46 protein-coding genes and 1 pseudogene (1 of these 47 running past the window's edge) are annotated in these 57,671 nt (G+C 66.3%); 19 read left to right on the forward strand and 28 right to left on the reverse strand.

The features are described 5' to 3' along the window. Positions 1-180 precede the first annotated feature (180 nt). The 12 genes and pseudogenes from ACZ7IB_RS35095 to ACZ7IB_RS35150 form a co-directional block, all read right to left on the reverse strand. Positions 181-438, reverse strand: a complete 258-nt coding sequence (locus ACZ7IB_RS35095) for a hypothetical protein (protein ID WP_470918206.1) — start codon at positions 436-438, stop codon at positions 181-183. 223 nt (positions 439-661) lie between these two features. After that, positions 662-1,126 carry a hypothetical protein gene (locus tag ACZ7IB_RS35100; RefSeq protein WP_470918208.1) on the reverse strand — a complete coding sequence of 155 codons (465 nt, stop codon included), beginning with the start codon at positions 1,124-1,126 and terminating at the stop codon, positions 662-664. A 137-nt stretch (positions 1,127-1,263) separates the two neighbouring features. Then, a complete protein-coding gene (locus ACZ7IB_RS35105) occupies positions 1,264-1,782 on the reverse strand; it encodes a hypothetical protein (RefSeq protein ID WP_470918210.1) in 519 nt (172 codons plus the stop codon). Positions 1,783-2,056: 274 nt separating this feature from the next. Further along, positions 2,057-2,635 carry a hypothetical protein gene (locus ACZ7IB_RS35110; protein WP_470918212.1) on the reverse strand — a complete coding sequence of 193 codons (579 nt, stop codon included), beginning with the start codon at positions 2,633-2,635 and terminating at the stop codon, positions 2,057-2,059. A 245-nt stretch (positions 2,636-2,880) separates the two neighbouring features. Then, positions 2,881-3,114: a hypothetical protein gene (locus ACZ7IB_RS35115; protein ID WP_470918214.1), complete on the reverse strand. Its 234-nt coding sequence runs from the start codon at positions 3,112-3,114 to the stop codon at positions 2,881-2,883. 253 nt (positions 3,115-3,367) lie between these two features. After that, on the reverse strand, positions 3,368-3,895 hold the full coding sequence (locus ACZ7IB_RS35120; protein ID WP_470918216.1) for an HAD domain-containing protein: 528 nt from the start codon (positions 3,893-3,895) through the stop codon (positions 3,368-3,370). Between the two features lie 87 nt (positions 3,896-3,982). Then, entirely contained in the window at positions 3,983-4,321 is a 339-nt protein-coding gene (locus ACZ7IB_RS35125; RefSeq protein ID WP_470918218.1) for a hypothetical protein, read from the reverse strand. 87 nt (positions 4,322-4,408) lie between these two features. Further along, a pseudogene (locus ACZ7IB_RS35130) lies at positions 4,409-4,738 on the reverse strand (HU family DNA-binding protein); the annotation flags it as partial. Between the two features lie 1,008 nt (positions 4,739-5,746). Further along, a complete protein-coding gene (locus ACZ7IB_RS35135; RefSeq protein ID WP_470918219.1) occupies positions 5,747-7,012 on the reverse strand; it encodes a hypothetical protein in 1,266 nt (421 codons plus the stop codon). Positions 7,013-7,217: 205 nt separating this feature from the next. Further along, positions 7,218-7,748, reverse strand: a complete 531-nt coding sequence (locus tag ACZ7IB_RS35140; protein ID WP_470918221.1) for a hypothetical protein — start codon at positions 7,746-7,748, stop codon at positions 7,218-7,220. Between the two features lie 495 nt (positions 7,749-8,243). Further along, entirely contained in the window at positions 8,244-8,675 is a 432-nt protein-coding gene (locus tag ACZ7IB_RS35145; protein WP_470918222.1) for a hypothetical protein, read from the reverse strand. Between the two features lie 953 nt (positions 8,676-9,628). Then, on the reverse strand, positions 9,629-10,042 hold the full coding sequence (locus tag ACZ7IB_RS35150) for a hypothetical protein (protein ID WP_470918224.1): 414 nt from the start codon (positions 10,040-10,042) through the stop codon (positions 9,629-9,631). Positions 10,043-10,696: 654 nt separating this feature from the next. Here ACZ7IB_RS35150 and ACZ7IB_RS35155 point away from each other — a divergent pair. Then, complete coding sequence (locus ACZ7IB_RS35155) at positions 10,697-11,815, forward strand: MFS transporter (RefSeq protein ID WP_470918302.1); 1,119 nt, start codon at positions 10,697-10,699, stop codon at positions 11,813-11,815. Positions 11,816-11,876: 61 nt separating this feature from the next. On the opposite strand, the gene ACZ7IB_RS35160 is transcribed toward ACZ7IB_RS35155, so the two are convergent. The 9 genes from ACZ7IB_RS35160 to ACZ7IB_RS35200 all read right to left on the reverse strand — a co-directional run bounded on the left by ACZ7IB_RS35160 (position 11,877) and on the right by ACZ7IB_RS35200 (position 22,850). Continuing rightward, entirely contained in the window at positions 11,877-12,812 is a 936-nt protein-coding gene (locus ACZ7IB_RS35160; RefSeq protein WP_470918226.1) for a hypothetical protein, read from the reverse strand. A 156-nt stretch (positions 12,813-12,968) separates the two neighbouring features. Continuing rightward, positions 12,969-13,313 (reverse strand): hypothetical protein, encoded by a 345-nt coding sequence (locus ACZ7IB_RS35165; RefSeq protein WP_470918228.1) that lies wholly within the window; start codon positions 13,311-13,313, stop codon positions 12,969-12,971. A 1,585-nt stretch (positions 13,314-14,898) separates the two neighbouring features. Beyond that, positions 14,899-17,022 (reverse strand): ATP-binding protein, encoded by a 2,124-nt coding sequence (locus ACZ7IB_RS35170; RefSeq protein WP_470918230.1) that lies wholly within the window; start codon positions 17,020-17,022, stop codon positions 14,899-14,901. 506 nt (positions 17,023-17,528) lie between these two features. Then, on the reverse strand, positions 17,529-17,981 hold the full coding sequence (locus tag ACZ7IB_RS35175) for a P-loop NTPase family protein (RefSeq protein WP_470918231.1): 453 nt from the start codon (positions 17,979-17,981) through the stop codon (positions 17,529-17,531). A 507-nt stretch (positions 17,982-18,488) separates the two neighbouring features. Next, a complete protein-coding gene (locus ACZ7IB_RS35180) occupies positions 18,489-18,746 on the reverse strand; it encodes a WhiB family transcriptional regulator (protein ID WP_470918233.1) in 258 nt (85 codons plus the stop codon). A 293-nt stretch (positions 18,747-19,039) separates the two neighbouring features. Further along, entirely contained in the window at positions 19,040-19,360 is a 321-nt protein-coding gene (locus ACZ7IB_RS35185) for a hypothetical protein (protein ID WP_470918235.1), read from the reverse strand. Positions 19,361-19,664: 304 nt separating this feature from the next. After that, on the reverse strand, positions 19,665-20,417 hold the full coding sequence (locus ACZ7IB_RS35190; RefSeq protein WP_470918237.1) for a hypothetical protein: 753 nt from the start codon (positions 20,415-20,417) through the stop codon (positions 19,665-19,667). 39 nt (positions 20,418-20,456) lie between these two features. After that, the gene (locus tag ACZ7IB_RS35195) at positions 20,457-21,842 is read right to left on the reverse strand and encodes a hypothetical protein (RefSeq protein WP_470918239.1); all 1,386 of its coding nucleotides are present in this window, start codon (positions 21,840-21,842) and stop codon (positions 20,457-20,459) included. Positions 21,843-22,055: 213 nt separating this feature from the next. Continuing rightward, on the reverse strand, positions 22,056-22,850 hold the full coding sequence (locus ACZ7IB_RS35200; protein WP_470918241.1) for a cupin domain-containing protein: 795 nt from the start codon (positions 22,848-22,850) through the stop codon (positions 22,056-22,058). A 917-nt stretch (positions 22,851-23,767) separates the two neighbouring features. On the opposite strand from ACZ7IB_RS35200, the gene ACZ7IB_RS35205 reads away from it, so the two are divergent. After that, positions 23,768-25,555 (forward strand): acyl-CoA dehydrogenase family protein, encoded by a 1,788-nt coding sequence (locus ACZ7IB_RS35205; protein ID WP_470918304.1) that lies wholly within the window; start codon positions 23,768-23,770, stop codon positions 25,553-25,555. Between the two features lie 271 nt (positions 25,556-25,826). On the opposite strand, the gene ACZ7IB_RS35210 is transcribed toward ACZ7IB_RS35205, so the two are convergent. Beyond that, on the reverse strand, positions 25,827-26,729 hold the full coding sequence (locus ACZ7IB_RS35210; protein WP_470918242.1) for an MmyB family transcriptional regulator: 903 nt from the start codon (positions 26,727-26,729) through the stop codon (positions 25,827-25,829). Positions 26,730-27,595: 866 nt separating this feature from the next. Between ACZ7IB_RS35210 and ACZ7IB_RS35215 the strand changes: the two genes are divergently transcribed. Beyond that, complete coding sequence (locus tag ACZ7IB_RS35215; RefSeq protein WP_470918243.1) at positions 27,596-28,201, forward strand: TetR family transcriptional regulator; 606 nt, start codon at positions 27,596-27,598, stop codon at positions 28,199-28,201. A gap of 67 nt (positions 28,202-28,268) precedes the next feature. Here ACZ7IB_RS35215 and ACZ7IB_RS35220 read toward each other — a convergent pair whose 3' ends face one another. Beyond that, a complete protein-coding gene (locus ACZ7IB_RS35220) occupies positions 28,269-29,396 on the reverse strand; it encodes a cytochrome P450 (RefSeq protein WP_470918244.1) in 1,128 nt (375 codons plus the stop codon). A gap of 728 nt (positions 29,397-30,124) precedes the next feature. Between ACZ7IB_RS35220 and ACZ7IB_RS35225 the strand changes: the two genes are divergently transcribed. The 5 genes from ACZ7IB_RS35225 (at position 30,125) to ACZ7IB_RS35245 (ending at position 34,961) form a co-directional block, all read left to right on the forward strand. Then, the gene (locus ACZ7IB_RS35225) at positions 30,125-30,727 is read left to right on the forward strand and encodes an MmyB family transcriptional regulator (protein WP_470918246.1); all 603 of its coding nucleotides are present in this window, start codon (positions 30,125-30,127) and stop codon (positions 30,725-30,727) included. A 93-nt stretch (positions 30,728-30,820) separates the two neighbouring features. Beyond that, positions 30,821-31,483 (forward strand): hypothetical protein, encoded by a 663-nt coding sequence (locus tag ACZ7IB_RS35230; RefSeq protein WP_470918248.1) that lies wholly within the window; start codon positions 30,821-30,823, stop codon positions 31,481-31,483. A 159-nt stretch (positions 31,484-31,642) separates the two neighbouring features. After that, complete coding sequence (locus tag ACZ7IB_RS35235) at positions 31,643-32,452, forward strand: helix-turn-helix domain-containing protein (protein WP_470918249.1); 810 nt, start codon at positions 31,643-31,645, stop codon at positions 32,450-32,452. A gap of 506 nt (positions 32,453-32,958) precedes the next feature. Continuing rightward, positions 32,959-34,305, forward strand: a complete 1,347-nt coding sequence (locus tag ACZ7IB_RS35240; RefSeq protein ID WP_470918251.1) for a helix-turn-helix domain-containing protein — start codon at positions 32,959-32,961, stop codon at positions 34,303-34,305. A 275-nt stretch (positions 34,306-34,580) separates the two neighbouring features. Then, on the forward strand, positions 34,581-34,961 hold the full coding sequence (locus tag ACZ7IB_RS35245) for an ATP-dependent DNA ligase (protein WP_470918253.1): 381 nt from the start codon (positions 34,581-34,583) through the stop codon (positions 34,959-34,961). Positions 34,962-35,045: 84 nt separating this feature from the next. On the opposite strand, the gene ACZ7IB_RS35250 is transcribed toward ACZ7IB_RS35245, so the two are convergent. Continuing rightward, positions 35,046-35,669: a transposase family protein gene (locus ACZ7IB_RS35250; protein ID WP_470918255.1), complete on the reverse strand. Its 624-nt coding sequence runs from the start codon at positions 35,667-35,669 to the stop codon at positions 35,046-35,048. 809 nt (positions 35,670-36,478) lie between these two features. Here ACZ7IB_RS35250 and ACZ7IB_RS35255 point away from each other — a divergent pair. The 7 genes from ACZ7IB_RS35255 to ACZ7IB_RS35285 all read left to right on the forward strand — a co-directional run bounded on the left by ACZ7IB_RS35255 (position 36,479) and on the right by ACZ7IB_RS35285 (position 48,407). Further along, positions 36,479-36,976: a transposase gene (locus tag ACZ7IB_RS35255; RefSeq protein WP_470918256.1), complete on the forward strand. Its 498-nt coding sequence runs from the start codon at positions 36,479-36,481 to the stop codon at positions 36,974-36,976. Next, positions 36,973-37,104, forward strand: coding sequence for a hypothetical protein (locus tag ACZ7IB_RS35260; protein WP_470918258.1), 132 nt, complete (start codon positions 36,973-36,975; stop codon positions 37,102-37,104). The genes ACZ7IB_RS35255 and ACZ7IB_RS35260 overlap by 4 nt, the downstream gene beginning before the upstream one ends. 2,339 nt (positions 37,105-39,443) lie before the next feature. Then, on the forward strand, positions 39,444-40,358 hold the full coding sequence (locus ACZ7IB_RS35265) for an AAA family ATPase (RefSeq protein ID WP_470918259.1): 915 nt from the start codon (positions 39,444-39,446) through the stop codon (positions 40,356-40,358). A gap of 635 nt (positions 40,359-40,993) precedes the next feature. Then, positions 40,994-41,464, forward strand: a complete 471-nt coding sequence (locus ACZ7IB_RS35270) for a hypothetical protein (protein ID WP_470918261.1) — start codon at positions 40,994-40,996, stop codon at positions 41,462-41,464. Between the two features lie 918 nt (positions 41,465-42,382). Beyond that, positions 42,383-43,635 (forward strand): IS3 family transposase gene (locus tag ACZ7IB_RS35275; RefSeq protein ID WP_470918263.1). Its coding sequence is split into 2 segments (ribosomal slippage): positions 42,383-42,665 and positions 42,665-43,635, totalling 1,254 coding nucleotides; the frame shifts between segments, so codons are not numbered across the junction. Positions 43,636-45,008: 1,373 nt separating this feature from the next. Then, positions 45,009-45,206 carry a hypothetical protein gene (locus tag ACZ7IB_RS35280; protein ID WP_470918264.1) on the forward strand — a complete coding sequence of 66 codons (198 nt, stop codon included), beginning with the start codon at positions 45,009-45,011 and terminating at the stop codon, positions 45,204-45,206. A gap of 786 nt (positions 45,207-45,992) precedes the next feature. Beyond that, positions 45,993-48,407, forward strand: a complete 2,415-nt coding sequence (locus ACZ7IB_RS35285) for a hypothetical protein (protein ID WP_470918266.1) — start codon at positions 45,993-45,995, stop codon at positions 48,405-48,407. Between the two features lie 1,162 nt (positions 48,408-49,569). Here the strand turns inward: ACZ7IB_RS35285 and ACZ7IB_RS35290 are convergent. Next, positions 49,570-50,673, reverse strand: coding sequence for a nucleotidyl transferase AbiEii/AbiGii toxin family protein (locus ACZ7IB_RS35290; protein WP_470918268.1), 1,104 nt, complete (start codon positions 50,671-50,673; stop codon positions 49,570-49,572). Between the two features lie 97 nt (positions 50,674-50,770). Next, complete coding sequence (locus ACZ7IB_RS35295) at positions 50,771-51,439, reverse strand: hypothetical protein (RefSeq protein WP_470918270.1); 669 nt, start codon at positions 51,437-51,439, stop codon at positions 50,771-50,773. Positions 51,440-52,397: 958 nt separating this feature from the next. Between ACZ7IB_RS35295 and ACZ7IB_RS35300 the strand changes: the two genes are divergently transcribed. Then, positions 52,398-52,952, forward strand: a complete 555-nt coding sequence (locus ACZ7IB_RS35300) for a hypothetical protein (protein WP_470918271.1) — start codon at positions 52,398-52,400, stop codon at positions 52,950-52,952. Between the two features lie 593 nt (positions 52,953-53,545). Continuing rightward, positions 53,546-53,680, forward strand: a complete 135-nt coding sequence (locus ACZ7IB_RS35305) for a hypothetical protein (RefSeq protein WP_470918273.1) — start codon at positions 53,546-53,548, stop codon at positions 53,678-53,680. A gap of 63 nt (positions 53,681-53,743) precedes the next feature. Here ACZ7IB_RS35305 and ACZ7IB_RS35310 read toward each other — a convergent pair whose 3' ends face one another. Next, a complete protein-coding gene (locus ACZ7IB_RS35310; protein WP_470918275.1) occupies positions 53,744-54,133 on the reverse strand; it encodes a Ku protein in 390 nt (129 codons plus the stop codon). 216 nt (positions 54,134-54,349) lie between these two features. On the opposite strand from ACZ7IB_RS35310, the gene ACZ7IB_RS35315 reads away from it, so the two are divergent. Next, positions 54,350-55,387, forward strand: coding sequence for an HAD-IA family hydrolase (locus ACZ7IB_RS35315; protein ID WP_470918277.1), 1,038 nt, complete (start codon positions 54,350-54,352; stop codon positions 55,385-55,387). Positions 55,388-55,428: 41 nt separating this feature from the next. On the opposite strand, the gene ACZ7IB_RS35320 is transcribed toward ACZ7IB_RS35315, so the two are convergent. Continuing rightward, a complete protein-coding gene (locus ACZ7IB_RS35320; RefSeq protein ID WP_470918278.1) occupies positions 55,429-56,742 on the reverse strand; it encodes an XRE family transcriptional regulator in 1,314 nt (437 codons plus the stop codon). Positions 56,743-56,966: 224 nt separating this feature from the next. Here ACZ7IB_RS35320 and ACZ7IB_RS35325 point away from each other — a divergent pair, with 224 nt between their 5' ends. Further along, positions 56,967-57,671: the 5' portion of a dTDP-4-dehydrorhamnose reductase family protein gene (locus ACZ7IB_RS35325; protein WP_470918280.1), read on the forward strand. It continues 192 nt past the right edge of the window; only the first 705 of its 897 coding nucleotides appear in the window; the start codon lies at positions 56,967-56,969; its stop codon lies beyond the right edge, outside the window.

Raw genomic sequence — 57,671 nt, forward strand, 5'->3', positions numbered from 1 at the left:
CCGAACGGGTGCTGGGGGGTGCGCTTTTTCTCTTTCCCCTTTTCCCCCCCCCCCCCCCCCCCCCCCCCCCCCCCCCCCCCGCACTCTCTTCGCCGGGTTACGGGTGGAATTCCTTGTGGCCAGTACGTGGCAGGCAGCGCTCGAGAGAGGCGATTGCGCCTGGCCTACGGGACTCTGGGCTCAACCACCGTGTGCGTGGCTGATGTACTGATCCTGGGGCACATCCGACTGGCCGACACAGACGCCCCGCGGTCGCCATTGGTCATCGTCTGTTTCGTCAGGGCAGACGTGGGGCGTCGCGGTGGTGAGAAGAGTCCACAGGTTATCGTCGGCCTCGATGTCGCAGACAACGAAGCCGCACCCCTCACAGGTGAGTTCGAGGTCTCGCTTCAGGTCGTCGTCTGATTTGCGGGCGATGAAACGGTAGTCGGGCTGCATTGGCTTCTTCTCGTCCTGTCCATCGGTGATTGGGCGGGGGCTGCCGGCACCTTCCGCCTCGCTCGTTGTGAGCCCGGTCTTCCCACGCAGGGTGCGGCGCGTGCTGTTGCACTCTTGGGTCGTGTGCCGGGTGGGATCGGGTCACACGCGGCTATGTGGCGTGCCGCCGCTCTCCGGGGTCGGCGGGCGGCGCGTCGCGGGAACAGGCTGGGGTGAGGGGCGGTCAGTGCTCGGGCTTCCCCTGTCGCAGGTATCGGCCTGTGTCGATGTGGTGCTGGCGGGAGGCAGATGAGTCCGTGTCGTAGTCGCCGATGTTCGCGGCCGGCCTCGGGTCGCAGCCGTATGAGCAGCGTGGGAATCGCACGCGCAGTCGCTCTCCCCGCGCCGGGGTCTGGCCGTGGGACACCTCGGTCAGCCAGTCACTCACGGTTGTCCGGGCGAAGTCCTGGACGGGCATGGTGATGTGGCCGTCGTAGTGGAACTGTGCGCCGGTGGTGGCCCAGGTGTTGCCGTCCTGCATGGGGTCGTCGTGGCGTAGCAGGTCTTCGTAGGGGTCGCCGTGGGTGTCCACTTCGAAAGTGACGGCGTCGGGAAGAGGAAGCTGGTTGTCGCTGCAGTATTCGCTCAGGGCGTCGGCGAGGCTGGCGAGGTGCCCCGGGTCGTTGTTGGTGGTGTCGCTTTCGGTCATTGGGGATGTACTCCGTTTCGGCTACGGTGCGGCACCCATAAACCTCGCTTGCGGTGGGTGGATGCCTACTGCATGAGGTGGTGATCGCCGGCCGCCCCACAAGGTCTGGAAGTCCGTTGCGGGGCGGCCTGCTCGGGTCACTGACTCGTGGGGAGCGTGCCATCGAGGGTGATCGCCTTGGCGACGCGCTGGAGCTCGTGACGGGTGCGAGTCGCGGCGTCCTGGTAGGCGGCGGCTATCTCGGGGTGCTGGGTGTGGGTGGTCCGGTCCTCGATGTAGGCGAGGCGTTCACGCAGTTCGCTCATCTGGGCGGCGAGCTGGGGGTTGGCGGGGAGGCGGAAGTCGGCGAGGGCGGTGATGAGCGTGCTGAGGTCCTCGTCGAGGTGGGGGGTGTAGGAGATGTGGATGGTGTGCCACGCGGAGCCGTCTTCGGGATTGGTGTAGTGGCGCGCCCATAGCCCCCGGTGTTCAGCGGCCTCGTAGTGGAGGTGGCCTTCGCGGTCGCTGATCCAGATCTCTCCGGGCAGGCCGCCTGTGTGGAGCACGAACGCTGCGTGGGGAAAGCCTTTGTCCTGGTACTGAGGGGAGAGGTTCGCGGCCGTCAGCGCCTTCCTAATGGTGGCTGCGGCTGATTCGTGGGGTGAGTTGGTGGGCATCAGGAGCCTCCAGAGGAGGTTGTGGACGGCGAAGCCAGGGGCGGGATCCCCTACGGGCGCTGTCCTTGCGACACTGGAAAGCTATTGCGGAACGGGTTCAGGATCGGGTCGTTGACCTGCGGAAATGTCCTCTTGAGGGGTTCGCCCTTGTGTGGCCGATGTGAGCCTGACGTCCTGGCTGTGCGAGAGCGCTGCGTTGGTCGTGGTGGCCGGGCTGCAGCGCGGCCGCCGTGCCCGGTGTGTCCGGGAACGGCGGCCGCGGTGGGTTGGGGGGTCAGCGTGTGGGGTGGTGGGTCATGGCCGAGACGGGGACGGAGACGTAGCGGGCCTTGCCGGGCTGGGGGTCGTCCAACTTGATGGTCCAGGAGGAGGGGTCACGGTAGTAGGGGCGCTCTATGGTGCCGGTGGCGTCGTGCCCCGCCATGGCATCGGGCAGTTTGCTTCCGCTGCCGCTCCGGCCCGCGATGGTCACCCGGTCCCCGATGCGGAAGTCGCCCAGTGGGTGGCCACATTCCTGACCGGCGCTGATCCGCACGTGCTGACGTGCGCAGTCGCTACAAGCCGTGACCTTCCCGGCCTCACCGCAGTCGAGCAGTGCTACGGCCAGGGTAGTCAGGTGGTCGGCGTTGTAGGAGCAAGTGGGTGTGGTCCCGGCCTTGGTGCGATCGGTTCGGGGATCGCTTTGCGAAGGCGCGGGCGTCTTTCTCGGCGGGACGAGTCCGGCGCGTTCTGCAAGGCGCCGGACTGCTGCTCTGTCTGCGGTGTCGAGCTCCTGGTCGTCCCCGGCGAAGGCCTCGGGTTCGTCGTGGGCGGTCGCTGCTGCTGTGGGTGGGGTAGTGAAGTGGTGGGTCATGGGGGTAGGGATCCGTTCTCGGATGGAGTCTGCGGCACGGGGCTGCGGTTGAGCGGGCAGGACCGCCGTACTGTTGAAAGGTCTGACGCCGCGGTGATGCGGTTGCCCAGCCCGAGAGACGCTACGGAGCACGGAGCCCTCTTTCTGGGTCTCTGACCAGCAGATATATGAGGGCTGTATTCGATGGGCTGTTGCGGGCGGCGGACTATGGTGCAGCACTGTGATGGACCGCTTGCGGTGTGCCGCTACGCCGGGTGCTGTGGGGTTGCTCCTTCGTACGCGTCGAGAGTGAGGCGTACGTGCCGGGAGGTGCGGGCGGCGTCGAGGTGCCCCGTCCCGGAATCCATCTGTTCCGTGTCCGGATCGAAGAGCAGCCAGTCGAACCCGTGGCCGGGGCCGAGAGGGTTGAGGACGAGGCGGGTGTGCCCTTCGCGGAAGATGACGACGGCTTCCGTCTTCTGTCTTCGGAACGCGCGCATGGGCGATGTCCGTCGGCAGTGTCGTGGGTGAGGAGCTCGAAGAGAAGAGGGGAGTTGTTGAGCTCGGCGACGCTGGTCTGGATGCCGTTCGCTTTGACTGGTCGGTGCAGGGTGACCGTTCCGGCGTGAGTCCGTTCATATCCCATGAGGTCGCCTCCGCTGTACGGCGTCCGCTGTAGGCGGGGGCGCTTCGAGGGAGATGCCCGGGTGAACGACCTGTGATCTGCGACTCTACGGAGTTGGTGCGGGTTGTTCAGGTCAGGGTGTCGGTCCATCGGGCGAGGATCTCGTAATCGTCGAGATCCAGGCCGACAGTGGGGCTGATGTGGTGCAGAAGCGCGGGGGCACGGTGGTGGCGGGCGACGTACAGGCGGTCTTCCTCGCCGAGCTGGTCATCGATCCAGGCGAAGGGGCGGCCGGCGGCGTAGCGGATGATGTCTGCGGTCTTGTGGTAGGTCCCGTCCTCGGTGATGGCGTCGGGGTTGGTCCAGGTGACGACGGGGAGTTTGGGCAGGCCGACCTTGTGGGCGACGAGTGTGTTTGCGTCGTTCTCCCAGCTTGTGGCCCACACAGGCTCGAAAGGCAGGTCAAGGAGTTCGGGTCCATGCTCGGGGTTCAGCAGCACGCGGACCGGGGGTATCGCGGCGGGCGGTGTGCCGTGCCACTGATCGGTCCATGCCTTCGGTGACATGTAGTGCGCGGTATAGCCGGGGGGCGTTTGGGGGTTCACCAGGGGGTTGAGGACGCCGTCGATATCGATGAAGAGGATTGGCGTGGGCATGGGAGTTCTCCTGTTGTCCGGCGGGGGCGGGGGCGGGGGCGGCGCCTGGTCTTCGGGGCCGCCCCCCATGGCGTGCGAGGTCGGGCGTCAGATGGTCGGGTCCCAGTCGCTGCTGGCCGCGGTGTGCTTGGTGACCCATGCCTCGTGTCTGGCAGCGAGCTCGTGCTTCCACTCCTTGCGGGCGTCATAGTCGTGTGGGGGACTGGTGCTGGTCAGCTCGCTGGCGATTTCGGTGAGCCACACCTCTGGAATGCCAGAACACAGCCATCCGAAGTGGCGGGATCCCTGCAAGGTGACCTGAGAGCCTCGATACAGGGCGGTGTCGATCAGCCGTTGATCGGGGGTGAAGCCCCATTCTGATCGGGCGATGGCCTGGATGGTGTCGATCTCGTCGGGGGTGAGTGGCGGTTGGCTGTGCTCGGACATGGGGTATTCCTTCGAGGGTTGGGGCGCTGGGTGGCGGTGTGGGCAGTTAAGCGGCCCACACCGCCGACTGCGCTATGCGACGTGCTTCAGGCTGCCTTTCGGAGCCTTCTTCACGGCGCTTCCGTTTCGGGGCAGCCGCCGCTTTTTGGCGGTGAGGTCCTTGAAACCCTGGCCCGGGCGGAAGCGCGGCACGGTGGCCTTCTTGATCCGGACCGTCTCTCCGGTTTGTGGGTTGCGGCCCTTGCGTGCTGGCCGAACGACCTGCTCAAAGCTGCCGAAGCCCGTCACGCTGACGCGGTCGCCCTTCACCACGGTGCGCACGATGATGTCCAGGACGGCCTCGACGGCGTCCCTCGCGGTCTTGGGATCGAGTTTGGCGCTTTTCGCTACGGCCTCGATCAGCATCGCCTTGTTCATATGGCGCCCTTCCGGGAGATGAAGTTGGATGATTTCGTGTGCGCTGCGCCAGCTCGGCGCTTTCGAACTGGCCCTGAATTTATAGGTGTTGGCACCAGCGAGCGACGGCTTTGACCTGCGGCTTCTCCAGTGTCTGGTCAGATAGCGCGGGGTTGGGCCGGACGAGTGCCCAATAGCCGATGTTCGGGACCGCATCTGGAGACTGTCGCTGTGTTCTGTGCTCGGCCCGGGTGGATTCCGTCCTTCGGCACGCGGGGCTCGTAATTCCCGCCAATCGGGACGGGTCCTCGCGCGGAATGCTGCCCGGACGTGACGCAAACCCCGGCCGTGGCCCGGGTGCGGGTCAGGCGTCTGTTGAGGAGCGTTCAGGGGAGGTGGGATGAGGGTGAGGATTCGTGCAGCAAGTGGATGGACTCGTCGTTCAGCTTCATCGCACTGCGTCTGCGGTGAACTGTGCAGTATCCCGTTCCTCGCCGCCCGGATGGATGTATTACGCCATCTCGCGTCGGCCAGCTCTTCAACGGACTGGCAGTGGTCGGTCTCACACTCGCGCTCCTCGCCGTCGTGATAGCGGCCAGTGTTGAGGAGCGTCCGGATCTGCCGGTACTGCTCGGGGCATGAGCCGTTCACCCAGCCTGGGCACGGTGCGCGTTTCTAGCGGCGGGGATGAGGAGCTCGTGGCCTGTCCTGAGAGTGACCGTGCAGAGCCGCGTGCCGACGAGTGTCGGCGTAGGTGCCCTGGATGGAGATGGGGCCCGCGGATGCTTCGGTCCGGGCCCGGGCTACGGTGTCGGCACCGGTTATGCGGGCTGCCTTCGTTGCATCAGGCGCGGAAAGTTCGGTCGTCGGTGCTGTCGGCTGGCGGTGATAGGCGTCCGCGGGGCGGCGGACGGCGAGGCGCCGGGGTGGGGCCTGCAGTGTCCGTCGGCATGGGTGTTCGGTGAGCTCCGGGAATTGGGGTGCGGCCGGACGCCGCCGGGCCTGTTTGGCCCGGCGGCGTGGATCGGTTCAGGACCTGAGGTCCAGCGGGAGTGTGTTGGTTCCCAAGACTTGGTCCCAGCGGTCGCCGAAGTGCTCCCTCTCCTTGTTTTCGATACCGGCCGGACCTGCGACAAGGAACCCTTCGACAGTGGGGTAGGTGGCGCCTGGTTCGTGGGTGTGGGCTCGGGAGGTGCCGTCTTCGGCGACCGTGTCCGTGTGAGCCTCTTGAGCGAGGTGGTGAAGGTGCAGTTCGATGGCGTCGCGCGGGCCGATGGCCGCCGTGCGCGTTGAGCGCCAGCAGGTGCCTTTGCGTGTGGTGTCGCGGCACCCCGGGCGGGGGGTGGTGCAGGTTGTGCCGTGCTGGGCCTTGCAGGTGTCGCTGCGGCCGGCGAAGAAGACTCGGCGCACGTTGTAGACAGCCCAGGGGCCCTCGTCGAGTAGCTGTTCGTAGGCGGACAGGGCAGCGTCGTTTCCGTCGTCGATGAGGAGGGCTTTGAGGGAGGTGTCTCGGTAGAGAGTGGAGCGGGGGTTGATGGCCATGGCTCGGTGTTCGAGCAATAGGACCTTGGCTGTGACCTGGGGATAGGCCCGGCACCGTTCGAGGTGCTTGTCCCTTGAGGCCATGGTTACGGGAAAGCAGCACAGTGCGCAGTAGCTCTTGGGCCACTCGTTCACGCCGAAGGTGTCCTGCAGGAAGGACTGCAGGCGTGTGCGGTCCCAGCCCCATTCGATCAGTGGGTACCAGGGCCTGCGGGTTGGTGAGGCGTATTCGGTGTCGCGTTCGGATCTGCCGGTTTCGGTTGACTCGAAGCCGATCGCGTGCCGGTAGATCGCATCGCCGAACTCGTCTTCGACCCAGCGGTCAATCACGCTACCTTTTGCCCGAATTGAGCAGATTCGTTTCTTGTTGGCGTACTGCGGGAGCGTGCCCGTGGGGCTGTACTCGTCGCTCAGTGCCCAGGGTCCGCGGCGGTGGAGGCGATGCGGTTGCCGGGTGTCGGAGAGGACGGCGTAGCCCGCTGCGTCGGACTGGCCGGCGCGGGCGAGCTCGACCAGGCGGACCTTGTAGCGGCGCAGGAGTGGCAGTACATGGCGTTCGGCGAGGTCGTAGGTGTCCGGCCATTCTTCGCCCGTGTGGCTGGTCACGATTACTAGGTCGGAGAGGTCTTCGCGCAGGCCGTAGGAGGTGGGGTCCTCGCACAGGACCGCGATCACGGCGGTGGAGTCTGCTCCTAGGCCCCAGGAGAGGAGGGTCCGTTCAGGCGCGGGTTCAGGTTCGGTCGATGAGGGCATTTCAGGTCCCTTTCGTCGCATGTGTTGTCCCTGGACGTGGTGGCGTCCGTGGGTGGTGGCGACGAAGCTACGACCTCATCGTTGCTCGAAACATGCGTCTGACCTGCGATGATATAGATGCAGTGGTGGCCGATGGCGCATCGGTGGATGCGCGGACGGCGCCCGCCGTCTGTACATTGCAGGCGCCGTCTCGGGCAGTGGAAGCTCAGCTTTCTTGCGTGCTGGACGCCGTTGCGGCGAGCAATTCCATGGTCTGCCGCTGACCGTACTTCTCCAGGAGGTGGCCGAGTTGGGCGGATGTTCCGTCGTTGTTGGTCTGCGTTGCCTCGGCGGCTGCGGCATCGTGCACGGCTTCTGACAGATCGGTCCAGTCGATGCCGTGCCTGTCCGCGTAGTCGGTGAGCCATGCGAGGGCGGCTGCCACGTCTTGTGCCTTGGTTGCCTCCGGTTCGGGTGCGAAGGTCTCCACGATGCGGCAGTGTTCGCCGGGCTTCTCCTCTTCGAGGCAGTCGCAGTTCGGCGTGTGATGCTGCAAAAGGTGTATGTAGCAGATGCCCGAATATCCGAACCTGGTGTTCATGTAGGCGAGTTCGCTGCGGGCTTGGTCGAGCAGTGCCCGGGTGGAGTCGGCGTCGGCCAGGTTGTCGGCGAAGCTGTCCCAGCCGTAGGCGATGCCGTCGCGCTCTGCGTACAGGCTGTATGTGGGTTGCTGGTGCTGTGCGGAAGATGATGTCACGGACACGGTCTCCAGGTCTGGTGAGTACTCGGATCGTGGGTCTCGTCGTCGCGGCGGGAGATTTCCCCGCATCGGTTGTGGTTGCAGCGCAGAGCCCTGTCGACGACGTGGAGGTTGGTGCGTGGATTCCAGAAGGTCTCCTGCCAGGGCTCGATGTCGGTGCTGCCGCACTGGGGACAGCGTTCTTCAGCGTCTTCCGGTTCGTCCGCTGGTTGGGGGTGGGTTGTCATCGGTGCTCCGTCGGTGGTTCGCCGTGCGGCGCGATGTGGGAACGGGGTCACTCGACCACCGGACGGTGGGTACGTTACGGAGGACTGTCGCTGTTCGGGGTGGCGGTGACCTGCGTTAATGCCTGGCCTTGGGCGTGCGTCGTTCTCGGCGCGGTCCCGTCGGCGGTTGGCGGTGCGTGGACGTTTCGCGGGCATGCGCGAGCCCCGTACACCGTGCTCGGTGTACGGGGCGTGGAGGGCCTGTGGCCCTCGGCCGTCGAAGTAGCTATTCGGTGGGCAGTCCGGACACGCAGGCGCGTAGTTGGGTGATGATCTCTGAGATGGTGGCTAGTTGCTCTGGGGCGGGGAAGCGAATGCGGAAGCCGGTGAGGGATCCTTCCTCAGTGATGGCTGCAAGTTCTGACACTGCGTCGGCGAGCGACTCGCTGCGGTGGTCGTGGCGCTCATGGGCCGTGATGTAGAGGGCAATGAGCAGCAGCGTCGGGTCCTGGTGTTGGTCGTGAAGGACCTTGATGGCGCGTACCGCCCGTTGCTGCTCGATCCTGGCGAGTTCGCCTTGGGGCTGGTTCAGAACGCGGCTGATGATCTTTCGTCCGGAGTTCCACACCCGACAGGTCCAGCCCTCGGTGCCGGGCGGAAGGCATCGGTTGGCGACGGGGACATCCGGCGCGGTGTTGCGGGTCGTCATGGTGGTCATGTCTTCCCTTCGCGGGCGGTCTGGGACATGCCGCCACGCTACGGTCCGGGTCTGCCCTGCTAGGAGCCGTTGACCTGCGTCTTTATTGCGATCCGTCATTCCTGCACTGCTGTTGGTCCGTTCGCGGTTCGATGACCGTGTGTGGGGGGAGGCTTGCGTGGCCGCTCGTTGAGATGTGCCACCGGGGATCCTGGTGTGAGATTGTCCGGTGTGGTGGGCGGGGACTCGACGGAGCGAGGGCGGGGTTCTGCGTCGTTCCAACGCGGCCGTTGGGTCTTTGGCGTGGCGCGACGTGGACGTTGCGCAGTGGGAAGGGAAGTAAGCCGTTGCCGCCAGTCGCACGGCCGAACATGGCAGTCGTGGTGGGATCACCGACAGGGGCGAGCGATCCCTGGGGGGGGTAGCACACCGGCGCGCTGCGGATGGACCTGTCTGCGCAGTTCGTTCGGGATGCGGCGTCTTCACCCGGCTGTGGAAGCGGGCGCCGGGGAGCGGGTTTCCCATGCCTTGCTCGCCCGAGCCAACGCCACGTAGAACCTAGGGCTGGGTCGTGTCGGTCGACTCATCGATCGTGCGGGCATACCAGCGTCCCGCTGGGCCCGCGAAGAGGGACACCGGCCGGCGCACCCGTCGACTGTGCCCTCGGCCAGTCTCGCGGAGGGCTGAATGCCAGTCCACCTCGCATCAGCCGACGCCCTGTTCGCCGAGAGCGGTCTGTAGGGCACTTCAAGCACTTTGCTCGAAGAGATCGCCTACCGGGTCCGGTGCTGCGCCAGCGGCACGAAGGGAGTGCGGGACACGACTGGTTGGAAGAGGAGCCGCGGATAGACCGCTGCTTCCTCGTGTTCCGCCGGGTTGTATGGCGGGCTGTCGTGAGTGGGCTCTGGCTGACGACCGGACTGCGCACGGGCGGTGGGCTTGTGCGGGCCGGTGGAGGTAGTGGCGTGTCCTGGTCAGAAGAAGCGTGGTCCGGCGTCGGTGACCCTTACCGCTTCGACCAGGCCGGGCTCGCCCTTGTCCACGGTCTGGCAGGTGTATGTGGTCTTCGCGTTCAGGGGTACGAGCACCGCCTTGGGAATGTTGTTGCAGCGCACAAGTTCGGGGTCGTAGTTGCCATAGAGCAGGCCAGCGGCACCGTCTCGGGTGAGGACACCCTTGCGCGGGACCGCTGTGTATTGCACAAAGCTTTCCGACCAGCTGGACTCCTCGCCGATGGTCACATCCCACACCACCTCAAGGCCCTCGTAGGTGGTCGTGCAGGTCGTCTGCGTACCGGCCTTCGATTCCAGGTCTTTCGGGCACTCGCCGGTGGTCTTTCCGTCGGCCCTGGCCATGTCGAGGGTCTTGCGGCGCAGCTCGTACGCCAAGTATTTACTGAACGGAGCTCCGGCGTCAGGAGATGGCTGCAGCTCTTCCTCTGGCAGCGCTGGCGGCTTGGGTACCTTTTGTGGAAGTACAGGATGGGCTGGCGCCGGCTTGGCAGCGGCGTCGTGTGAGCCAGACTCTCCGCCCGAGCATCCCGTGGCCAGCAGGCCCATGGCACTGACTATGACGGCTGTGGTGATCCTTATCTGCATATCCGTCACTCTACCGAGGTGGCAACAGGCTCAGAGCCGGTGGGAATTCCGCGGCGGTGGGCCCTCACCTGGCCTGCTCCTCGCCTGACCTGCTCATGCTCGGTTCGGCGGGGCCGCTGTGGTTGGGACTGCGAAGTCCTTGTGACGGGAAGGCCCGTGGTCCTCTCCCGGAACGCGGGAACTGACGGCGCTTGGGTTCTGACGTTCTTGTCAGGGTGCAGGCAGCGAATGGAGCGTCGACGCCTGGCGGGCCGATGTGTGGCGGGACCCGCCCTCCCCGCGCTGTGCCGTATCTCGAAGGAGTCCACTGTGGCCGTCGCTTCCGTTCAGTCCGGGCCATCGGAGTCTCGCCCGAACGGCAGAGTGGCCTACCCGGAGTTGTTACGCCTTCCGTATGCCGCGCGATTGATAGCGGGCACCCTGACCGGGCGCCTGCCCAATGCCATGGCTCCCACAGCCGTACTCCTGGCAGCGGAGCAGGAGGCAGGTTCCCTCGCTCGTGGTGGGATGCTAGCGGCCGGGTACTTGGTTGCTTTCGCCTGTGGTCAGCCGATGCTCGGCCGGCTCGCAGACCGGATCGGACTGGTGATCCCCCTCCTGGTCGGGTCCTCAATTGCGGCCGGCGCACTCGGCGCCCTGGCGCTGTTCGGTACCGGCCAGTTTCCGCTCGCCCTGGCCCTGACGGTCGCAGCTGGTCTCTTCAACCCCCCGTTGGAAGCAGGCTTGCGCAGCCTGTGGCCGGGGCTTCTGCCGGGGCCTGACGCGGTGCGCGCTTCCTATCTGCGGACGGCTTACGCCTTGGACAACGGGACGCAAGAAGCCGTGTATGTTGTCGGTCCGCTGCTTGCCGGATCGCTCGTCGCTGCATCGCCGCAGACTGCCTTGCTCGTCACTGCCGCCCTGGGCCTGTGCGGCTCGCTCTCGGTTGGCTCCTCACGGCCCGCCCGTGCGTGGGACCCAGCGGGCGGGGTTCGGCACTGGTTGGGTCCGCTCAAGTCGACTCCCGTCCGGGCGCTGTTGGCTACCATGTTCTGTGCGGGTGGAGCCGTAGGTGCTCTGCGGGTCTGTGCTGTTGCATCGGCGCAGGAGAACGGGGCCGCGTGGTTGAAGGGCGGTCTTCCCGCGCTGGTCTCGCTGGGCGGCCTCGTTGGGGGGCTGATTTACGGGTGCCGCGCATGGCCGGGCTCGTACTTCCAGCACATGACGCTGCTCGCCTTCGGGTTTGCTGCCGCCTGGCTTCCGATGCTCGGTGCACCTGGACCGGTGCCGTCGGCGTTCCTCGTGGTTCTTCCGGGCTTCTGCTTCACCACGATGCTGTGCGTCAGTTGCCTGTTGATGAATTCGGCCGCTCCGCCGGGGACGGGAACGGAAGCGTTTGGCTGGCTCATTGCGTCCGTCAACGCAGGTGTCGCCCTGGGATCGGCCCTGGGCGGGATGGCAGGAGGAAGCCATGCCGTGCCCTTCCTTGCCGCGGCGGGAGCCGCCCTTGTTCTAGCCATGACACGGACCGCTCTCACGGTCCCGGGGATGGTCCGTGTGCTGCCGGTGCCCGGTGCGCGGTGAGGTCCTCGGGCGCAGCGAGGGTGTCTATTGCGGGCGGGCCTGGTAGGGGCGCCAGTCGAACTCACGCCTCGGAATGCGAAAGCCGGCTTTCCAGGGCGGTCTTGCCGGATTCGGTCAACCGCCAGAACCTCGCATCGCAGCCCTTGACGGTGGACGCTTCGCTGGCTGGTTCGGCCCAGCCTTTGGTCTTCACCTTGTCGGCGGCCGCGGTCACTTTGCGCCCGAATTGCCCCCACGTGGCCTTGGATGGTTCCGAGGGAATCCGTACGTCTTCTCCCCCGCGCGGGATGACCACCGTGGCAGCCTTGCGGTCCGCAATGAGCTGCAGCAGCGCCATCTCCGACTTGGTGGGCGGCGACGGGGCGTTGGCGGGGCGGATCTCCGTCACGTATTTCACGCAGCTGCGGCACGTTGCCACGCCGTTGTCAATCGCCGGGCCGAGGACTCGAGGATCCCTGCGTCCTGCGGCTTCGCACAGTGCTTGCCCCGCGCGGTGCAGACGGTTGCGGCCCGACTTCACGTCGACCTCGGGCACGACGTGCTCAAGGGCCCGCATCTGCCCGCGCTTCGTGTTCGAGTGGACGGTGACCGTCACGGGACATGATGAGGTCGTGAGCTCGTAGCGCCGGCGAAGCTGTTCTTTCAGGTCCTGGCGTTGCCGCTGGACCTGGGTGCGTCTCTCCTCGACCAGGCGGCGGCACTCGGTGATCCGCGGGGGTAGCGGCGGTTGCAGTCCCCGCTCGTCGGCGACGACCAGCATCCATCCGTCCGTGCCCGAAATGTTCGCGATGCCGTTGAACGAGTAGCCGAGCACTGCCGTGCACCAGTCGTGGCCCCTACGGCTGGCGACGGATTCCATCAGATCGATGTCCCTTTTGTCGACGAATCCTCGGCTACGGCCTGCAGCCTCTGCACGGACGTCGCCGTACTGCTCGTACGCGGGCTCAGGGGCGGGGCGAGGCGTCAGAGGCCTGCCGTAGTTGCGGCGGATGGCCATTTCATGGGTCCTTTCATTTCGGGGCCGGTGGTGAGCGGCCAGCCAAAAGGGCGCCCGGCTGGCCGTTGTGCGACGGAGTTGTTGGAGAGGCGCCGCCAGCGCATTGGGTCTTCGTCCGCGGATGTGGTGCTGCCCGTGTCCAGTACGTCAGGGCGGTCAGGTGGAGTCGGCCCGGCCGGTCAACTCCGCGTATCCCTCGGCGCTGGGCAGTGCCTCGGTGTACCCGTTCACGGCGAGTTCGAGAAGGTGGGGGCTGGTGTGGATCCGCAGGGTGGCGATCGCGTTCAACCCAGCGTCAGTGAGGGTGATGGTCACGGTTGTCGGGCCGAACCAGTCCGCGCACAGGCCGGACGTCCACTCGGCGCCGACGTCGCCTCGCTCCCCTGCGGGGTACAGCGAGTGGTGGACCCGCCGGACCAGGTACTGAGCTGCGGCACCGAGGGGGGCAGTGGTGCCTGTCCCGCTGAAGGGGGTCTGTTCAACAATCGCTCCGGGCAGCACGGCATTCAGCACACGGACGGCACTCGCAAGCGGGAGCCGATTCAGCTCAAGGTGCTGTTGCCTGTATCCCGACTCGGAGGGCTTCGTGGCTACCCACCGGCCTGTCGTACCTGTCGGTGGGTGAGTCCAGGAGACGGTTGAAACGGGGTGGCGCTTGTCTGATGTCGTGTGGCTGGCTTGCGCCTCGGTCGGCAGTCGGGCAAGTACAGCGGAGCGGTGTCGGTCGTTGAGTGCGTCGAGATTCATGGCGTACCTCGGCAGGTGTGTGCGATCGCTGCGAGTCCGATGGCCTCGGGGTTGCCTTCGGTGTCGTGGGCATGCGCCGGGCGAGCAGGACGGGGGTGGGGCGGACTCGGCGATTTCGCAGGTTGGTTGGTCTGGCACCCCTGGGTGCGGACCTTGAGTCGGTGGGGTAGGTGTGTGGCGTCAGTGGGTCTGTCTTTCGTCGCTTGCGGGGTCCTCGCTGGCTCTCTCAGTGGTCAGGACTATCTCGTCGTACGGTCGTGGCGCGTCGTCGGCACCGGGCCTGCGGTGCAGCGCCAGGAGAACCTCGACGGACGGAGTGCGGTGGGCTGGTCGGCTGGCAGCTGGCGCTTCTGGCTCGATGTGGGCTGTCATGACGGTGGGGCCCTCCTTCGCATTGTCAGACCGAGGGGAGGGCGAGGCGGTGACCGGTGCCCCCTCCTGCTTCATGAGGGAGGAAGCTACTCACCGTGGCTCGATTCCGTTGACGCCTTGACCTGCGTCTTCTCCGCCACGTTGGTTGCGGCGGGTGCAAAGGCTCTCGCCGGCCCGGGCGTGCGCCGCGTCCGCCCGGCGTCGCAGGTGTGGCATTGGTGCGGTGGTGAAGCGGCATATGCCCGGGTCCGTTGGTGGCGGACTGGGCGGGCCGGCGGGCATTCTTGGGTGTGGTAGGGCTGCTCATCGCGGTTCGTAGGGGCGCTGAGACGGTTGTCGGCGTTGAGTCGTGCTGGGCTGACCGATGAGGTAGTGAGGTCGTGTACGGATCCCCAGGTCGCCGAGTTGAGGGCGGCTGCCTCTGTCGATGAGGGCCTTGTTCCGGGGTCCGTTGTTGGTTTCTGAGATGCCTGTGCCGAACTGGTGGTGCGGTGTGTGCTGTTGGCCGCCGGTGTTCGTGGTGCTTCGGCGTCAGAGGTGCGTTCCTGGACGTCCTCAGATGGGTTCGCCCATGTGCTCACGGAACGGCTGGAGCGTGGGCCCATTCCGCCGAAGTGGAGTCTGGGGCTGGAGGCGCTGGAGCGCGCCGGGGCGCGCCGGGTGAGCAGGAGGTGGCCTTTGCCCCTGCGGCCATTGTGCTGAAGAAGGCCCTTGGCGAGCCCGGTGCGAGGGTCCCCTCCGGCGGCCGTGGCGGCAGTCAGTGTCGGGGTGCTGGCGACAGTCGCTGAGCGGATCGGCGCGAACCTCCGGCACCGGCCGTGGCCTTGCGCACGCGCGGCCCCGTGCCCCGGCCGCGGCGTCCGCCGCCGCCAGGTGCAATCGTGGGGGTCTGGGCGAGTTCAGTTCCCGCAGAGCGTGATGGGCGGGCCGACTGGCGGCCCGCCCATCGTTCCTCATTGGTGTGCGCTCAGCCGATGAGCCGTTCCCTCTCGGCATGGAGCAGGTTGATCACCGGCTGGAGCCATACTCCGTCGGCGTCATAGGGGGTTCGCCCGTGGGACATGGCCGCAATGGCGTCCACCTCGGCGGCGTAGCAGCCGCCCAGTGCACGCAGGTCATCGAGGACCTGCGGCATGTGGATGCTCAGGGGCTTGCTCCACGGCCGGTTGACAGAGGAGTCGGTGCCACGCCGGACGTTGTAGACGGGGCCCTCGACGGCAATGTGTCCGAGGTAGAGGACCGGGGCGTGGATACCGAGGAGTTCGGCGAGTGCGGTCGCCTTTCGGTAGTCGGGAATGCAGGTGAAGCCGTGGGCCCGGCGATAGCCCGCGGGGTTCGGGCTGGCGATCACGCGCCAGGTCGCTGCATTCAGGGCAACGGATCGGACGGCCTTTTCCGCACTGCGTGTGCCGCGTTCCTCAAGAATGAGGGCCATGCGGTGCTCGGCGATTTCGGCCAGCAGGCGGCGTGGCTCGGGAGCTGCGTGCCGACGCTTGGCCTTGCGGACCTGTGTGACGGTCGGCTGATTGTGCCGCTTACTAACCAGCTCTTCGGGGTCAGCGAGATAGGCACCGTCCGGCAACGCTGTGCCCTGCCATGCCTGCTCGTCCAGTAGGGGGAGACGGCGCGGGGCTGGGGAGAGCAGAAGCTGGAGGAGGTGGCCGCCCATGTCGTCCATGGCGAACTCGAAACCTTCAGTGCAGTCGGCGGAGCTGAGGTTGCCTTCCCTGGCAGCGCGCCGGTGTCCGCCCTCGTGGAAGGCCACACGCAGAGTCTGACTCAGGTCGTCCAGGGTGTTCTCCTTGAACCCGGTCACGTCGCTGCCCGTGTGGTAGACGCCGCTGGTGCAGTACCTCGTCGTGCCCTCGTCCTCCTGGTAGACCCTGACTTTGCCGAGCGCGTCGAGCCCGAAGACGCTGCGGACAGCAGCGCAGGCGAGATCGAGGTTGCGACGGCGTGCGTTAGAGACGTCCTTCAGCTTGAGCCACTGCGTCTTGGGGTACTGGCGGTTGTGGTGGGCGACGGCCTGGCGTACCGGCTTGACTCCGAGGAGATCCATCAGGACGCGGTGCATGTGCTGGCTGAGCTTGCTGGTGACGCATGTGACGCCACGGCCCTGGAGATGGAGTTCGTCCTCGACCGCTGTACCCGCCCCGTTGTGGTAGACGTCGTCATCACTCCAGAGCTGGCTCGCGTACTCGCGGAAGGCGCGCCGGACGGAGAAGTCCCTGACGTCGTCGAAGTACGTTTCGGCGGCGGACAGGCGCGGCCCGTTCAGCGCACGGTCGACGAATCGTCCTATCACGTCAGGGTCGGCGCTCGCCGCGAGGGCGCTGCGGATGTGTGCTTCGAGTGCGGCGCCGTCGACGATCGTCCGATCGCGGTTCTGCTCCCCCTTGGCCGTGGTGAGGGGCAGGTCGTAGCTGGCGGCGAATCGCTGGTCGCGCGAGACCAGGATGCCGCCGACAAAGATGCGTCCGGGTTCTGCGTCCGGCAGGATCTCCGCGTGGCCCTGCGGCGGCCGGTAGTTGGGAGTGGAGAGGTAGCGGACACGGCTGATGGCTTCGTCCGCTACGGTCTGGGGGCAGTGGACGCTGATGAGGGTTCCTTGTGCGCGGTCGGTGGGCCAGTACTGGTAGTGGAGGATGAGGGTCTGCGGGGCGTCGTCGGCCGCGGGGACATCCGCGAGGTAGGTACTGGCCTTGAGGATGGGCGTGAAGCTGTAGCCGACGGTGTCGAACTGGACGGGGCCGATCTTCGCATCGCGTGCCAGGACGAGCGCGGCTAGCTTCTTCCCCTCGCCGAACTGTCCGATCTGTTGGGTGCTCTTGCGGGACGCTCCCAGGAGGAGCCCCGTGCGCGGGATGCCGGGCCCCTGGTCTTCGATGGTCAGGATGCCGTCATCCCAGGTAACCGTCGCGTGCGGGTCTTCATCCAGGGCGTTGGCGATCAGTTCGACCAGGGCACGCTCAGCGGTCCAGTCCTTTACGTAGTCGTCCGCGATGGGATAGGGGATCTCCCGCACTGCTCCAGGGCGTGCCTGAGGGGCGGTGTGCTGGCGGCCGTTGGTTTTGTGGGTATGGGCGCGCATGGCGAAGTCCTCCTGCGGAGTCGTGGTTGTGCCCGGACTGGCCAGCGGGGTGCGCACCTTGGGCCTGTGCCGGTGGGCGCACCGCCCACGGATGATGAGGCGGTCCGGGCTGGGATGCAGGAGAAGGTAGTCGCCGGGAGCCTGAAGGCATGGGCTTCTGACCTGGGGTTTTACGCTGATGAGGTGTGGGCGTCTCGCAGGTGGTGTTCGTAGGTCAGGCGGAGGTTCCGGATGGGGCAGCTGACGGGTACGGGCCGCTTGGGCCAGGCAGGGGCTTGTGCAAGACCTTGCACGGAACGGGGGTGAACGGGTCGCGTCCATGCCTCTCGCCCATGCCCTGAGCGACCTTGGGCAGGCTACTGCACCGCAGGCGTGAGCGAAGGCGTATGGCGAGTCCGGGCTTTGCCACGTTGGCCCCGCAGTTTGGGGGTTCTCGGCCGTGGCAAGCCCGGCCCCTTGCCGAGCCCGTCTACCTGCTGTTCGCTGCTGCTGGACGGCGCGCGGTGTTACTGAGCGTTGTCCTGTTCGCCGGCCAGACCGAGGGCGCGCTGCGCCTCTTCCCATTCCTGCCCTTCCGGGCGGAGGACCGGGATATTCAGGGACGGGGTTGTATCGATGATGAGCGGGCTGTACTCCTGCTGCATCCACTGCGCGCGGGACGAGGGCGGGTCGAGCTCGACGATCCGCACGTTGTAACCGCGCTGGGCCCAGATGAGGGACATCTCGGTCGTGGCAGTGGTCTTGCCGGGGAGCGGGCGGAGATGATTCGAGCCCAGGTAGGCAAAGACCTGTTTGAGGTCCGCAGGCAGTCCGGTGACAGCGGGCTCCAGGTCCGGCTGCGGCACAAAAACGGCACTCTCTTCGACGGCGCGGCGAGCTGCGGCGTATCGGGTCCCGGGATGCTCGGCCATGTACTGGCGCACGGCGCGGTCAATGTCACGGTTGCGGGCGTGGGTCATGAGGTGTCCCCTCTTCTGTCCGGCCAGCGGCCCCACGCGTCGCGGCCGACGAAGGTAGTCACGTCATGCCGAAGGAGCGCGCGAGTCCTCGACTCTTGGCCTCAAGCGGCCCCGGCGGCGTGGGCGGGGGCCTGGACAACGGGCGTGGCGCGGATCTGCCCACCGAGCATGTTACTAGTCCTGCCGGGGTGCTGGTGTCAACTTCGCTGCGGATAAGGTGTGCTGGCCTACGCGACCGGCAGCGCGCTTCTGCGCTCGGGACGGCGCTTGGAGTGCATCTCTGTCCCGGGGCCTGAGGCCGATGGGTGCGGTGGGCGTCATGCAGGGGCCTGACTGCTACCCGTCGTACGTCAGGTGGCATGCCAGAGGATGCGGTTGGTGGGTGCGCCCTGTTTTCGGGAGAGCACGGCCTGGCCGGCGGAATGTGACCGCGCCCGTCAGGTTCCGCGAGAACTGTTCGGGGTCGCAGAACCTGACGGGTGGCGTGACCGGTTTGTACGGCGGGCGTTATGCAGAGGCATCACGGGCTCGGTTGCGGACAGCCCGGCGCTTTGTCGCGCGGCGCTCGTCCTCGCTGAGGCCACCCCAGACGCCGGAGTCCTGGCCGGACTCGAGCGCCCACTGCAGGCACTGCTCCATGACGGGGCAGCGACGGCAGACGGCCTTGGCTTCCTCGATCTGCAGCAGCGCAGGACCGGTGGTGCCGATAGGGAAGAACAGCTCGGGGTCTTCCTCAGGACACGCGGCGTAATGGCGCCATTCCATGGGGGTGTGTCTCCGTTCTGCGCAGGGCGCATTGGGTGCTCACCGCGGTGGGCGGAGAGTCGAGTGGTTCGTCGCTGGCGGGTGCGGCACTGGTTGGGGGCCGCTGTCCTGGCAGCTGTTGAGGAGTAAAGGTAGGGGGCAGAAGCCCGTCTGTGGGCTGCTGTGACCTGCGACATCTCGCAGGTGGACGGTCGCCGGCGGTAAAGGCGCTGTGTTGGGGGAGCTTGGGCGCTCGCGTTCTGCGACCCGTCGGCTGACGTGCGGCGCGGGTTCCGGGGAGGCACGATGGTGAGTCAGGAGCTCTGGCGTGCCATGGCTTCCACGGTGGGGGCGTTCGCTTCTACTCCGTGTGGAGCTCGGGTCGAGGGTGCGGGGTCGACGGGGTGCATGGAGACAACGGCTGCCGTTCCGGCTCCCAGGGACAAGCTGCAAATAGGCTTGGCCTGCGGGGCCAGAGCGTGATTGTCGGCGCTGGCGAGGTCGGCCCGCAGGGTGCCGGCGCGGGGTGGCGGAGCCGTGGGGATCAGAGTTGCCCCGTGATCGGCGGCCAACTGCGGTTCCCACTCGATGCCAAGGGTGCGGCCCACCGCGTCGCTGACGATCGGGGTCAACATGTCCGCCTCCTGTTGGAGATCGAGGTCCTGCCGCTGCCCCTGTTCACGCGCACTGTGAGGATGAGAACAACGGCGTGGTTGATCACGTGCCAGCTCCTCTGGGCGTATCAGGCCTGTCTGCCGAGTCTCGACCGGTCGCCGAGGGGTGACCACGAAACGGCTGAGGGGATGACGGCTCCTCCCGCAGCACGGGCCCGGGCTGCCCGGCGGTCCGCCTGGCGGAAATCGACAGCCTGTGTCCTCCCAAGGGGACGCGGTCGCGGAGGTGCTACGGACCGGATGCGACTGGCGACGTCCAGATCCGCTACTGCTCCTGCCCTTCGTGCCGATCCAGTGGGGTCCGGTGCTGGCCCAGTGACTCCCGCTGAGCAACGTCGAGCAGATGGAGCCCCCTGGACAGCCGGGGCGCGGGGAGCCGCTCCGGGAAGGGCAGCGTGCGGGACCGGGTGGCGCGTGCAACGGCCGCTGCCACTGCCAGCGAGGCCAGACGCAGCTCCTGCTCACGCTGTTCGTCCAAGTCGGCCGCCGCCTCCTGGCCCTCCTGGCGTAGTGCGGCGACGGCGACGGCGTGCAGCGCCGCCAGTTCCTCCGGGTTCGGCGGATTCTCGCGTCGCACCAGTATGGCCCGGATCAGGGCTGCAGCCGCCTCAGCCGTGGAGGCGTCGTGAGCCGCGGGCATGGGGCCGGCCATCCCTGCTGTCTCAGGTGACGTCTTTCCCTCCGCCAGGGCAACCATGGCCTCGAAATGTGTCAGTGCGTTGGCCAACTCGGCGTCTGTTGTGGGCAGGTCCAGGACCGCGCCGTAGACCGCGGCGACTTCCAGGGGAAGCTCGTCATGCAGGGTGAACTGGTGTACGGCGGCCTCGGCGGCTGCACGTGCCTGGCCCGCTGCCTGCCATGCGGCTTCCGCCTCGCTCCTCAGCCGTGCTGCTGTTTCCATGCCAAAGACATCGGCTTCGGCATCCCGCACCATGGCCGCCCAGGCACAGCGCTGTGCGAACTCCCGTATCAGGCGCAGCAGGTCTTTGTATCGCGTTCCCTGCTCAGCATCGGTCACGGGCATCCTTCTCCCGTCCTCGGTTGTTCGTCCGAGGGTTCACCGTGCTGCGCCCTGATACGGCGTGCCCTGGGGGGCGAAGGCCTGTGGATACCGCATCGCCTGCTGTTCGGCGTGGGCCAGACCGTTGCGCATCGATGACACGACGTCGAGCGGAGCGACACCTCGGCTGAGCTGCTCGTTCATCTGCGCGACGACGATGGCTGTCTGGCGCTGCACACTCAACGCAATCAGGGCGGGTGCCTGTTCGTGAGCCACACGCGCCAACTGCTCCGGGCTCGGGCCGTAGGTGGAAAGTTCGCGATGCCGTGCGGTCATCGTCATGTCGTAGACGTAGCCGGAGTCCAGGGCGACACCGTCGTGCTCCGCCGCAGCCCACGCACGATGTGTCAGCTGGTAGGCGTCCATCTCAAGGCCCAGGCTCTGCTGCTCGATCACTGCAGCAAGCAGGTATGCGTGCTCGGGCCGGCTCATGTCTCGCGGCTGCAGGCCTGCCGCATCGCTCTGGGTGAGCTGCTCCGGATGTGCCACGATCGAGATCAGGACCTGGCCCTCGGTCCGGAGGGCTTCCCATCTCTCGGGATTCTGTAGGTTGGCCTCGGCGGGTACCGGCAGGATCGGCTCCACGCTCCCGGTTCGTATCTGTTCGCCGGCCAGCTGATCCATTTTGTCCCGGATTTCGGCGATCTGCTGCACGACGCTGGCCCCCGGGGCGTGGACCTTGGCCATCAGATCCTCGCCGATCTGATGCACCCTGTGCGCGATCCCGTGCTCCAGGACCTGGCGGGCGTAGTAGCCACCGTAGTGCGGCGCGGCGCCGTGCTGCGGAGAAGAAAGCTTCCACATTGATTCCCATGCGGCTGTCCACGCCTGTTCGGAACCGACCGTCTTCTCCAGCGACGCTGCGCGGCGAGCGGTCTCCTTGCGGGCATTCGATGCGCGTTCGGCATTGTCGACACTGATCGATGCCCTCGCCCACGCCTGCGCTTCCCAAGTCTGGGCCTCGGCGGCCAGCGGATGGTCCGGCGCGTTCGTGAGCCACCACTGTGTGTCTGCGCGGGCCTCTTCGGCCTGTCGATGGGCGAACTCCGCTGTTCGCACGGCCAGTTCAGCCTGTCGGGCCGCAGCATTGGCCTGGGCCCGCGCGTCGTCGGCCAGGGCCTGCATCCGTGTCTGCAGCCTCTGGTAGAGCATGTAGCACAACGTGCGTGTGCGCTCCGAGGGCGCTGCGTGAGTGACATAGGGGTGATTCCACAAGCTGTCCTCGACGAGTGCGCCATACATCTGCTGGAACCACGCATTACCGAAGTCCCTCGTCCCTACGGATGAGGCGTATGCGCGCGGTCCGGCACCAGCAGGATCCTGAATCAGCACGCTGACCAAGGCCTGCTCCGAGCGCAGCCTCGCCTCACTGACTGCGGGCATGGAGTCCTCCCCCCGCACCGGCCCGCTCCAGGCACGCCGTTTGCGGCCCGGGACGACGCCGGTGCACCGGGTACGGCCGTGGGTCCGGGAGCGGGCGTTGTCCATCTCGCGCATGCACGGGCAGGCTCGGCGAGAGGCGGTGGCGGGCTCTGTCCCGGTGTGTCGGTGTCAAGTCCTGGAACGTCGCAGGCGGCACGGCGCCGTAACCGGCCCTCACGCCGCCACCCGGGGCGCGGCGCTGTCAGCGGTGATCGCCCCAGGCACGTGGTCGTGACAGGACATGGGGTGTACCAGCCATCCGGCGTGGGCTGACAGAGCCCATCGGCCTGATTGTGGTTCTTCCGGATTGCGCAGCAGGTGGCCCTGCCCTACTGCAATTCCGCGGCTCTCGCCCGCATGTACGCGACGAATCACTTCCGGGGAGGCCGCGTTGTCGGGAGGAACACCTTCCTCGGGTAAAAAGCGCTCTGCGAACTCAAGCTCCCCGTCAAGGACGGAGAAGGCTCCGATCGCCTCGCCGTGGTGGTGCCAGTCCGATGCGGCTCCTGGTGGCCATGCCACCACCCATGCGCCGCAACCGACCGGTGCGTCGAGCCGTGCCCACAGCGCAACCGGTCCCCGAGGCTCCTTCATCGGTTCGGGCAGGTCCTCTGCCATGACCCGGCCTACGAACTCGAGCAGTTCCTGCTGCGACACCGGATGCGCGAGAGCCATCGCTGTAAGTCCGTCCACCGAAGCGATGGCCAGCTGATAGCGGTCAGCGTCCTCGTCGAACTGGGCCTGAGCGTGGTCATCTACAGCGCGCCAGAGGAGTCCGGTCCGGATCCACCAGATACTGCGATATCGCACGGGCGCGTTGGGGAAGTCCCCCATCGGCGTGGCATCGCCGGATATGAGGGCCCGTTCCATGGCGGCCAGTTCAACAGGTCCTGTATTCAGCCGGTTCTCAACCGAAGCCGCCAGATCAGCAAGCCTCGCGCGCTGCTCCTCAGTCCACCGCCCCACCATCAGCTCCCCCGTCGCAAGACAAGACGCATGTACGAGCCTCAATCTGCTCCGGGACAGGCACCCCATCCACTCCCCGCCCTGCTCTACCTCTCTCTTCCCGCCCAGCGGGAGCCCCAGGGTCCATGCTCCCGCCCTGCGGAATTGCCGCAAGTCACCACTCGGGGACTCGCCCACTACCCAGACGCTCACGCCCGGGCACCGGCACTTATGGCTCGGCGTGGAGAGTACGCCTCTGACCTGGGCGGCTTGCCAAACCTTCGCCGGCTCCTACACTGGAGCCACTTCGCCCCGTGGCGAAGCACCAAGGCTGGCGCCCCCTCTCCGCCACTGGGCGGGACGAGGAACAGACCCACCCATTGAGGTGGGTGCGGCCCCGAGTAGCACTCGGCGACCGCGGTAGCCGGCCTTTTTTGCAGCACGGACGCCACCCGCCCAAAGACCTGGTAGGCACCCTTGCCCTGTGCCACGGCGCCTCCAGCCCGGAGCCCGGAGCCCGTGACACAGCAGATCGGCCGGTGTCAGCTCGCTGTCTTAGTTGGTCGCCTTGCCGAGCAGTCCCGGGGAGGTGAGCGCTGTGGCCGGAACATACCGGAGACGCTGGTCAGGGAGCTCCCCGCATGGATGTGACAACACGTCAGACCAGTATGAGAAGGCCAACACCATTCCCAGCCTGCGAGATTGGTCGTAGCACTACGAAGGAGAGGGGTGTCCTCACACATTCCCTGTCCTGAGCAGGGTTACCCGCACCTCAGGACGAGCATGTACCGCCATCTTAATGATCTTAATCGTGTTGATCATCACGCTGAGTTGACTGAACGTATGAGCTAGCGTTCCGAAGCGTGACCTCCTCCTCACTCCTCTCTGACCAGGCCGCTTCAACCGGCGCAGCGTTGACGCAGGTACTCTTCGGCGAACGGATGGAACAACTCCACGAGCCCTGGCGCAAGCTGTTCAGTACGGAGCCATTCAGCTTCAGAGAAGGGCTGTCACCTGATGAGCGTGCTGCCCTGTCCTACGAGCGTTTGCGTCTAATCAACGAGGCGCTCGACAGCCCCGAGGACTTCGTGGTCGATGTGGAACGACTCACGGCACTCCACGAATGGGTCGGCCCGGTGGACGCGGGATTGGGAACAGTGGCGAGCATCCACTACAACCTCTTCCTCGGCAGCCTCCTCGAACACACGTCGGGCCCGAACCGCGATCTGCGGGAGTTCGTCGAGCTGCGGCGTACAGGAACGTTTCTGTGCACGGAGGCCGGGCACGGCAACAGCGCCTCCCAACTGGAGACCACCGCCACGTACGACCGAACCGCGGGCGAGTTCGTGCTGAACACTCCCAGTGCGGCTGCCCGCAAGTTCATGCCGAACACCAGCTCCACCGGCGGTCCCAAAACCGCTGTCGTCGCCGCCCGCCTCATCACGGACGGCAAAGACCAGGGCGTCTTCCTGTTTCTTACTCCGCTCAGCGACGAGACCGGGCGACCGATGCCAGGAGTCGAGATACGCAGGCTGCCTCAGACAGCCACCGCCCCTGTCGACCACTGCATTACATCCTTTGACAACGTCCGTCTGCCACAAGAAGCGCTTCTGCAGTCCGACCACGGACGCCTCACACCGGAAGGCGACTTCACCAGTTCGATCGGCAGTCCCCGCAAGCGTTTCCTGCACTCCATCGGCCGCGTCACCGCCGGCAAGCTCTGCATGAGCGGCTACAGCCTCGGCGTCACGCGCCACGCGCTCGCTGTGGCCGTACGGCACGCCCACGCGAGGCAGACTTCCGGCGTGACAGCCGGCGGCAGCGTTCCGCTGTTCGCTCACCGCAGCCATCACGCTCCGCTCATCGACGCCATCGCCACCACCTACGCCGCGACTCTCCTGCACCGCGCCGCGGTACGGCAGTGGGCGCAGGCAACGGAGTCGGAGCGGGAGAACGGTGAGCGGTTCGCAGCCATAGCGAAGGGCTGGATCACCTGGCGGGCCCGCGCTGTCATGACCGAGTGCCGCGAACGCTGCGGTGCGCAGGGGCTCTTCCTGGCCAACGGGATCGCGGGCCAGCTGGCGGCCAACGAGGGAACCATCACAGCGGAGGGTGACAACCTCGTCATCTGGGTCAAGGCCGCCGGCGAAATGCTTCTTGGGCACTTCACTCCGAAGGAGCCCCATGGTGCGCCGCCCGAGGCTCGCGACCTCGACGATCCGGTCTTCCTCCAAGACCTGTTGGCGGACATCGAACGCATCTGGCACCAACGTGCACGTACGCGCCTGCGCAGTGCACCGGCCGGCAATCCCCTCAACCGATGGAACACCGCCGTCACACCGGCACTGGAACTGGTCGACGCCTACGCACACAGCCAGGCTGCCCAAGCTCTTCTGGACGCCGCCGACCAGGCTCCTCACCCCGAGGCGCAGCGCCAGCTGCGTTTGCTGCACCGCCTGTTCACCCTGCGCCGCATCGCGGCTCACAGTGGAGACCTGCTTGCGGAGGGGTACCTGACCAGCGCTCAGGTGAGGCAGCTCCCCGACGCGGCCGAGAGTGTCGTCGCGGACCTCGCACCCGAGGCCGTGACCCTCACGAACGGATTCGCCGTCGTGGACGACGTTTTCCTCGACCATCCCATCAACCATCCTGAAGGCCTCAAGGGCAGCAGGCTGCCCTGGGCAGAACTTCCAACTGACGCGGAAGACCGCCACGTGACCGTGCGATGAGAGCACACGAGTCACAAGGGCGGAGATGCTTGCGCCCGTCGACTGGGACGGTCGTCCCTGGCCGGTCTGTAACTGTGCGCCGGTCAGTAATTCCTTTGCGGCGCTGTGTGCGCAGCGGCGCCGCATGGGCGAAGAGCGGGTCTGTCCAAATGACTGTCGGTGGTCGTCACGGCGCGGACATTGAATGGAGACCTCCACGGCAGTGCTCGGCCTTCCACCGCTTCTCGCGCTGGGTTCTGCCTGGTCGAGGTTTTGAACGCCATCACTGGGTTCAGTACCTGACCGAACGCGTCGAACTGGAGCCGCGGCGGTCGGAGGGGCGGCCCTGCTCTCCGACCAGGACGTCATCATGTTCAGTCAGGACGAAGGTGATGCGTGTGAGCCCCAGACTCTGCAGTGAGCGGGGAGTTTCCTCAACCATGCGGCACGCTTGAAGCCCGACCTGGGGGTCGGGGTGGCGCAATTCGCGAATTGATCCCTCGTGGTCGACAAGATCGGCTCCGGCACCCAGGACCCAGTCCGGCATGTCATGGAGATAGGTGCTGCGCAATGTGGGGTGGCGGTGCACATCACGGCGGATCCCTTGGAGAGCGGAATCCTGGTTATGTCTGTCCAAGCTGGCTGACAGCTGCGCGAGAAGGGACAGTCTCCAGTTATGGTGATCGGTCAGGATCTGCGGCGCGCCGGGGTGGAAGAGGCCGAAGCGCAGGAAGCTCTTGTCGGGCATTGCCGTCGGGTGGGGCCGTACAGTGCGAAACAGCTCCCGGTAGGCGGTGTTCGCCAGTCTCACCTCCCATCGGTGATCCATCAGGAAGGTGGGTAGCGAGAGCGCGTTCATCATGACGCTGTAGTCGGCCAGAAACGCTGTGGTGTCCGGGTCCCGGGGAAGAGGTGTGCGGTTCAGCCGATGCGGGTCCGGTTGGGGGTCGCGGTCGACCGCGAGCCAGAACAGCCTCGTGGTCTGGAACTCGGTCATCTTCAGGGCCCCGGCCAGGTTGTAGAGCTTCTGGTCGGTCCATACGGTTACACGCCCGTTCTCCCAGTTGCCGTACGCGCGGCAGGTTATCCCAAGGGAGGATGCGACGTCTTGCTGGCTCAGGCCGAGGTGTTCGCGTCGGCCTTTGATGTAGTCCCGTAGCTGTGTGGCGCGCTCGGCCACAGCGAGCTTGTCCATACTGTCCGGTTTTGAGGTGTCCGTCAGCTCGCAGTTCCTCAGCGGGGCTACGTTTCGGCGTTGTTGCTTTCCTTGACGTGTCCCTGGGATCGGCTTACTCCGTGTTTTGAGTCGAGGTGACGGGTCATGGGGCGCTGGGGGTAGCTGCACCTGCGGACGCCGTTCCAACACCTTGTTCATCATCGCAAAGTACATCCTTTGCTTGCCCGGGAGAGGCGTATTGAAAATATGGGTGATTGGCACTCAGAAAGCAATCTGCAATTGCGAAACTCTGATCGTTGGCACGGCCTGCTTACCCCATGAGGGCTGTGCCTCACAGCAGTTGGCAGCCAATCGCCGCTCCAGCGGCGACGACCAGCGCTGCCACGCGGGCGGGCTTCGGGTGCCGGCTCACCTCATCGCACCCTCAGCAGGAGCGTTCCTTCACGGGCGGCTCGGCGGCGCCTGCTCGCTTCCGGCCGCCATTGGCCCAAAGCGCACCAACCGGCCGCCTTACCAGCGCTCGTCGTTGTCGACGCCTTCTTCTGTCGGCTGGGGTTCCGACGCTAGGTTCCGTTCCGGTTCCCGAGGCCGCTCGACCACACATGGAAAACGGACCATACGCTTGGTTTTTATTGGGTCTATAGTTCATCCTCCTGGGAAGGAAATCAACGTCGTTACTGTGGGCGCAGCACCGGTGCGGACGATCTCGGCGTCGGAGCCTCCCGGGGATCAAGTGCTCACGCCACCACGCGGCCGCCCTGTCTGGGCAGCCCGTACTGGCAGGCCACGGGGCGCCTCCGGCGCTTCCACAGGTACAGGATTCTCAAGCCCAGCAGGAGTCGGGTGTGTCTACGCAGCGGCAAGAACGAGCCGTGAAGACCAGGATGGACATCCTGGTCGGCGCCGCAAAACTCATCGCGGACCGTGGCTTCGACGCCACGAGCGTGCGCGAAATTCTGCGCGCGGCCGATGTGACGATTGGTGCGCTCTACTACCATTTCCCAACGAAGGATGATATCGCCCGGGCGATCGTGGAAGAGGGCTTCACGATGCCGGCGGGCGGGAATCCGGGGCTGCAAGGCATCGTGGACGCGGCTATGGGGCTGGCCCATCAGACGCCAGTGAATCCGATTTTGAGGGCTGCGGCACGGTTGGCTACCGACCAGTCGAAGGCTGAGTACTTCGGTCACCTCTGGAAGGCCTATATTCCCCGGGTCACCGAGCTGCTGCGGGAAGCCGCGGCCCTTGGTCAACTGCTGCCCGGTGTCGAGCCGGAGTTGGCGGCGAAGGTCTGGGTGTGGGCCTACCTTGGAGCCGATCTGACGCTGCGCCAGGAGCCTCAGATCCTGGAAGAGGAGGTCGCGTCCATGAACAGGATGTTTCTCCGCGGAATCGCCACCCCTGAGACCTTGATGCGCCTCGACGTATCAGCCGATCGCGGTGCCCGTGTCGTTCAGGCTGCGGCGGTCCACGAGGAGAACACCCCCTGATCCACGGCCCTCATCTGGTTCTGCACGGGCCTTCGTGCGGAACCAGATGAGGGCGCACTCATAGTGTTCAGGTGCGCTGCGGGCCAAGTCGTACGGGGATGACCGCGTAGCCGTTCGAGATGAACGAGAGCAGGCGCTGCGCCTCCGTCTCAGGGACGGCAAGACTGCTGCCGGGAAAGCGTTCGAGCCACTTGCGGACCGCGATGAGGGTCTCTCGGCGTGCCAGTGGGGCGCCGGGGCAGAAGTGAGCTCCGTGACCGAAGGCCAGGTGCTGGCGTGAGGTGGTGCGGGATATGTCGAAGGAGTCGGCGTCGGGACCGTGGACTGCCGGATCGCGGCCGGCAGCGGCGAAGTTCACCAGGATCGGCTGCCCTTGGGAAAATTCTTCGCCGGTGGGGGCGTCCTGAATGCGATCGACGGCAAACCTCAGCGGCACGTTGGCTATGGGAGATTGATGGCGCAGGCTCTCTTCGAGGGCCTCCTCCAGGCCGACCGTGCCGGTCTGGACCAGCTGGAGCTGCTCGGGATTGGCCATGAGACTCACAAGCAGGTTGCCGATGGAATTCACAGTGGTCTCCGTGCCCGCCGAGATGAGCAGCATCAACTGATGCCGCAGTTCGACGTCAGAGAACGCTGAGGCCGATTCGTCGCAGATCCGGATGAGGTCGCTCGTGAGGTCGTCCGCAGGATGGGCCCGCTTCTCCTCGACAAGTTGGTCCAGAAGCTCGACCACGGCCGCCATGTGGGCCGCGGCGTCCTCGGAGGATGCCGCAGTGTCAAACAGGCCCGCGGAAGCCAGGAAAAACGGGTCCTGCAGGTCGGCGGGGATTCCGAGCAGGCTCGCGATGACCAGGGAGGGAAGCGGCTGGGCGTAGTCGGACCTTACGTCGGCGATGTGTGTATGCCTAGCGGCCATTTTGTCCAGGAGTGCGTCGGCAATGGCCTCGATAGCGGGCACCATGTTCTCAATCCGTCGCCGGTTGAGCGCTGCGGCGATCGGAGCTCTGAGTCGTGTGTGCGCGGCTCCGTACGAGTTGAGCGCGTTGCGGGTCCAGATCCAGTTCAGCGTGACGCCGTCCACCTGCCGTGTGCCGTCCGCGAAGCCGGGACAGTGCAGGTGCGCGTCCCTGCTCACGGAATCGCTGGCGAGCAGGCGTCGTGCCAGTGAATAGTCGACGACGGCTCGGGCGCGCATTCCTCCCGGCAGTTCCACCTCGGAGGCAGGACCGACGGCCCTCAGCAGGGTTGCTTCCTCAGAGTTGCTCCAGCCGTCGCCACCCAACCGGAACGGGCACGATCTCTGCAGGTCAGCGCTCTTTGTTTCCAAGATTCATACCCCTTACATGGGCACAGAAGTGTGCGACGAGGGCACTGCGGCTACGGATCGCGGAGGGCGCCGCCCGCATGCTCCGCGCCTTTGGCCTGGGAAGGTGGGCCGGCTGCACCCTCGCGGTGCAGGGAGGGCAGGCAGCGACCTCCGTCGCCCAGCAATCTCCATGCTGGACGCATAGCGCGATTCGGACTCTTGAAGGTCCAGCGGAGCGTTCTCCTGGGGCTGGGAGCATGGAGGGGTTGGATCGCGCGCCACTCAACTTCCGCTCGGTTGACATGACTTACCCCCTAGAAAAACCAAGCGAGCGCATGGTTCTATCACGCCATGATTCATCCCGCCCGATGGGAGATCAACGTCGGCGGGGTGTGCACACAACGACTGCGGACGCAAAGTGCCTATAGCGGCATCAAGGGGGATAAGCAATGAAAGAGGAGTACACGGGACGTGAGTACCAGCGAATACTGAAGCGCTACCGGTCCAGGCGCACGCGGGCGGACGTTGGTCTGCCGCCCCGGCACTTACGAGGACAACCGGCAGCATCCCCACTTCGACAGTCGGATCTCGACGAGGCACTTGACGGCGGCAGCGGCGTGTACCAGAAGGTGGAGTCAGGGACGCTGCTGCCCTCACGCAAACACTTCCAGGAGATAGCGACGCTTCTCGACATCAGTGTCATTGACTTCCGCATCGCTCATATGGATCTTTTCGGGTCGGAGCCTGCGCTCGACCGGGACGCTGCCGCGTCCTGCTGGGAGCGAGTCCTGGCAAGCCAGAAGGAAGCAGCCTGCCTGGCGTGGGCATCGGGTGAAGTCGCCGCCAGCAACGACCAGTTCGCCCGAATCCACCCGTCCGGACGGGCCCCGTCCAACATGTGGCACTGGCTCCTGCTCTCACCAGACGCGCGCGACGAGACACTCGTCCGCTGGGACGAAGAGTGGGCGCCGTTCCTACTGACAGACTTCCGGCTCGCCCTCGCCCGCAGCCCGGAGGATCCTGTACTGCACTCCATCCGGGATGCGCTCAGAACCGACACGCGGTCAGCCCGAATTGAACCGGCAACGCGCGGCCTGGAGCATGCTGCGCGCCCGTTCTACCACGTCGGCCAAGGCCTGGGCACCGCGCGGTTCGTCACCGCGCATCCGGACGGAACCCTGACCAGTCTGGTCACCATCCTCTTCGACCGCGCCGCCTGATTGGGCAACAGACCCGCCCAGTGCCGAGCACCTGCGCGCTCCCAGGCCGGCATCACATTGCTCCGCAACCACCGACCGAAACCGGGGAACAACGTGCCTCACAGACTGCTGCCGGCCGATCCGATCTGGCTCAAGAAGTTCATGGGGATGGAAGAGCCGCTCCTGTATTCCCTCTACACATTCGGGTTACTTCCTGAACCAGCCGCGTCCGTGGTGGACCACGCCTACCAAAGCTGGGCCCGTATATTTCTCAGATTTCCCGGGCCGCTCCGCGACCACGCACTGGCCCCCCACCATCAAATGCCACTGCGGAACGAAGAACTCGTCCAGTACAGGTTGTACGGGCATAGCAGGAGAGCCCTCGTAGAGTTATACGCGGTAGACGTCAGAAGTCAGGATATCGACGCCCTATCCGCCATGCTCGCTTCCTTCAAGAATGCGCAGAGTGGCGGCAACAGGCAGCTGGCAGAAGCGCTGGAAGAACTCGTGGACACCCCTCCGGGTTCCGGAGGCATGTCCACCTTAGGTCAGCTCATCGAGGACTTCGAGCGCTCGCTCAGGGTGCTGCAACTGGAACCGGATGCACGCCTGCTCAAAGCACTGCCGGACGGCCCCACCACCGTACCGGCCAGCGGAGACGTCTCGCTCGACCCCGAGGAAGAACGCGCTTATGACGCTCACTGCCTCAAGATCATAGAGATCGTCAGCGCCGGGGATCCGTGGGCACTGAGCACCCACCGCCGCATGTACCCCTAGAAACCCAACACTCCGGGCCACGGGGACTCCGGAATCCCCCTCTCACCGCCGCACCTCGGAATTTCTGCATAAGCAGACGGGCCTGCAAACGCCTTCGGCGCGGCACCAGAACCTGACGCGGGCTCACCTCGCGATCGCCTGTGGAGAAATTGGAGAACAGTGAACAAGGCTCAGAATGCGCGTGATCGAGAAGACCGCGACCAGGCTTTCGCCGTGCTCAATATTCTGCTCCAACTGGGACCTGGCCCTCACAAGTTCCATGAGATCGCGGCCCAGAGCGGGCTGAACAAGCCCTGCGTTCAACGTCGGCTGAGGCAGCTCGTCAATGCGGATCTGTGCCGCCGCACCAGTTATGGATACTACGAGCTCCAGCCCGCAGACAGAGTGCCGGTCGACGTCCCCGGTCTGGTCGTGCCCCTCAGCGACACCCCCCTGTTCAATGTGGGCCCGCTCCTCGACCAGCTGCATCAGCGAACCAAGCTGGTCGTCCTGCTTCACACTTACCACCCGCTACGGGCCCAACGGCTGTGCATCGCGGCCGCAGGAACCGGCGATATCCGATTCCGCCGCAATCTGCTGCTCTCCCCCAAGGCGACCGGCCGACTGCGGCAGGCGCCTCTGGACTCAGATGCGCCCGGCCTGGCGATCCTGGCCAACCTGGCCCGACGCGACGCTCCTCTTCGAGCGGATTTACGCCAGATACGCCACAACCAAGTAGCCCGAACCAAATCGCCGATCACCGGATGGAATCTGGTGTCCGCACCGATCAGACGCCTGCCCGGCATCCCCGCCACGCCTGGGGCAGAGCCTCAAGTGGTAGGCGCCGTAAGCCTCCTGACACCAGAGCTGCCGCTCGGGTGCGACCTCGTCGCCTACGGCCGGCTTCTGCGCAACGCAGTTCGCGAAGCGATGGAGACGACTTCTGTCACCTCCCGCATCCTCTCCGCTGCAACACCGGGAGCCGCGTAGCCCCTGTTGCTACCCCATAAGAAGGCACCGCCCAATGCCCATCACAAGGCCGCACATACACGCGCGATGGGCGGAAAACCAGACAATCCCGAGAAGAGCGTAATGGAACGGGACAGCTAGAACCAACACTGCGCAGAACATACCAGCCCGGGAAGTCAGCACCCCACCAGCAGACTGCGCCACCCTCCACAACGAAAACGGAACAGATTCATGATGCAACAACCTGCTGCCGATTGTCACTCGCCCGTACTCGATTCCCACGCTCTGCGCCCGCCCGTAACCCCCTCCACGCTTCCAGAACACACGCCGGGAAGTCGACGCCTCCCGCCCTGCGCTGAATACGCATCAACTCTGCCCCGTCTCACGGAGGTATAAGTGTGGACTCACACATATTTCTCCGCCACAGTCAGACTAGGGCGCCGCAGCAGCACGGCTACGCACAAGCTGCGCCGCGGACCGACACCCCACCACGCCACCGCACCGGTCTTCTCGCCGCGCTTCCCCCCTTGTCGGCACGCATGCACAAACTCCTCGTAAGAGGAGACACAAACAACGCCTACGCCGCTGGCAATCACCAGCGCGGCGGCAAGAACACCCCCTCTTCCGACCACGCCTGGGCCATCACCCGTGCCCTCGCGGCGGACGCAGTCCGGGCCGGATGGGACCGCTCCGCCTTCCTACAGGTCCTCCTCGACGGCCCGTACAAGGCTGGCCACCACGCTCGCACACTCCAACACCGCCGCGGCCACGACTGCGCAGTCGCATGGGTCGCCCGTGCCTGGGACGGCGCACAACTGCACGTCCAGTCCACCGACCTCATCACGTCACGCCAGGACTTCCACGCAGCACTGGCCTCGTTCCGCACCAGCATCGAGCGCACCCCCTGGAAAGGCACTACAGCCAAGACCGACTTACGCAACCTGATCGCCCGCTTGGAGATCTGCACGCGCAGTGGCAGCTGGGACCACACCGTGTCAGAACGCGACCTGGCCGAGCGCATGGGCTGCAGTCGGACCACCGCACACACCTCGAGCCAGCGCCTCCTGGAAGCCAAGCTGCTCCGCCGGATCGACAGCGGCTCTCCCACCGAAGGTGCCCGGTGGATGCTGGTCCGACAGGCCCCACATGTAATGTCTCGCCACTGGGCCACCCACAAAGGGCCGAAGGCTGGGGGGGCCATGAGTGGCCCAAGCGCGAGACAGCCAGACGAAGAAGCCAGCATCGACACGCTGGCCGCAGCCCAGGTGATGCATCAGGACGCCTTCGCGCACCGCGGACTCGGGAGCAGCGGCCTTGCCATCCTGGCGGCTCTGACCGAGCTCGACGGCCAGACCATCGAGCAGCTTCAGGCCACCGCTTCAATGGCCCGCCCGACCGCCTACAGACAGATCAACAAGCTCAAGACTCTCGGCCTGGTCGCGAAGGAAGGAGAGCTCTACCGCCTCTCCCCCACCGCGCTTGAGGGCGTTGGTCTGCAGACAAATGAGTGTAAGGACCCCGTCAACAGCTGGGACGACGCGGCCCGACGCCTCGGCACGCACGGCGTGGGCGAGCGCCGGCGACAGCGTCACCAGGCACAGCGGGAACACTGGCTGCGCGAGCAGGCCCGCCTCGCCGAGCATCGGCGTAGAGCGCCTACAGCGAGCCGCAGTCCCCACCCCTCCGTGGCGCAGGTCGATTTCGTCCGTGCCGACGGCTGTGTCATGGACCCGGGAACGGGTGAGGTGATCGACGGTCTGTACGTTGCGGCCGATGGCCAGTGGATTTGGCACCAAGAGGAGCCTCTCGACAAGCCGTTTCCGACGGTCACGTGTGCTGCAGGTGATCCGTGGAAGGGCAGAGGTGTGGGGTGAATGTGCGGAGAAGAAGTTGGCACACGACCGTGGTGCCGGTCGATGGCACGGCCAGTTCTCCCAGGCCAAAGTGCACTGGTCGGGGACCGGTTGCGTGCGAATCGCCGTCGCTTCGCCCTGCTGCCGGAACGCCGCCTCTCGGAAGCCAGGGTCCGAACCACGTCCGTCCCCCTCTGGCCGGAGCAGTGACCTCATGGCGTATGCGTCAGCGGCGCAAGTCCAGGTGCGGCCATGCGCCGGCTGCGGCCTTGCGCGCACGTTGGCCTGTCACGTACTTGAACGGATCCATCTCCAAGTTCACCGGTCCGAATCTGGCATGCGAGGTGAAACTCGACGGCCACAGATTTCTACTCTTCTGTACGGACGAGACCGTGCTCTATCAGTGCCGGACCGGCCGGATCGTCGCGGCGGTTTGGACGGATCTCACAATCGCGGCGATGCAGTTCCATCCCTGGACCGTGCTCGACGGCGAGGCGGTCATCGTCATCGACGCGGCCCCCGATTTCGTGGCTGTCCAGGCCCAAGCGGCCAGCAGCCCCACCCGTGCCCGCGAGCTCGCCCTGCGCCACCCCGCCTCATTCGCGGCGTTCGACATCCTGGAGCATCCGGGCCTCGGGGATGTGCGGATGCGTCCCTATGAGCCTCCGCCAACTTGAAGTCGCAGGTCAAAGGGCTGGTGTGACCGGTGCTCGGGGTACTCGTACTGGTCGTGGGCGGGAGTCTGCGGAGAAGATCGTTCGTCAGCGGTTGACTTCGAGGTTTGTCAGGACGAGCAGGGCACGCAGGAGCTGGGTGGCGCGGGCGGGGTCGGTGCGGAGTTTGCTGAGGGTCCGCCAGTTCTTGAGGTGGGTGACGCCATGCTCGACCGGTGCCCGTCCGACGGCAAGGACGCGGTTGGCGGTCTTCTGGCCGGGTGTGAGCTTGTGGGTGCGGGTGGCGGTGTAGCCGGTGACGATCACGGGGTCGCGCAGTTCGTTGTCCAGGCCGCGGAAACCGAGGTCGGCCAGCGCCCCGAGGCCGGCGGCGCGCAGGTGGTCCAGGATGTGGTCGTGGCGGGCAGCGGTGTTGTCGTGGGTGCTGCCGGGCCGGGCTGCGGATATCCAGATCAGGCGGCCTCTCTCGTCGGTCAGGGCGAGGAAGTGCAGGCCGTGTCTGCGGTGTTTGCCGGAGTAGTTCCGCCGGTTGGCCACCTCCCCGCCCTGCTTGGCGATCTTCTTCAGGGCGCGGTCCAGGCGCGGGGCCTGGGCGGCGAGCAGGGTGATCAGCTCGTCGCGCCAGCGGCGGACGGTGGACTCGGACACGTTGTTGCCGCCGGCCATGTCGGCCAGGCTCTGGTCGTGCCGCAGCACAGCCAGAACGATCACCGCGATCTTCCCGGGCGGCAGGGTCCGCCACCTGGACCGAATCGCCTTCAGGTGGCGGGGCGGTACGCCTGGCCTGAGTGGAGGGTCTCACCATAAGGCCCCAGGCCGGCGTCTACCGGCCGGGACAGACCTGGTCGAAGGTCCGTCACACCTCCTCGGTCGAAGGGCGGATCATCGGCTACACCGGCTTGCCGTCGCGGCCGCGCGCTCTGGCCGTGCGGATGCCAGGGTCCACTCAAACCCGCATTCACCGGCACACTCGCCCCGGCTCTGCGCGCGCAGGCTGGAGCTGTTCTCGGCTTCCTGCCGGACCGGAAGGAAGCCGCAGGCGGGGAGCTGTTTACCGCAGTAGACACCGATATCCGGGCCGAGGCCAGCGCCGGAACCCGGCACAGGACATTCACCGACATCCGCGTGCGCTAGCCACCGACTAGGACAGACATCCCCCCTGCCACCGCTGACGTGCTCCGACGGCATCACCCCGCACCCTGGCCGACGTTGATGGCCGTCGACCGACCCGACCGGCGGGTGCGCCGCCAGCGCGGCAAGTCCGACCCCCATCGACGCGGAGAACGCCGCCCGCGCCGTGCTGGCCGGGACCGCCACCGCGACTCCCAAGAGTGGCGAGGGCACGGTCGAGATGATCCCACCTCAAGATCGCCCGCGGCGGCGCGGTCAAGGCACGCACCCAGGCCATGGTCACCCTCAAGGCCCTGATCGCCACAGTCCCCGACGAGCTGCGCTAGCAACTCCAGGGCCTGCCAAAGATGGCCCTCATCGAACGATGCGCCGGCCTGCAACCGGGTCCTGTGACCAGCCCAGCAGCCTCCGCGAAGCACTCCTTACGCGCCATGGCCCGCCGCTGGAAAGATCTCCACGACGAGGTCAAGGAACACGACGTTCTGCCGGGGAAGCTCACCAAGGCCCACGCGCCCGACCTGGTCGACGCCGTCGGCATCGGCGCGGACACCGCTGCCGAAGTACTGGTCACCGTCGGCGACAACCCCGAGCGCATCCGCTCCCAGGCCGCGTTCGCCAAGCTCGCGGGCGTGTGCCCTGTCCCGACCTCGTCCGGCAAGACGAACCGGCACCGGCTCAACCGCGACGGCCACCGACAGCTGAACTCCGCACTCTACCGCGTCGTGATCGTCCGCATGCGCTTCCACCAACCCACGATCGACTACGTCGCCCGGCGCACCGCCGAGGGCAAGACCAAACAGGAGATCATCCGCTGTCTCAAGCGGTACCTGGCCCGGGAGATCTACCAGTACATCAAGGCCAAGCAACCACCTACGACGGCGACTTGACGAACTATAGGAGCGTCGACGCCGCTGTGGAGAGCTTCTGGCCCGACCGGTCCACCGCCCGCGCCGACGTCTTCGACTTCGTCGAGACCTTCTACAACAGGCGCCGTCTGCGCAAACACATCCACTGAGACTACCTCACGCCCCACGAGACACGCCTGCGCCACCAACAGAACCAGGCCCTCGCGGCGTAACGACGACGTGTCCGAGCTCACGGGGAAACGTCAGACATCCGCCCTGCTCAGGCAGCTGAACACCGCCTGCGACAACGCTGAACAGCTCGAAGAAGCCGTCACGCAAGCCTTCGCAGAGCATCCCGATGCCCCGATCATCCGCAGCTTTCCCGGACTTGCGTCACTGACCGGCCGTCCTCTGCCTATTCCTTGCGGAACGGCGACAGTGATGGCGCGGACGGCTCCAAAGCGGGGCGCAGCGCGGCGGCCTGTTGCCCGTTGAAGGCGGAGAGGTTCCCCGTTCCTGTACAGGCGGAGCAGCCGGTCAGGGCGACACATCTCTTCCAGCTCTGCCAGTCGGCAGTCCCACAGCCACAGCTCGGAGCCCGGCGACGCGACCTGCCGTCAGCGTGCCAGAAGCAGGCCGGGATCGGCGGGCACCAGCAGCGTCAGTCTCTCTATCCGGCCGGTAACACGGTGTGCGACGCGTTCAGCGAAGAAGGAGGCGGTTGCTTTCACTCATTGCTCTCCGGCTGCCGCGTTCGGCAGTTGCAGCAGCTTCCGCGTGTTCGGTTCTCGCCAGCCCTTTTCCCACTCGGCCGCCTCTACTGGGTCGGTGTGCCAGACCGCGTACATGCGTGGGCTGGGTGCTGCGCGGTACCTGCGCAGCAGGCATGGCTGTGCAGGTAGACGGTGCGGTGCGAGCGCATGTCCACGAGATTGTGCACGGCTGGTGCGTTCAGAGCCTGCATCATCAGCCCCGGCAGCATCCCTTCTGTCTGGGAGTCGTCAGGGATCTCCGGCTGCTCCCACCGTGCATCGAGGCTGAGGCGCAGTCAGACCTAGTGGACGCGGCATCTGCTGAGATTTCAGCTGAATCCTATTCGTGGCTCGCGGGCTTGTTTAGCATTCATTGAGGCCTGCATGGAATGTGTGTCCTCGTGTCCCGCAATGTGTCCCGCAATGTGTCCCTGATCGTGCATATGTGAAGCCGCAGGTCAGGAGTGATTCCCGCAGTTTCCGTTCCGAGCCAAAGGGCACTGAAGCACACAAGTCGAGCCCAGGCTCCGCGCGCAAGTCAAGGCTGGAGACCACCTGCTCGTGGCACCTCGGCGGCTCCGCCGCCCGCACAAAGTCCTATCGGCTGACGCCGCCATCCTGCACCATCCACGACTGGGCAATGCGGCTCACACAGAATCCCCGATCATGCGCGCTGGGTTGCGTACCACAGAGCCAGACATAGAGCGGATGGTCAGCGGCAACCCGCGCGAACCTCGTCCGATCCGGAACATGGCCGGCCATCTTCTGACGGAAGGCATGGGGCGATTCTCCTTGGTCGATCGGCCCGTTGTCCGACTCGCACCCCACCGACCATGTCCGCAACCCCGAGGCTTGCGGCCTGGTGGGCCGGGGTGGCACCAAGTCCAATGCCGCCACATCCAGGGCGTGCTCGTCGCCAAGAGCTCGAGGTAGCCACAGAACACGGCAGGACCGGCACTGCGGATCCCCGTGAACATAACTTCGCCGGCCAACCCAGCCCCGGTGCCCAACGCGCCTGCCAGGGCTCCATCCCCAATGGCCGCCTTCACAACCAGGTCAGCTCCGTGATCGTTTCATGATCTTATAAACTTTAGGACCTAGTTGTTCACGACATGACCTAGTTTAAGAGACTCTGACCCTCCGAAAGACCGCACTGACAGCACTGACCACCCACCCTCAAATTTGATAAAGAAATCGCAAAAAGCGCCCCTGACCTGCGGTTTCACACATGCACTAACTAGGACACGTCGCGGGACACATTGCGGAACACGGGGACACACCTGCCACGCAGTCCCTGTCGACCATTGAGTAGCCCCGCAACTCACGAAGGAAGCTCAACGGAAAGAACTGGGCACAGTTCAGGTCGAAGCAATCAAGAACCAAGTCCGGCTGCGGGGTAGCCTTCGCCGACCGATCGCCCCGAAAGGGCGATGCCCCGCAGAGCGATCTCGCCACGTCTTCATCAAGATGCTGACCGCTCTCTGCTAGCGTGTCCTCGCCGCCCAATAATGAGAGCGGTGATGGGCCGCCAATCATCCAGGGGTGGCGCCAACCTGACTGTCCGTCGCCGAGAACCATGCGATGAGACGCGGTGAACCGCGTCGAGTCGGCCAGCGGATCTCTGACCAGCTTCGGAACTCACCGCAACTTGAGAGCCAGGACAGCGTCACTAGCTAGATACGGGCGCGCTCTTACCATCCGTCCCCTCGGGACGCCAAGTATTCACTCGCCAACAGAGAAGCAGGTAGCAAGCAGACATGCCCGACCAACTCACTCAGGAAGCAGCCGAGAGCCTCGCGCCCTCCGGCGTAGTCGAAGCGACATCGGTGCCCACTACGTTCCTCCCCCAGCAGAGGCCGGCGCCAGCCCTCGCTCTGCCCGACCACATCAACCCGCAGCTTCGCGCCATCGTCGAAGAACTCCCCGAGCCACTACGAACTGCGGTAATCGCCGCAATCAACACGCCGGAAGGCGTGAAAATCACGATGGGTAACGCGAAGGGCGGCGTCATGAAGACGACGCTTGCCGTCTACATTGCGCTCATCCTCTCCCTCACGGGAGAGCCGGTTCTACTTGTCGACGCCGACGAAACGAACAGGACCTGCCTGAAGTGGCAAGCTGCAGCCGGAGAAGACTGGCCCGCTTCCATCACAGTGGTCTCATACACCGGCCCGGCAATGGCCAAGCAGGTCAACGATCTGATGGCCCGTGGGTTCAAGCACCTCGTCATCGACGTAGGCCCCACGGACAAGGGTGTCCTCAAGACGGCATGGATGCTGACGAAACGGGGCATCGTTCCCACTCAGCAGCATGTCGGAGACGTTGTTCAGCTAACCACGACGTTCGACCTACTCGAGGAGATGGGCGAGCCCATCGACCTCAGCGTGATGCTCGCGAAGTCGTTCCCGAAGCGCAGCAGCTTCACAAACGCGCGCGACTACATTCAAGGCCTGATCAACGGGGACAGTGCCGACCACCCGAATGGCCTACCCACGGTCGGACTGCTTGACGGCACGGTGCCCCTCCTAGAAGGTATCGCTGACACCTGGGGATCAATCCCCGACGACTTCGCGTACTTCAGCGCGGTTCTCGCGGAGGCCCTCGGCGTGCCGATCTCCGTGATCGCGGAGCGTGAAGCCGCATGGCAGAAGGCCTTGGAGGCACAGCTCTAATGCCCAACAACCAAGCCCAGGGATCTGGCTCGGCCACGCCGCGGAAGCGCAAACCCGCAAAGGCAAGCGCCGCCTTCGGACGGCTCAACGCCCTCTCCGCCTCAGGCGCGCTAACCGCCATCAACAACACTGCACCCGGCCAGACGCCAGAGCCAGCCGAGACAGGGGCCCCAGCCTCGGCGGTCGAAGCGCTGCCTGAGCAGACGGATCAGCTCCCCCCGTCTTTCCCGCACACCGATACGCCTCCTACGTCCCCTCGCATTCCAGCACCCAGCACGGCGCCTTCTAACGAGCCGCAAAGTGAGGGTGATACGCCAGAACCGGTCGTCGTTGAGAAGCTCAGCGTGATCGCCATGAGAAACACCGAGAATGCCCCTGAAGGCCAGGACCCGACCGAGGCAGTGTCGCCCGCGAGTCGCTCCGCCGAAAGGGCCCCTCAGGCGTCGGCCGAGTCAATCTCCGACCCGCTGGGTCCGGCTGGTCGCGATCGACGTGTTCGACACGAGGGCCCGGAGGACCACCTTGAGACGTACGTCTCAGCAACCACGGTGGCACGCAGAAGAACGGCTCCTCCCGCGTTTCCCACGACAAGTGGGTACTCGGAGAAGCGTCTCCAGGAGGCGCTTCCTGCGAAGTTGGCAGACAAAGTCGACGGGCTCCCTGTCGCCTACATCGAGCTGGCCCGTAGCTATCGCCTGGCACAAGCGACTCGCACTGGCACGAAGCCAGCAAAGCGAAACATCAGGTTGCGCGACGAAGTTGCGATGGCCGTGAACCGCCAGTTGGTTCACGACAAGCGGATGCTCAAGTTGCGGGACCTCAAGCCAAGCCAGTACGTGGATGCCGCCATCACGCTCGCGCGGAATGTGGCTGTCGATGACCTCATCGCGGCGGCCGACGGTTTCCGCGACCATCACCTCGGCGCAGAATCCGGCTCTGGTTCCCCTAACCACTACAGCATCACCCAGGAGAACGACACCTGGCTGAACGACATGATGGACGAACTGCTCCTGGCTAACACCACGGGCTTGCACGGCCACATGATCAACGTACTCATCCAGTCATACCTTGAGCAGCTCAAGATCGAGCGGCCTAGCGAAGCCTGAACAGCTGCGCCAGCGTCGGGGGTGGACCCCTAGCAGGGGTGGGCCCCCAGGCCGTCTTTGAGGACCGACTCCTGACCACGCCTCATGCCGTGATGATCTCGGCATGAGGCGTGGGAAAATTTCGAATGAGCAGTGGCCGGTGGTGGAGTGCGATGGCGAGCACGAGCCGGTGTGATCTTCCGGTCGAGTACGGACCATGGCAGACCGTCTACGGCTTGCCCCGGCGCTGGCAGTGCGAGGGTGTCTGGGCCCGCATCCTGACCGCGTGGTAGGCGCGGGCCGACGCGGTGGCCTTATCGAGTGGGCGGTGAATGTCGACTCCACCGTCTGCCCGGCCTATCAGCGCGCCGCCGGTGCCCGCCAGGCCGGACAGAAGGAACCACCGGGCGGGACGCGAACGGAACCTGACGATCACGGGCTCGGCCGATCCCGAGGCGGATTCACAACAAAGTTCCATCTGGCGTGTGAGCAGTGCCCAAAGCCATCTTCCCTCCTGCCACAGCAGGCCGGCGAGGTGACAGTCCGCAGTTCGAACCAGGGAAGTGCCCCACGGAAGTGGCCGGTCCCGGTTGCGGGCGCTGCGGGTGCGGGGTGAAAAGGCGTATTCCAACCGCGCCTACCAGCGTAGGCGGGGGATCCGGTGCACCGCTCCCGAGCCGGCCGACGATCGGCAACCGAAAACGCCCTGGCAGTGAAGGAGGGCCGCCCGCCCGCCTTCGACCGCGAGGGCAACAAGGCTCGGCACGCGGTCGAGCGCGGCATCAACCGCAGCACCGATCCGTGGCTACGCGATACGGCAATCTTGCCGTCCGCTACGGAGCGACCGTCTAAATCGCGGCGATGGCGTCCCAGGGGTCTGGGCTTGATGTGAACCGCCCCGGGTCAGGTGGAGGCTCGATTTCATGAAAGGATCGAGTCATGGCACGACCTTCCCGTTACCCGCTTGAGCTGCGCCGACGTGCGGTGCGCATGGTCGCCGAGGTCCGCGGCGACCACCCGACCGAGACCGCGGCCTTGCAGGCGGTGGTCGAGAAGCTGGACATCGGCTCCCGCGAGACGCTGCGGAACTGGGTCAAGCAGCACGAGATCGACGCCGGGCAGCGGCCGGGGACGACGACGGAGGAGTCCGCCCAGCTCAAGGCGTTGAAGAAGGAGAACGCCGAGCTGAAGCGGGCCAACGAGATCCTGAAGGCGGCGGCGTCTTTCTTCGCGGCCGAGCTCGACCGGCCACACACACGCTCGTAGCGTTCATCGACGAGCACAAGGGCCGCTTCGGCGGCGTCGAGCCGATCTGCCGGACGCTCACCGAGCACGACTGCAAGATCGCCCCTTCCTCCTACTACGCCCACCACAAACGCCGGAGCACGCCGTCGGCCAGGACCGTGCGCGATACCGAACTGAAGGAACGGATCAGCGAGGCCTTCCAGGCCAACTACCGTGTCTACGGGGCGAGGAAGATCTGGCGTGAGCTGAACCGGCAGGGCCACCGCGTGGCCCGCTGCACCGTCGAGCGCCTGATGCGTGAACTCGGCATCGCCGGAGCGGTCCGCGGCAAGCGCGTGATCACCACGCTGCCCGGCGGCCAGGCCGAACGGGCGCCGGATCTGCTGGACCGCGACTTCGTCGCCGCTGCCCCGAACCGCTGCTGGGTCGCGGACTTCACCCACGTCAAGACCTGGTCCGGTGTCGTCTACGCCGCCTTCGTCGTGGACACGTTCTCCCGCCGGATCGTGGGCTGGTCCGCAGCCACCGTGAAGGAAACGGTCTTCGTCCTGGACGCCCTGGAGATGGCCGTGTGGCAACGTGACCGAGACCAACATCCGGTGCGGCCAGGCGAGTTGATCCACCACTCGGATGCCGGATCGCAATATACGAGTTTCCGGCTTGCCGAGCATCTGGACGCCGCCGGCATCGCCGCCTCGATTGGATCGGTCGGTGACGCCTACGACAATGCCCTGATGGAGAGCACGATCGGCCTGTACAAAACCGAGCTGATCAAGCCCCGGCGGCCCTGGAAGTCGCTCGCCCAGGTCGAGATGGCCACCGCCGAGTGGACCGACTGGTACAACCACCGCAGGCTCCACGGTGAGATAGGCCACGTCCCGCCCGTCGAGTACGAAGCCAACTACTACATGGAATCCACGAAACCCCAGGTCACAACCACAATCTGAGATCTCTACCGAACCCGGGGCGGTTCAGTCCGCGCGGGCGCGTAAGCACACCGCTCTCCTGGAATGCTGCGACGAGCAGTGGCGCTACGTGGCGGCGGCATCGGTCCGGTCAATGACCCTGCCAACGTCGACGTGATCGAGGTCCGCGGCGAGGGCGTACTCAGCCTCACCCGCAGCTTTGACCCGCCCCCCTCCTTCACCACGGCCCCATGGATCAGCTGCATCGAAGTCCACCTCGGGCCGGACATCGGCCACATCCTCATCGGCAAACGCCGGATCGCCGCTCCCGAGCAGCACAAGCTCGTCGCCACCGGGACGTTCCCTCCAAGCCAACCGCGGAGCCCGTCCCGTGATTGTGGCTCTCGGCAGCCTGGCCCCCACACCTGGGCACGGTTGAGAGAGGAGTTGTTGCCAGTCTGCCGGTCATGCCTGAGCTAGAGGGCGGTGCTGCCTGACAGGTGACTGCAAGACCAGCACCAATCACTTGACCACCGCTCACATCACAGGGCTAGCCGCGCGAAATCCAAAACACGGCCTTATCGGGGTCCACCCTTGACGCACTTTCACATATGCACATGCCGGGACACGGTTAAGGACACAGCGCAGGACACAGGGACACGCGGCCAGTCGACCCAAATGATCCTTGACTACCCGGCAGTCCGGCCGCCTCACTCCAGTACGGAGCCCCGGGGGCAGCGTCGTTTCCTATCTCCCGCCGGCGCGGTGCGACCGGTGCCCTGCTGCACGCCAAACTGCAAGACCCTCTCGCATTTCCTTGCTCTCGGCCCGTCTCGCTTATACCTCGATGGCATGCACACAGATGCGCCGTGCTGGTCTGCCCACGCTGCAATCGGTCGGCAAATCGCCATTGACCTGCGGAAATATGCGCCTGCCCGCTTTGAGATCCCCTGCGGACGCTGGAGGGGCACCTTGAGGCGCGGGTTCCCGACACGCAGAAGAGCGCGGGTTTGTGGCAAAGGTGCACGAGGGTCGTATGATTCACACCAGTGAGTTGAGTACTCTCATACCTACTCGCTTCGCGTCGTGCTGCATTGTTGAGGGAGGTTCAGTTGTCAACGCGCCGGTCGCCTGTACGCCGAAACGGGACAATGTCCCAGCGCACCGTGTCCGACTGGTCTGGTGTCAGCGCAGGGACGCTCAAGAACTTGGCTCGCATCGGTCTACTGCCGGATGCAAATCAGCTACGCCCGCACGATGTCGTACTGGCACGGGTCGCCTCGGCGCTGGGAGCGACGCGGTCGACGAACCGAGACTCCCAGCAGGGCGAACGGACCACTACGGCCTTCCAGCGGGACTGGGATGCAGTCCGCGTAGTGATGGAGCTTCTCGTTGCTGCGGGGGATCCCGGTCAAGTGGATCCCCGGACTCGGCTGGTGGCCTTTCCTGACCACGTCGCCGTGGTGCAGCAGGATTACGAGCTACTCCAGCTGAGCGAGAAGGCGTTGAAGAACCAGTGGCCCTATCACGTTCTTCCGATCGGGACCTGGTACGCCGAGCTCCAGGATCGCCTCGCCGGCGTGTTCGAAGGAGAGGCCCAGATAGCCGCATAAAAAGCGAACGGCACCCACATACCTGCCGCAAACAGAGTGGGTGCCGAACCGAAAAGGCCAAGTAGCCTCTCTCGCCACCCGTGAGGTTACCAGCCACCAGCCGAGACGTCTCCACCCACTGGAGCCTCGGCTACACGTGTCTCATCCATCACGACATGCTGAAACTGGTAGCCATGCCGTTCTCGCCTAGATGGCGTGGGAGTCCGAAACGACTCTTCTCGTCTCCTGACTCTCAAGCTTGTCCAGCGCCTTGCTGGCCTTCGCCTCGATTTTCACGTCGTTGCCCTGCGCTGCTGCGGCTTGAGCATGCCGCAATCTCCGCAGTCGAGCCCAACGCCTCACTGCTCCCTGCGGTCCGGCGAGGCACCACCCCCAGAACTTTCCCCCAGGTACCTCAGCAGCCGACCAAACGCACCCCGCAGGTGGTCGCTGTGTACAGGTCCCGCGCGGAAGAAGCCTACGGCCGAGGGGCCTAGGACCTTTGGTCCTAGGCCCCTCGCGCTGACGAGGAGGAGGTGAGGGCTACCCACATCACCAGCTGAATACGTCGCATCCGGCTTCTCTGCTTCCCCAAGCGGTCCGGATGGCGATAGCGGTTTCCCTTTTCCTCCTCGACAGGAGCAGATCATAGCTACCCGTCCGAGGGCTGGCTCAGTCGTACCCGAAGCCAATCAGGCGCGGCGCGCACCGGCCCCTTTCCAGAACGTGCCCTCGCGGGCAGGGGCTTCCCGACGGATCCCTCGCGCTGGGGATGCCGCGGCACCGGATTCCTCGGGTGATGGCCAGGTGAATGAGCCCCTCGCGTTGTCCCCGGCGATGCGTACGGTCCTTGCGTCGGCTGTTCACGCGTTGCTCAAGGACCCGCGGTTGGTCGGCCGAAGTGATCTCGTCAGGTTGGCCTCGGTGGTGTTGCTGGCGAAGGCACCGGCAGGGTCCGCAGTGGTGGACATGTCCTCCCGCGACGTCGGCGGCTGGCTGGGATGTTCACTTTCCCATGTCGGTCACACCGCGGTTCCCGGACTGAAGGCGACCGACGCCGTGTTGTGCAAGCCGAAGCGGACCGATGAGGGGCAGACGGAAGGGCTGCGCCTGGAGCTGCTGCCGCTGCGCGAAGCGCGGGCAGCTGCTGACGGTCAGCCTCTGGCGATGCTGACCAAGCGGGAGTTGGCGACGCTGCTGCGGTTCTGCGAGGCGGTGACGTGTCCAGGGTGGGCGCCTCCGGGCAAGGCGGCGACGCCGGCAGGCTTCATGGCGCGACGCCGGGGGAGAGGCGCACCCACGGACCGTTTGGCCATGGTGCTGCTCTCGCTGGAGGCCCGTACAGATGGCCGGGTGCGTATGGCCCCGGGTCGGGTTCCCAAGGGTTTCCGGCGGGCGGACGTAACGGTCGCTCGACTGCTCGGTTGTGCGGTCGACGCTGCGGCGGGGATCGTGAACCGCCTCGTGGCTGACGGTCACGCGGAGCTTGAGGATACAAAGCGGCTTGGTCGCGATCGTCTGCGGGTGCTGGCTGTGGCGGCCGCGCACGCGCGGGTTCGCAAATCGGTGGCTCTGGAGCCCGCCGATGAGGCTTCACCCGTGACCGACGGGGTGGTCACAGAGAACGGACCGTGCTCGCGGTGCGCCGAAACGGATGCCGAGCCGGCGGGGATGGCGCTGTCTGGGGACGGTTGGGCGCAGGAGAGTCTGGAGGATCTGCTCCTGGCGGCTGACGATTGTGCATTCGGGGATCAGTCGACCGACAATTCCGTAAATGGGCAGGTCAGGAGAGGTTCTGAGGAGCTGTCGGACGAGTCTGCATGTGCAGACCTCCACGCTGCCCACGCACCTGTGGCTGCTCTCTCTGGGGTTTCTGCTGGTGATCTGAACTGCTTTTCCGGCTCTGCCGTCGAGGGTCAGGACCGGCTGCGGAAACGCGCGTGCGCGGGCGAGGATTCCGCCGAAGCCGACCAGCCGGAGTCTCACACCGGGCCAGCGGAGGCTGGGGCTGGCCCGCTTCGCGGGGAGAAGCCGGAGTGCTTTCTGGGACAACGGACCGGGACCGGCAGCGCGGGGTTCGTACGGACGGCGGCTGTGCCGCGGGACCTTGCGAAGGCGTTGGCGCCGGTAGCCCACTTGTGGGCTGGCATTACGCGGATCTCGACCTCGGAGTGGCTGGCCAAGGCTGTGCGTAGCGAGGTGGCGCGGCTGGGCGGGGCCGTCGGCCCGGAGTTCGCCGATCGGGCTTTGGCCGCGCGGCTGACACGACGCCTCGACGAGCTGGGACCTCATGCGCTTAAGCAGCTGGTCGGCTGGCTGTTGCACCGCGGCCTTCCCCAGCGTCCCGGCTGCTGGTCACCTCTGTGCGACGACGGCTTCCGGATGGACACCGGCGGACCGTGTGAAAGCTGCGCGTGCCTGATCGGAGACCGGCGGTCGATCCGCCGCTCCATCGCGGCCGCCGTTGCCGTGGAACTTGGTGCGGCTTCCCCCGAGCTGCGGCTCGCGGAAGTCGAGCGGCGCCTGCGGGATGCCGTGCAGCTGAAGGCCGCCATGGATGCCGTGCGTCGCGAGCGCGATACCCAGGACCAGGTCCTGCGGCGCGCGGCCGTGGAGCAGCGCCGACAGGAACTGGCGGCGGCGGAGGCCGCGCGCGCGGCGATGGCTTGCCGCCAGTGCGGCCTGCCCGATACCGCGGGTCAGTGCCCGGTGTGCGCGTTCCGGAAGCGGACGGACAGCCTGATCAACCAGGCTGTGGACCTCGTCGTCGCGTTGCGTGTGGACCCGCTGGACCTGAGGGCCGTGACGGAGATGACCTCACAGGTCGAGCAGGACACCTGGACCATCATCCAGCGCGCGCAGACTTCTGACTCCTCCGCCGACCTCGGAGTGCGGGCTCACGAGCTGCAGCAGCTGGCCGCGAAGGTGCTTGAGCAGCGCCGGCACCGGGCACTGCAGCGACTGGCCGAAAGCGAGCCAGCGGATGAGTCGGCGCAGCGGGCGTACCAGCTGGCGTTGAGGAAAGCGCACCAGAACTCCACGGCGGAGAAACGACGGAAAGCCGCGGAGAAGGCTGCGGTGAGTGCGCGTCACCGCGTGGCACGGGACTTGCTGGCGGAGTTCCTGGCGGACCTTCGTCGGGCACGGGCGAACCTGGCCGGCCCGCCGGAACGCGTCCCCTGGAGTGAGCGGTTGGCGGAACTCGCCGGGCCTTGGGCCTGATCCGTGTCCCACAGCCGCGAGATACGAGTGCCGCGTGTTCCGTCTACGTGAACCCGCCCGCTGCGCCGCCCTGGGGTACCGCCGGTGCTCTCAGGCGCAGCGGACACGTCACGACGGCGTTCGAGGGCGGCCTGCACATGCGGGACGGCATGGCACAGGGGACCGAGACGGGCTGCAACATGCGGAGCGCGCCTGCTCCGGCACCTGACCGCAGACGAAGGGCCGCGCCCCAACACGGAGCAGGCCTCAGTGGATCGTCCTCGCCCGCCGCACTCCTGGCCTGGCAGAGTCCGGCTGTGTTTGACATGGTCCTTCGTGATTTCCCACAGGGAGATCACGCCGGCTGTCACGGTCCAGGCAGTGAGGGTGGGCTGGAGGTTGGTGAGGTAGCGGCGGATGCCGTCGTACCCGCGGGGCTCGTCTTCACGGCGGCCCTGCTCGCGCATGACCTTCACCCAGGTACCCACCTGGCTCGCGACCGGCTCCGGCAAGGCGGTGAGGGCCGACTCGATCCACGCCAGATCCGCGTTCCGATGCAGGTCGGGGTCCTCCACCCGCAGGCCGCGAGCGCGCAGGAACTGGCATACGGGCTTGGCCGCGAGGTTCACGTCGATCCGGGCCAGGTCGTACACGTCGCGCTCGAAGACGGCCGTCTCGGCGCCGAGCCAGTACAGGAGGATCGTGAGTGCGAATGTTCTTTCGGTAGTCCGGCCGCTGCCCCGGTCGATGGCGGGTGAAGTCCTCGACCAAGCGGCGGCCGGCCTCGGCAAGCGACCTCCCGTCCGCAGGCATGCGCCGCAGCCGGGCCAGCACCGGGGCCCAGTCATGCCGGATCGGCCGATCAGCTCAGATTCGTCGACATAGTTGATCAAAGTGGGGCTCCACTCCGTGCAGCGCAGCCCAGGTTTCCGTATGCCGGGCGGTCCGCGGCCCCGGTTGAAAGAAACCCCGCGTGGGCGGGGAGCAATGCCAGGATTCATTCACAGCCGTGTCCGCTGCCGGGGCCCTTCTCCGAATCTGAGGGCGACGGTGCCCAGCTCGCTCGGCCATCAGCACGGGTTGCCCCGTTGCACGTCGTCCTGGGCAGGCGTGAGCGCGTCCGGATCGAAGCCGTCTGTAGCGGGGCAGGCCAGAATCTCTGTGTTTCAGGAGGGCGAGTAGGTCAACGGCCGGGCGTCGTGCCGGGGCCGGCAGCGGTGGGTGGAAGGTCGGGGCGAATCGGCCGGGATGTAGGACGTGTTTGCCGCGGGGGAGGGGCCGGTGTGGTCCCGGTTCGCGCGCGCATCTCGTTGGTGAGGGCGCTCAGCCGCTCTCCGTATCTGGCCCCGGGCTGCAGGCCATTTGCCTGCGGGCGGGCTTGCCAGGCCGCATCGGTCGAATTCCAATGACCGGGTGGGCCGGGAGCCAGCAGAGGGGTGAGCAAGTTATCTGCCGCAGCAGCCGCCTCGCTCCAGGTGATGCAGCCCAGTAGGCCGGGGACTTGGCGTGCTGCCGCGGAATACCGGTCGGGCCAGGCTGGCCCAGGAGGCCGGAACTTCGCGGGAAGGTTCAGATCGGTGCCCGCGGCTATGCGGCGCCGGGCCTCGGTGCGCAGGGCCAGTTGTGCGTAACGGCCGTCCAGTGGTTCGCGTTGGCTGATGAGGAGGATGTCCGCCAGGTCGCGGTAGCGGCTTGAGGGGTTTCCCTGGTGTCGCTCGTACATGGCACATATCTTGTCGGCGACGTGGTCGACAAGCGGGTACAGCCTCGCTTCGGGCCAGTCGGCGGGCCAGGCCAGGTCAATCAGAGGCTCGACCCGGCGCACGTCGGGCGGAGCGCTGGGGTGGTGCCCTGTGACCACATCCACCCGCAGGACACCGACTTGGTGGGTTCCTATGTACACGTGGAAGAGCTGTTTGGCACCGGCGGCACCGTTTTCGTGCATGGACAGCCGCACGGGCGTGAAAGAGAGGTAGTCGTCCAGGTCGTGGGCGGCGGCTTTGAGAAGGTCAGCCACAGCTTCGTTGATGCCGCCCGCACCGCTGTGTTGGATGTCGATGTCCTGGCTGAGGCGGGCTGCTGCGGCATACCGCATGAGCAGCGCATGGCCGCCTTTGACGATCCAGTCGTTGGGCTGTGTGTGGAACACCCGGGCGACCAGGCGGCTGAAGTAGTAGCTGGCGAGCAGGTCTGCCACGGGCGCGCCCCCACTGTTGGCCAGGAGTCGCGCCTTGTGTTTGAGAGCGCCGTAGAACGCGGTGGGTGTCGCGTAGGTCTCAAGGGCCATCGTGCTCCTGCAATCGCCACGGACACGGATTGCCAGCCTACGCAGCGGGCGGGCTGATACGGCATAGTCGGCCTCGCCGTCGCGGAGCCTCAGACGATTAGGGGAGGGGCACCGTCTCCCCAGCCTGGGCCAGTAGATGACCGAGCAGGTCATGTCCTGTCGCCGGTGCGGGCAGCCCGTAGTCCGGGGCGAACGGGGCGACGCATGAAGCGAGATCGGGGAGGTCGACCCTGCCGCAGCGGACTGCATCAGCGAGCACGCCCCCGACGTGACCTCCGTCCAGACCCGCTTGGAGCAGGTCCGTGACGGTACGGGCCACCGTCGTGACGGGCAAGCCGTCAACGATCGTGATGTGCGTGGGATCGAGGACCGGCCCCTTGTGTACCCGCACGCCCCGCATGCGGCCTTCGGCGCTGTCCGGTGCCAGCATCTCGACTGTTCCTGCAGGCAGATCACCGAGCTCGTGCAAACGGCAAGCCGAGCTGTGCGAGATGACTCCGGACTGACCAGCAGCCGCCAGCCTTTGCCAGGCCGGCGTGCCCGCCTCGAGCCTGAGCCAGGCGACCTTGATATCCAGGTGCGCAGGCAGAGGCGCTCCGGCGAGGAGAAACACATCATCGTCTGCCATCGCCAGCAATCCCGTTTGGGTTAGATGAGCGAGCTGGGAAGCGTCTACGCCCATCTGCTCGGCCTGAGCAGTGGTGACCAGCCCCCACTGCTCAGCTGTTACGCGGCTCAGTTGCACCAGCACATCGACGTAGTCCACTCGCACATCATCGCAGCATGCTGCAGGGCACGGCCGCACGGAGCGTCTTGCCGGAGCAGGTAATCCCTGTGCACTGGGACATGGCGTTGGCGGGGGTGGGTGTATGGGTCGGCCGCGCAAAGCGCAGCGACGGCGAGTGCTGCGGCAGCAGAGGACAGGGCAGGGCGGAGTCCCGTTCGGTTGCCTTCCGGGGGTCCGAACCGGCGATCTGTCGCTTCCCTGTCTAGCGTGTTCGCTCGGGTACGGGAAGCAGCGCCCAGGATGATCAACGCTATGAGTGGCAGGACGACGTGGCCGGCACCAAGGGCGCTGCCCCCGACGATTCCGTAGGTCGCGGCAACCGCATCTACGGATCCCAACTCAGGCCCGTCGCTGGGGTTACACACCTGAACCTCACGGCTCCAGCCTTAAAGAGACCCTTCTGCTGTCGCTGCCCCCGCAGCGCCGAGCCGCCCGGCGACGCACCGGTCTGGGAACAGGATGAGGCACCCACCGGCATCCGCACCTGCCCAGCGCTGGGCCGATTGGACCGGCTGACCCGGCCATCCAGCCGGATCCGACTCCACGCCACCCCGGACGGATTGATCGACAGACTGCGACAGGCATTGATGGGGCGGGAAGGTACGCCGTGGTGGGCGAGGTGTGCGCGGAGCCGGTGGTGCATCGCGTCCAGGGTGGCGGGGTCGAACAGCCCGCTCGCAAGGCCGCTCTGGTTGGTGACGACGATCGGGGCGAAATCTGCGTGGTGAAGGGCGCGCAGGGGCGAGCCGATGTCCGGCGGGAGGGCCAGCTTGACGGGGTTGAAGTGACGGGAGCCTGACGATCGGGGAGTGGATTCCGTTCCTTCTGTCGCAACGTGGGGGCGGGTGCGAGGGCCTGGCCGATACGGTAGGCGTACGACCTTGGGGAGGGGGCGAGCGGCGATGGGCGGGATCTCCTCCTATGCCGCGTGCGGGCGATGAAGTCATTGGGGCGGCTGCTGCGGAACAATCGGATGGTCTGGTGGCTGCGGACCGTCTTGCCCTGGTGCGAGGATCCGCTGGCGGTGACCGAGCGGCCGGCGGTGCCGCTGGACGAACTGTTCTGGCGTATGGGTGCGGGCCCGAGCACCTGGCGTAACCCCGACTGCCGTCACCGCGGCACCCTTGCCGTCTACCGGCCGCTGCCCCTGCCAGTCGCGGCCAGGGCCCCTCTCCACGCTGTCCAGCTCGCCCACTGCGTGTTCTGCGAAGGATGGGTCTACCGGCGGACCTGGCTGCCCTGGGCCGGTGAGGAGAGCGGCGACTACCCCGACGTACGTTCCGACATCGCCCATCATCTGCACCGCCGCATCATGAGCCGCGCCGAGCATCTTCTCAACGATCCCGACGTGCTGGAGTGGGAGCGGGCACTTGCCCGGCTCGCCGCCGACGCCCCACGGGTGTCCCGCGGCTGGCAGCCCGCCCCTGAGTCAATGGCCCACCTCGTCAACCGCGCAACCCGGGAATGGGACACAGGAGACCTATGGGGATGACGAGACCGGCTACAGAGCCATCTCTTCGACCGGCATCACATTGCGGCGCAAACCACGGCAGACCAGAAGCCTTCGGCTGTTCCAACGCTCGCTCGCTGAGTGCATGATGCCGAGGCGACACTGCTGGATCTCCGTAAGGTTTCAGCGGCTACCTGTTCCGGCTGTCAGATCTGGAGCAGCCCTCGCCCGGCCGATCCGGACAGGCAGCCAAAGCCGTCTGCGAGTACGGTCGCTGTGGGTGCCCTGACAGGACCTGTGGCCCCGCGGGCGTGCTCCGCGGGGCTCCGCTGCAGTCATGAGGCTGCTTCCAGAGCCACCAGCTGCATTCCCACTGCCTGTCCACGTCCTGGATGCAGGCCCGATAGGCGTGACTGGCCGCGACCATCGCGGTGTAGGCCTCCACCCTCGGAGAGGGATCGCCCTGCTTGACATCCGTGATCCCCGATGTCTTCGAGCAGACCGTCGCCTTCTACCAGGCCGACCACCCCACCCGCCTACTGACGGACAGTCAGGTCGAACAGGCGCGCGCCCTGGCGCTGAGCTAGCAGCCCGTCGAGACCATCGTCAGAGTCGCCAGCACTGGCCGGAACCTCATGTTGGAGCTGCTCGCCCGCGCGGTCCGCGCGAGCGGCGGTCGGGTCATCGGCCTCGACCTGAGCCAGATCTCCGCCACCAATCTCGTGGAGTACCTCCACGACGCCCAGCTCCTGCTGGAGCGTGTCAGGTAAGGCCGGACATGGGGTTCATGCTCGCGTTTGCCGGACGGTCAATGGGTCCACGCCCGTGGCTTCTCAGTTGCCGTGTTCGGCCTGGGCTGCCCGTACGCTTGCCTCCAGCGCGGACATCAGGTCCACTGCTGGTGCCGTCTCCGGCGGTTCGGCCAGCTCGGTGCCGCTGGCCTTTGCGGTGATCAGCTGCTCCAGGGCGTGTCCGTACTCGTCGTGGATCTCGCGTTTCTCGATGCCGGTCAGCTCCCGGATCAGCACCTCGGCGAGCTCCAGCTCCCGGTCCGTGACCGGTGCCGCCGGGGCCAGATCGCCGGGTTCACGCAGCTCGTCCTCCCAGAGCAGGGTCTGAACGACCAGTACGCCGCGGCGTGGCCGCAGCACTGCCAGGCGCTCCCGGTTCCTGATGGCGATCTTGGCCACGCCGACCATTCCGGTGCGGGCGAGGGCCTCCACGAGCTTCCCTGTCGAGTCCTGTTTGTTGAGTATTCGCCCTTCAACAGAGCTGGCGGAACAACCCCGAGCTCATCTCCGCAGTTCCCTGTGCGGACAACCGTTGGCGCATTTCCACTTTCTCCCGGGCAAGGTGGCCTTGGTGCAGTTGCAGCTCATCACGGGCGGGACCGGCAAATGCCCGGCGGCTTCCGGCCCGCAGCCGCCATACTGCCTTCCATGCCGATGCCGCACGCCCCGGTTCCGCCGCCTATCGACAGAGCCTCTCTGCTCGCTGTCGATCTCGACAACACTCTGATCAACAGGGACGCCGCCTTCCGGTCGGCTGCTACGGCGTTCCTCGCCGAACACGGCCTGCCCCCCGAGGGCGTACAGGTCATCATGGATCTCGACCGGAGCGGACACGCCCCCCGGCCCGTCGTCGTCGCGGCGCTGGCGGAACGCTGGCAAGGAGCCGTTTCGCCGGACACGATCGCCGGGTTCCTGCACCGCGGTCCAGCGGCCTATGTAGCCCTCGACGAGCCGGTTCGCCGCGCGCTACTCGCAGTCAGGGCCGCCGGGGTGCCCTGCGTGATCGTCACGAATGGGCGTGCCGACCAGCAGGAGGAGAAGATCCGAACCGCCGGGCTGGACAGCCTGGTGGACGGCTGGGTGATCTCCGAGTCCGTCGGATTCCGGAAGCCTGACCCGAGGATCTTCCACGCGGCCGCTGCCACCGTCGGACTGCCGGCCCTGGACCGAGCCGGCACCTGGATGATCGGAGACGCCGGGCACGCAGACGTGCGGGGAGCGGTCGACCTGGGCCTGCGCAGCGTCTGGGTGTCCGGGGGCCGGCCGTGGCCGGAGACCTCGTTCTGGCCGACCCACATTGCGGTCGACGTCGTCGAGGCCATCTCCCATGTGCTAGGGGAGCGCCCCCGCCTGATCCGAGACTGGGTACCCGAGGCGATGCGTCAGGCCGAGGGGCGTGAGCCGGAGGTGTATCAGGCGGACCCGGGCGAGTTCCGCACGCGGTTGCGGGAGAAGTTGCGGGAGGAGGTGACAGCGCTCCTCGCCGCGGACCCCGCCGCCCCGGGCGCAGCTGAGCAACTGGGCGAGGTCCTGGAGGTGGTGTACGCCCTCGCCGCCGACCTGGGCATCAGCCCGGACACCCTGCAGACCCTGCGTCGAACCGCGACAGAGGCCTGGGGCGCCTTCGACGCTCGCACGATCTGGACGGGCCGGTACACGTCCTCACAAGACGTCGGCCAGCCGTAGGCCGGGGCTGGCCGGAGGAGCCGCCGGTCGTCGCCCGGCAGTCACGCGGCGACGGCCGACGACAGGGCCTCATACCGGTGGACCATGCGCTGAGAGCTGACGGTGCCGATCAGCCCCTCGGCCTGATCGAGCAGCTCCCGCGCCTGGTCGCCGTTGCCGCACTTGTGGACGGTGTCAGCCAGGTCGAGAACGGCGTGGAGGCGGTCGCGTGGGTAGTCGGGCGAAGCCGCCTCGACGCGGCGGCTCAGGAAGGGCACGGCCCGTGACGGCTGGTCGCAGGCGAGCCAGGCCCGGCCGGTGCCGGCGTCCACGGAGTCCTTCGTCAGCCAGGTCGCCCACCACGGCGTGCGCTCGTCGGGAGAAGTGAGATTAAGCAGCGCTTCGTCGCGGAACCGGAGGACCGCGTCAGGATCATGCCGCCGCCCTGCGGCGTAGATGCGCCGCTCGGCGATCACCGCGGCCACAGCGGAGGGCAGCTCCGGCGTCCGCGCGGCGATGTCGAGCAGTGCGGCAGCATCGTTGTGGTGGCCCAGCCACGCGGCCTGATATGCGGCGGAGGCAACGAGGTTCGTCGTTGAGTGACGGGTGGTCAGCGATGTCCCGGCGTCGCGGGCCAGCCGCATCCCCGTGTGGTAGACGCGCTGAGCCTGAGGGTGCCGGCGCGCGTCGAAGAGCATCCAGCCGACCTGCTCGCTGAGCTCGATGTAGGCCGTCTGGAGCCGGTCGACGAGAGGCCCGTGGCCGCGGGCCTGCGCGACCACCCGGGAAGTGCTCTGCCAGATGCCGAGGCCCCAGGTGCGGTCGCCGCTGGCGCTCCCGGTGGAGTCGTCCATCTCCCGGAGGTCCCGAACAGCACTCTCGATAGAGCGGACGAGCTTCTCGTTCAGGCACGTGGCGGATTGCGCTGCGGCGGCCTGCGCTATCGGGCCGAGCAGGAGCGCGAGAGCGGGCGCAGTGGCTGCCGCTCCGGTGAGCATGAGCAGGTTTCGGCGGTCCATGATGTCTCCTTGGCTGATCTCGTGGAGCAGAGCCTCCAGGGGTGCGTCGCCGGGCGCATCGAGGTGGCGGTGATGAGTCCGAGGACGAGGCGCGTCCCATCCGACGTCGGACGCGGTGATACACCGTCCGGCCCTGGCGGTGAGCACGGCCAGGGCGTCTGCCTGGTTGTCAGGCTGCGGGTGAGAGGGGATCTCGCGTAGCCAGGGATAGGCCGCCTTCAAGCTGAGGGGAGAGCAGCCGCGGCGGGCCCGACGTTCGTTGATACGGGCGATGAGCTGCTCCGGCCGCATCCCCAGCTGCTGTAGAAGGGCGGCGAGCACGGTGGCCGGTGGGGCGTCTAACGCTGCTGGCTCCATGGGCACTCCAAGTCCGGCGGGGTCCTGGCCGGAAGGTACCACTGCTCGGGTACCGGCAGGAGACGGGACGAAAGGGACCTGGTGTACGTACACCAGGCGTCAAATTCGGTGTGCGTAAACCGAGTTGGTGCGTGCACCTCGTACACCGCGGCGACCTCTCGCGATCACTGGTCCGCCTCCGCTTGGCTGTCTCACCTCGCAGAACTTTTGAGTGGAGGTGAGTGATGCGAGCAGTGATCTTCGGCGCTTCCGGGCTGCTCGGACGCAGCGTGGCGCGCGCCTTCGACGACATGACCGTGACGGGCACCGGCTTCAGCCGGACCGCCGGGCTGGTCACGGTCGACGCCACGTCAGCCGACGACATCGAGCGCCTGCTCGGCCGGGACCAGCCGGACGTCGTCGTCAACTGCGTGGGCGAGCGCCGGCCCGAGGTATGGGCAGGCACCCCGGCTCAGGCCCGGGACAGGAACGTTGACGCGGCCCGGCTGATCGCGGAGGGCGCCCGTCGGTGCGGGGCCCGGCTCCTGCACATCTCCAGCGACTACGTCTTCGACGGGAAGGCGGCGCCCTACCGGCCCGACAGCCTTCCGAACCCGCTGAACGCCTACGGCCGGTGGAAGCTCCTCGCCGAGCAGGCTGTGCGCGCCGCCTGCCCTGACGCGGCGATCCTGCGGCTGCCCGTGCTCTACGGACCCGCGCAGTTCGCCGCCGAGACGAACCTGACCGAGATCGCCCGCCAGGTCAGCGCTGGGGCCCGGGTCGAGCTGGACGACGTGTGCGTTCGCTACCCGACGCACGCTGACGAGGCCGCCGAGGTGTGCCGCCGGCTTGCCGGGGCTCTTCTACGAGGGCAGCGCCTGGGATCCATTGCTCACTGGAGTGCGGAGCAGGGCTTCACCAAGTACCAGATGGCCGCTCTGATCGCGCGC

It is taken from the genome of Streptomyces sp. NPDC037301 (genome assembly GCF_055602785.1).

What these genes read in the sequence shown, in the direction of transcription:
- ACZ7IB_RS35320 (WP_470918278.1), bottom strand. Translation starts at nt 56,742, where the DNA reads ATGGAGCCAGCAGCGTTAGACGCCCCACCGGCCACCGTGCTCGCCGCC.
- ACZ7IB_RS35200 (WP_470918241.1), bottom strand. Translation starts at nt 22,850, where the DNA reads ATGGTGGGGCGGTGGACTGAGGAGCAGCGCGCGAGGCTTGCTGATCTG.
- ACZ7IB_RS35160 (WP_470918226.1), bottom strand. Translation starts at nt 12,812, where the DNA reads ATGGCCATCCGCCGCAACTACGGCAGGCCTCTGACGCCTCGCCCCGCC.
- ACZ7IB_RS35095 (WP_470918206.1), bottom strand. Translation starts at nt 438, where the DNA reads ATGCAGCCCGACTACCGTTTCATCGCCCGCAAATCAGACGACGACCTG.
- ACZ7IB_RS35210 (WP_470918242.1), bottom strand. Translation starts at nt 26,729, where the DNA reads ATGGACAAGCTCGCTGTGGCCGAGCGCGCCACACAGCTACGGGACTAC.
- ACZ7IB_RS35100 (WP_470918208.1), bottom strand. Translation starts at nt 1,126, where the DNA reads ATGACCGAAAGCGACACCACCAACAACGACCCGGGGCACCTCGCCAGC.
- ACZ7IB_RS35115 (WP_470918214.1), bottom strand. Translation starts at nt 3,114, where the DNA reads ATGCGCGCGTTCCGAAGACAGAAGACGGAAGCCGTCGTCATCTTCCGC.
- ACZ7IB_RS35185 (WP_470918235.1), bottom strand. Translation starts at nt 19,360, where the DNA reads ATGTTGACCCCGATCGTCAGCGACGCGGTGGGCCGCACCCTTGGCATC.
- ACZ7IB_RS35170 (WP_470918230.1), bottom strand. Translation starts at nt 17,022, where the DNA reads ATGCGCGCCCATACCCACAAAACCAACGGCCGCCAGCACACCGCCCCT.
- ACZ7IB_RS35145 (WP_470918222.1), bottom strand. Translation starts at nt 8,675, where the DNA reads ATGACCACCATGACGACCCGCAACACCGCGCCGGATGTCCCCGTCGCC.
- ACZ7IB_RS35125 (WP_470918218.1), bottom strand. Translation starts at nt 4,321, where the DNA reads ATGTCCGAGCACAGCCAACCGCCACTCACCCCCGACGAGATCGACACC.
- ACZ7IB_RS35265 (WP_470918259.1), top strand. Translation starts at nt 39,444, where the DNA reads ATGCCCGACCAACTCACTCAGGAAGCAGCCGAGAGCCTCGCGCCCTCC.
- ACZ7IB_RS35180 (WP_470918233.1), bottom strand. Translation starts at nt 18,746, where the DNA reads ATGGAATGGCGCCATTACGCCGCGTGTCCTGAGGAAGACCCCGAGCTG.
- ACZ7IB_RS35110 (WP_470918212.1), bottom strand. Translation starts at nt 2,635, where the DNA reads ATGACCCACCACTTCACTACCCCACCCACAGCAGCAGCGACCGCCCAC.
- ACZ7IB_RS35135 (WP_470918219.1), bottom strand. Translation starts at nt 7,012, where the DNA reads ATGCCCTCATCGACCGAACCTGAACCCGCGCCTGAACGGACCCTCCTC.
- ACZ7IB_RS35175 (WP_470918231.1), bottom strand. Translation starts at nt 17,981, where the DNA reads ATGACCCACGCCCGCAACCGTGACATTGACCGCGCCGTGCGCCAGTAC.
- ACZ7IB_RS35220 (WP_470918244.1), bottom strand. Translation starts at nt 29,396, where the DNA reads ATGCGCGCCCGAGCCGTCGTCGACTATTCACTGGCACGACGCCTGCTC.
- ACZ7IB_RS35290 (WP_470918268.1), bottom strand. Translation starts at nt 50,673, where the DNA reads ATGGCCCTTGAGACCTACGCGACACCCACCGCGTTCTACGGCGCTCTC.
- ACZ7IB_RS35120 (WP_470918216.1), bottom strand. Translation starts at nt 3,895, where the DNA reads ATGCCCACGCCAATCCTCTTCATCGATATCGACGGCGTCCTCAACCCC.
- ACZ7IB_RS35300 (WP_470918271.1), top strand. Translation starts at nt 52,398, where the DNA reads ATGAAGTCATTGGGGCGGCTGCTGCGGAACAATCGGATGGTCTGGTGG.
- ACZ7IB_RS35315 (WP_470918277.1), top strand. Translation starts at nt 54,350, where the DNA reads ATGCCGATGCCGCACGCCCCGGTTCCGCCGCCTATCGACAGAGCCTCT.
- ACZ7IB_RS35305 (WP_470918273.1), top strand. Translation starts at nt 53,546, where the DNA reads ATGTTGGAGCTGCTCGCCCGCGCGGTCCGCGCGAGCGGCGGTCGGGTC.
- ACZ7IB_RS35105 (WP_470918210.1), bottom strand. Translation starts at nt 1,782, where the DNA reads ATGCCCACCAACTCACCCCACGAATCAGCCGCAGCCACCATTAGGAAG.
- ACZ7IB_RS35215 (WP_470918243.1), top strand. Translation starts at nt 27,596, where the DNA reads ATGGACATCCTGGTCGGCGCCGCAAAACTCATCGCGGACCGTGGCTTC.
- ACZ7IB_RS35205 (WP_470918304.1), top strand. Translation starts at nt 23,768, where the DNA reads ATGGAACAACTCCACGAGCCCTGGCGCAAGCTGTTCAGTACGGAGCCA.
- ACZ7IB_RS35155 (WP_470918302.1), top strand. Translation starts at nt 10,697, where the DNA reads ATGGCTCCCACAGCCGTACTCCTGGCAGCGGAGCAGGAGGCAGGTTCC.
- ACZ7IB_RS35195 (WP_470918239.1), bottom strand. Translation starts at nt 21,842, where the DNA reads ATGCCCGCAGTCAGTGAGGCGAGGCTGCGCTCGGAGCAGGCCTTGGTC.